Source organism: Kitasatospora sp. NPDC059817, from assembly GCF_042731835.1.
Classification (GTDB): Bacteria; Actinomycetota; Actinomycetes; order Streptomycetales; family Streptomycetaceae; genus Kitasatospora.
In genome coordinates this window covers 67,181-112,041 of record NZ_JBHWIR010000002.1, presented here as the reverse complement: position 1 = coordinate 112,041, position 44,861 = coordinate 67,181, and the positions used below count along the sequence as shown (strand labels likewise).

Here is a 44,861-nt window from a genome sequence, read left to right as displayed (position 1 = left end):
GGGGGGCCCCCCCCCCCCCCCGCGGCGCGGCGCGGCGCCCCGTCCACTTCCTCGACGAGGTCCCGGCGCCGTGCCGCGCCTCGGTTCAGCGGCGGGCGGTGCGGGTGCGCCAGGGCAGTTCGACGGTGATGCTGCTCGGGCCGCCCTCCGGGCTCTGCACCAGGAGCACCCCGTCCACCGCGCGGATCCGCTCGGTCAGCCCGGCCAGGCCGCTGCCCGGGTAGGGGGCGGCGCCGCCCTTGCCGTCGTCCTGGACCAGCACCATCAGCTGGTTGTCGGAGCGCCAGACGTCGACCGAGGCGGTGCGGGCGCCGGCGTGCTTGGAGACGTTGGTCAGCAGCTCGCTGACGGTGAAGTACGCGATGCCCTCGACCGCCGAGTCCGGGCGCTCGGCCTGGCCGTCCGGCCCCTTCAGGTCGACGTTCACCTTGACCCCGCCGGGGACGGTGCAGCGGGCGGCGACCGAGGACAGGGCCGCGTCCAGGCCGCGGTCGGTGAGCACCGCCGGGTGGATGCCCCGGGCCAGGTCGCGCAGCTCCTGGAGGGCCAGCTTCACCTCGCCGTGCGCGTTGTCGACCATCTTCGTGGCGGCCACCACGTCGTCCTCGGTCTCGACCTCGCGCAGCCGCTCCTTGGCCATGCCCAGGTCCATGGCCAGCGCGACCAGGCGGGCCTGGGCGCCGTCGTGCAGGTCGCGCTCGATCCGGCGCAGGTCGGCGGCGGCGGTGTCGACCACCGTGCCGCGGTCGTCCTCCAGCTCGCGCACCCGCTCGGCCAGGGCGCCCGGGAAGAGCAGCGACTCGACCAGGATCCGGTCGACCGCCGCCAGCGCCCGGATCACCCAGGGCAGCACCGGCCACATCACGGTGACCGCGACCAGGGCCACCGTGAAGCTCAGGATGCCCCAGGGCAGCATCAGCACGTTGTAGAGAGCCGAGCGCCAGTTCAGCAGGTCGGTCAGGTGGGCGATGGTGAAGCCCACCACCCCCGGCCGGCGCTGCTGCACCGGCTCCGGCTCGTGGATCGCGGAGTCGTACGCCGCGCGGGCCCGCCAGCGGCCCAGCCCGCCCAGGGCGCGGGAGACGGCCAGCCCGCCGGCCAGCAGCGGCAGGCCGACCACGGTGATCGACATCCCCAGGCCGGCCGTGAGCGTGATGGCGGTGAGTGTGAAGCCGGCGACGCCGAGCGGCAGGTTGAGCAGCAGCTGGCCGACCTGCCGCCACATCTGCGCGCCGTACAGCGGCGAGCGGACCATCTGAGCGTCCTGCTCCTTGATGGCATCCACGGTGCGGCGGTGCAGCGGCTTCATCTGGATCTACCGTCCCTCTTGGTCGAGCTGGTGGAGCAAGCTTCCCGAACCCGGGGCGGGAGATGCCATGGGGGTGATACATCTTCCGGGACGGGGGTTATCCCTACCCCCGTCCTGGTCGTCGGGCCACTGCCCGGTGCTCGCGGGAGTGTCCACCGGACGTCTTGCGGAGCGGGCAGGGTTCGGGCGGAGCGGAGCCGTCCCCTTAGACTCACGCATTGGCCATGGTTATGACCGTGCGAGGAAACGTCGTAGAACTGCCTTGAGGGGTTGTTCACGGCCGAGGTGGAGGGCGAAGGCATGGAGGGGCAGCATGCGGCTGCCGTCGCGGCCGACCCGGCGGTCGGCGGCGGCTACTTCGACGCGTACGCCGCGATGGGCCTGCTGGCCGTCGTCGGGGTGCTCTTCGTCGCCGCGGCGTTCACGGCCAACCGCCTGCTGCGGCCGGTGGTGTACTCGCCCGAGAAACTCCTCGCCTACGAGTGCGGGGTGGACCCGGTGGGCGAGGACTGGGCGCACACCCAGATCCGCTACTACGTGTACGCCTTCCTGTACGTGATCTTCGCGGTCGACGCGATCTACCTGTTCCCGTGGGCGACGGTCTTCGCCACCGCCGGGTACGGCGCCGGAACGCTGATCGAGATGTTCCTCTTCATCGGCTTCCTCGCGGTCGGCCTGCTCTACGCCTGGAAGAAGGGCGTTCTGGAATGGACGTGACGCACACCCACTCGCACGGCGCCCAGGGCGGGCCGGTCCCACTCGGCCTCCCGGACCCGTCGCGCCCCGGCGCCGTCGAGCGCCGTGGCATCGGCCCGCTGGCCCGGCTCGCGCCCGACCCGGTCAAGGTCGTGCTCAACTGGGGCCGCCGCTACAGCCTCTGGTGCTTCAACTTCGGCCTGGCCTGCTGCGCGATCGAGTTCATCGCCGCGTCCATGGCCAAACACGACTTCATCCGGATGGGTGTCATTCCGTTCGCGCCCGGACCCCGTCAGGCCGACCTGATGATCGTCTCGGGGACGGTGACCGACAAGATGGCGCCCGCCGTCAAGCGCCTCTACGAGCAGATGCCCGAGCCGAAGTACGTCATCTCCTTCGGTGCCTGCTCCAACTCCGGCGGCCCGTACTGGGACTCCTACTCGGTGACCAAGGGCGTGGACCAGATCATCCCGGTCGACGTCTACGTGCCCGGCTGCCCGCCCCGGCCCGAGGCGCTGCTCCAGGGCATCCTCAAGCTCCAGGAGAAGATCGCCGCCGAGTCGCTGCCCGACCGCTACGCCGCGCCCGCGGCGGCGCTGCGCCGCCCGCTGGTGACGGGGCCTTCGACCGAGGGAGGGGCCTCATGACTTCCGCCGAGCAGTACGCGGCGTCGGTCGGGGAGTGGGCGACCGGCGCCGAGGCTTACGGGCTGGTCACCGTCGACGTCCCCGCCGAGCACTGGATCGAGGCGCTCACCAACGCCCGCGACGCGCTCGGCCTGGGCTACTTCGACTGGCTGAGCGCCGTCGACGAACTGGCCGAGGGCTTCTCCGTGGTCGCCCACCTCGCCTCCGCCGACGCCCCGGGCGTGCTGCGCCACCTGGCGCTGCGCACCCGGGTGCCGCGGGACAAGGCCGCGCTGCCCACCGCCGTACCGGTCTACGCGGGCGCCGCCTGGCACGAGCGTGAGACCCACGAGATGTTCGGCATCGACTTCCCCGGACACCCCTACCTCGCCACCCTGCTGCTGCCGGACGGCTTCGAGGGGTACCCGCTGCGCAAGGAGTTCGTGCTCGCGGCCCGGGTCGCCAAGGCCTGGCCGGGAGCCAAGGAGCCGGGCGAGTCGGACCACGGCGACGGGCCCGCCCGCCGCAAGATGCAGCCGGCCGGGGTGCCGGACCCGAACGAGTGGGGGCCGCTGAAGGGCACCCTGCCGCCGGTCGCCGAGCGGCCCGCGCGTGGTGCGCGGGCGGCGGGCGCGGCCGGGCGGACGCCCCGGGCTGCTGGTGCTGGTGCTGGTGCTGGTGCTGGTGCTGCTGGCGCTGCTGGGGCCGGTGCTGCTGCCGGTGCCGAGGGCGCGGCGGCGGTGCGGGCGGACCGGCCTCGGCGGACCAGGACGGTGGCGGAGGGGTCGGCGAGTCAGGCGGGGGCCGAGGCTGCTGGTGCCGTTGCTCCGGACGCTGCTTCGGCTGCTGGCGAGGCTGCTGCTCCGACCGCTGGTTCGGCCGCTGCTTCGGCTGCTGGCGAGGCGGCGCCCGTGGTGCGGGCGGACCGGCCGCGTCGGGTCAGGTCGGTGTCCGACGGATCGGTCAGTCAGGCTGCGGAGGCGGCGCCCGCCGAGGCTGCCGAGGCCGCTGCGCCTGCCGAGCCGAAGGCCGAGGGCTCGGCGTCGCCGCGGACCCGGTCCTCGGACGCGCCCTGGCACAACCCGGTGCCCGCGCACGACGAGCCCGCGAAGCCCGCCGAGGCGAAGGCACCGGCCGAGGCCGCGAAGCCTGTGGAGAAGCCTGCGGAGGGGGCTGCCGAGGAGCAGTCGCCCGCCGGGCCGGCGAAGCCTGCCGCGCCCGCGGGTGAGCAGGACGAGACGTCGGCCGGACCGGCCGGCCAGGACGGAGACGGCGCGTGAACCTGCTCGACACGGTGCTGCGCTGCGTCGCCACCCTGGTCGTCTTCCTCACCCTCCCGCTGGTCATCGGCCAGACCGAGCACAAGGTCATGGCGCACATGCAGGGCCGGCTCGGCCCGATGTACGCGGGCGGCTTCCACGGCTGGGCGCAGCTCGTCGCGGACGGCGTGAAGTTCGCGCAGAAGGAGGACATCGTCCCGGCCGGGGCGGACCGCCGGATCTTCCAGCTGGCGCCCGCCGTCTCGCTGCTGCCGTACCTCTTCGTGCTGCTGGCGATCCCGGTCGGCCCGAACGGCTTCGTCGGCCAGGCGATCGACGCAGGCCTGTTCTTCGTGCTGGCCGTGATGGGCGTCGGCGTGATCGGCAAGCTGATGGCCGGCTGGGCCTCGGCGAACAAGTTCTCGCTGCTCGGCGGCCTGCGCACGGCCGCGCAGCTGATGTCGTACGAGCTGCCGATGGTGCTGGCGGCGGCCTCGGTGGCGATGGCCGCCGGCACGCTCTCGCTGCCCGGGATCGTGGACGCCTGGGAGTGGTACTGGCTGCCCTGGCAGCTCATCGGCGCGTTCGTGTTCTTCACGGCCGGTCTGGCCGAGCTCCAGCGCCCGCCGTTCGACATGCCGGTCGCCGACTCGGAGATCATCTTCGGCGCGTACACCGAGTACACGGGCCTGCGCTTCGCGCTGTTCCTGCTGTCCGAGTACGCGGGCATCCTGGTGGTGTCGGCGCTGACCGCGGTGCTCTTCCTGGGCGGCTGGCACGGCCCGCTGGCGGACCAGCTCGGCTGGCTCTGGATGATCCTGAAGACCTTCGCGCTGGCCTTCGTGGTCATCTGGCTGCGGGTCACCTACCCGCGTCTGCGCGAGGACCAGCTGATGCGCTTCGCGTGGACCGTGCTGATCCCGCTCGCCCTCGTCCAGCTGGCCCTGACCGGCGTCATCAAGGTGGCGATCTCATGAGTTTTCCCGGTGCCGGCCTGGCCAAGGGCCTGGCCGTGACCCTGCGGACGATGACGAAGAAGACCGTCACCGCGCAGTACCCCGACGTGCAGCCGGTGCTGCCGCCGCGTTCGCGCGGCGTCATCGCGCTGCTGGAGGAGAACTGCACGGTGTGCATGCTCTGCGCGCGCGAGTGCCCGGACTGGTGCATCTACATCGACTCCCACAAGGAGACGCTGCCAGCCGCCGAGCCGAACGCGCGGGCCCGCACCCGCAACGTGCTGGACCGGTTCGCCATCGACTTCTCGCTCTGCATGTACTGCGGGATCTGCATCGAGGTGTGCCCCTTCGACGCGCTGTTCTGGTCGCCCGAGTTCGAGTACGCCGAGACCGACATCCTGGAGCTGACCCACGAGCGGGACAAGCTCCGCGAGTGGATGTGGACCGTCCCGGCGCCGCCGGCGCTGGACCCGGCGGCCGAGGAGCCCAAGGAGATCACCACCGCGCGTAAGACGGCGGACAAGCTGGCCGCCGCCGCAGCGGCCGCAGCGGCTGCCTCGGCGGCCTCGGATGAGGGGGAGGCCCAGTGAGCGCCGCCACCCTGCTCGCGGCGACCGGCTCGCTGGAGCCGGCCGCCCGTTCGTTCCTGTCCCCGACCGGGGTGGAGATCGTCTTCCTGCTGGTCGGCATCGCCGTGCTCGGCTCGGCCGTGGTCGCCGTCAGCACCAAGCAACTGGTGCACGCCGCGCTCTGGCTGGTGGTCGCGCTGGGCGGGCTGGCGGTGGAGTTCCTGCTGCTCACCGCCGAGTTCATCGCCTGGGTGCAGGTGCTGATCTACCTCGGCTCGGTGATCGTCCTGGTGCTGTTCGGGCTGATGCTCACCAAGGCGCCGATCGGGCGCTCGCCGGACGCCGACTCCAAGAACCGCTGGGTGGCCCTGGTCGTGGCGCTCGCCTCGGCCGGGACGCTGGTGACGCTGGTCGTCGACGCCTTCCGGACCTCCTGGATCGACCTCGGCGCGGGGGGCGGCTCGGCCGCCGTCACCGGGGCGAGCCTGTTCCGCCACTGGGTGCTGCCCTTCGAGGCCCTCTCCGTGCTGCTGCTGGCGGCGCTGGTCGGCGCGATCGTGCTGTCGCGCGGGTCGACGCGGCGGGTGCCGCCGCCCCGGGCGGGTCGGCTGCGCGCCGGCCGGCCGGTGGGCTCGAACGGGACCGTCGCCGCCACCGTGCCCCGGCCGGCGCCGGAGAACCCGGCGGCCCCTGAGGCCGCGGCGGCTCCGAAGGCCGCAGAGGCCCCGGCGGCCCCGAAGGCCGCAGAGGCTGCGCCCGCTGCGCCCGCTACGCCGTCCGCGCCGTCCGCGCCGTCCGCGTCGGAGGAGAGCTGATGCACCTCGCCTACCCCGTCGTCCTCGCCGCGCTGCTGTTCAGCATCGGCGTGTACGGCGTGCTCGCCCGGCGCAACGCCGTCCTGGTCCTGATGTCCGTCGAGCTGATGCTCAACGCCGTCAACCTCAACCTGGTCGCCTTCGACACCTGGCTGCGCGACTCGCTGCACGCCGGCCAGGCGCTCACCCTGTTCACCATCACCGTCGCCGCCGCCGAGATCGGGCTGGGGCTCGCCATCGTCCTGCTGCTGTTCCGGGCCCGGGGCACCGCGGACATCGACCGGGCCACCGCGCTCGGCGATCCGGCGGAGCCGCTCGCCGAGGAGACGCCGGCCGGAGCCGAGGCGCTGAAGGGCCAGGCCGCCGCATGAACCTCGCCCTGCCCGCCCTCGTCCCCGCGCTGCCCGCACTCGGGGCCGCCGCGACCCTGGCCGTCGGCAAGAAGGCGCCCGGCCTGGCCCGGCCGCTGGCCATCGTGCCGGTCGCCGTCTCGGCCGTGCTCGCCCTGGTCGTCGCCCTCCAGCTCGGCACCGGCCAGGCGCTGGACGCCGCCACCCGGCTCACCCCCACCGGCGGCCCGGACATCGCGCTCGCCCTCCACCTGGACGGCTTCAGCTCGCTGATCTCCGTGCTGGTCGGCCTGGTCGCCACCTGCGTGCAGGTCTACTCGACCGCGTACCTCAGGAAGGACCCGCGCTACCCGTCGTACGCCGCGCTGGTCTCGCTGTTCACCGCGGCGATGTTCCTGGTGGTCTACTCGGGCGACCTGATCGTGCTGCTGGTCGGCTGGGAGGTCATGGGCATCTGCTCGTACTTCCTGATCGGCCACCACTGGGAGACCGAGGACGCCCGCTCGGCCTCGCTGAAGGCCTTCCTGGTCACCAAGCTCGGCGACGTGCCGTTCCTGTTCGGGATCTTCCTGCTCGGCGCGGACGCCGGCAGCTTCCGGATCCCCGACGTGCTGGCCGCCGCGACCGACGGGCGGCTCGGCCACCCGACGCTGATCGCCCTGCTGCTGCTCGCCGGGGTGGCCGGCAAGAGCGCGCAGTTCCCGCTGCACACCTGGCTCCCGGACGCCATGGCCGGCCCGACGCCGGTCTCCGCGCTGATCCACGCCGCCACCATGGTCGCGGCCGGCATCTACCTGGTCGCCCGGCTGCTGCCGGTGTTCCTGCTGTCGGGCGCGGCGCTGGTCGTGCTGGCCGTGATGGCCGCCGTGACGATGATCGGCTCGGCGCTCTGCGCGCTCGCCCAGGACGACCTCAAACGGGTGCTCGCCTACTCCACCGTCGGCCAGCTCGGCTACATGGCCGGGGCGCTGGCCACCGGCGACCGCGAGGCCTCCGTCTTCCACCTGGTCAGCCACGGTGCCTTCAAGGCGCTGCTGTTCCTGGCCGCCGGCGTGGTGATCCACGCCGCGCACACCAACTCGATCTCCGCGATGTCCCGGATCCCCGGGCTGCGCAAGCGCGTCCCGGACGCCTACTGGACGATGGGCATCGCGCTCGTCGCCCTGGTCGGGCTGCCGCCGTTCTCCGGCTTCTTCAGCAAGGAGGCGGTGCTGACCGCCGCCGAGCACGCCGCCAACGGCGAGGCGCTCACCAACGGGCTCGGCCCGGCCTCGGCCGTGCCGGAGGCCGCCGGGTGGATCGTGCTGATCTCCGCCGGACTCACCGCGCTGCTCACCGCCGCGTACGCGACCCGGCTCTTCCTGGTCAGCTTCCACAGCCCGCAGGCTGCCGGGGCGTCGCAGGCCGCAGTGCCGCAGGCCGTGGCGTCTGCGGCCGGGCACGAGGCGGACGCGCCGTACTCGCCCGAGCTCGACGAGGCCGACCCGGCCACCGCCGAGCCGCCCGCGATGCGCTGGCCGCTCTGGGTGCTGGCGATCCCGACCATGGGCTTCGGCGTCGCCGGCCTGCGCTCGGACTGGCTGCCCGCGCTGCTGGACGGCGGCTCGCTGCGCCCCTCGGCCGTCACCGCCGTCATCGGCACCGGGCTCGCCGTGGTCGGCGTGCTCGCGGCGTACGGCGCCTGGCGCTCGGCGACCGCGCGGCTGGCCACCGGCCGCCCGGCCCCGGCCGACGCCGGCCGGGTGCCCGAGCAGGCCGGAGCTCCGATCGCCGAGGTGATCGTCGCCGACCCCGGGCGCACCCTGCTCGGCCCGCTGTTCGGTCCGGCCCGGCACGGCTTCGGCGTCGACCGGCTGTACCACGCGCTGTTCGTCCGCCCGGTGACCGCCGCCGCCCGGCTGGTCCGCTTCCTCGACCGCGAGGTCGTCGAGACCTACGTGCGTGGCAGCGGGGCCGGCGCCAACCTGCTCGGCCGGGCCGTCCGGCTCGCGCAGACCGGCAACGCGCAGACCTACCTCAGCGCGCTGCTCGCCGGCGTCGTCCTGTTGGCCGTCCTGGTGGCGGTGTAGCGGATGCCGTACCCCCTCTCCCCGGTTCTCCCGATTCCGACCGCCGCCCGTAGGAGCCCCCGATGAACGCAGTCCTCATCGCCCTCCTGGTGCTGCCGCTGCTCGGCGCCGCGCTCACCCTGGCGCCGGTGTTCGGCCGGGAGCCGGCCGCCGCCGACCGGCGGGCGCTGCGGCTGAACAGCGTCGTCACCGGCGCGGTGCTGCTGCTCACCGTCGCCCTGGCGGCCGGTTTCGACCACGACGAGCCCGCCCGGATGCAGGCCACCACCGACGTGTCCTGGATCCCGGCCCTCAACGTGCGCCTGCACCTCGGCGTGGACGGCATCTCGCTGCCGCTGATCGTGCTGACCGCACTGCTCACCTTCCTCTGCGCGCTGTACTCGGAGAAGCGGCTGCCGGGTGGGGACAGCGTGCCGTCGGCGAAGGCCTTCGTCGGGTTGTTCCTCCTCCTCGAAGTCGGCATGCTCGCCACCTTCGCGGTGCTGGACCTCCTGCTCTTCTTCCTGGCCTTCGAGATCGTGCTGATCCCGATGTACTTCCTGATCGCCCGCTGGGGGAGCGGGGCGAAGGCCCCGGCCGCCAACCGGTTCATCCTGTACACGCTGCTCGGCTCGGCCGTGATGCTGCTCGGCTTCCTGCTGATCGGCAGCAAGGCCGGCACCTTCGACATGCAGGCCCTGGCCGCCGCGCACGGCAACGGCCTGAGCCACACCACCCAGGTGATCGCCGCCCTGGCGATCATGGTCGGGCTCGCGGTCAAGGCCCCCGCCTGGCCGCTGCACAGCTGGCTCCCGGACGCGCACACCGCCGCCCCGACGGTCGGCTCGGTGCTGCTCGCCGGCGTGCTGCTGAAGATGGGCACGTACGGTCTGGTCCGCGTCCTCCTCCCGGTCGTGCCCGACGGCACCGCGACGCTCGCCCCCTACCTGGGCGCGTTCGCCGCCGTCGGCATCGTCTACGGATCACTGGCCTGTCTGGCGCTGGCCCGCCCCGGCGCCAAGGGCGACCTCAAGCGCCTGATCGCGTACTCCTCCGTCGGCCACATGGGCTTCGTGCTGCTGGGCATCGCCTCCCTCACTCCGGTGGGCGTCAACGGCGCGCTGTTCGCCAACATCGCCCACGGTCTGATCACCGGTCTGCTGTTCTTCCTCGTCGGCGCCCTCAAGGACCGCTACGGCACGGCGGACCTCGACACCCTCTCCGGCGCCACCGGCGCCGCCCTGTACGGCCGCGCCCCGCGGATCGGCGCGCTGCTCGCCTTCGCCGCCGTGGCCAGCCTCGGCCTGCCCGGCCTGGCCGGCTTCTGGGGCGAGCTGCTCGCCATGTTCGGCGCGTTCGACCCGGCCGACGGCCTGTCGCGCCCCGCGTTCGTCACCTACATGGTCCTGGCCGGTCTCGGCACCCTCCTCACCGCCGCCTACCTGCTGATCGTGGTCAAGCGCGTCTGCATGGGCGACCCCCAGCAGCCCGCCCCGGTGGACCAGGTCGCCGACCTGCGCCCGTACGAGGCCGTCAGCTGGACGCCGCTGGCCGCCCTCACCCTGCTCGCCGGCCTCTGGCCCGCGCTCCTGCTCGGCCTCTCCGACCCCGCCGTCAAGCACCTCCTCGGGGGTGGCTGACCGTGCTCGGAGCCCAGATCGCCGCACTCGGACCTCACTCCACGGGGCAGCACACTGTGACCTCCCTCGCCGTAGCCAACCCGGGCAGCCTGATCCAGTCCGTGGACTGGGTGGCGATCGCGCCCCCGCTGATCGCCGCGGTGGCCGCCCTCGCCGTCCTGCTCACCGACCTGTTCCTGCCCGAGCGGCACCGGAAGTGGCTCGGCCGCCTCGCCGCGGCCGGACTCGCCCTCGCCCTCATCGCACTCCTCCCCCTCACCGGGGGATCACCCCGGGCGACCTTCTGTGTGCAGAACGTAGCAGGGGGGTCTGGCAACGCGGGCTGCTCTTACGTCGCCGACCACTTCGCCCTGGTGTTCCAGCTGCTCGCCCTCGGCGGCGCGCTGATCGCCGCCCTGCTCTCCGCGCACACCGTCGAGGAGGAGAAGCTGCCCGGCGGCGAGTACTGGTTCCTGCTGCTCTCCAGCGCCACCGGCGCCGCGCTGCTGCCCGCCTCCCGCGACCTCGCCACCATGGTGATCGCGCTGGAGGTCGCCTCGCTGCCCGCCTTCGCGCTGGTCGCGCTGCGCCGGGACGGCCGGGGCGCCGAGGCCGCGCTCAAGTTCTTCGTCTCCTCCGTCACCGCCACGGCCGTGATGCTGCTCGGCGTCGGCTTCGTCTACGCGGCCAGCGGCAGCCTGCACCTCGGCGCCGTCGCCCAGGGCCTGGAACACGCCCCCGGGCAGCTCAAGCCGCTGGCCGAGGCGGGCGCCGTGCTGACCCTGGTCGGTTTCGCCTTCAAGGTAGCCGCCGTCCCGTTCCACTTCTGGGTGCCCGACACCTACATCGGCGCCCCGCTGCCGGTGGCCGGCTACCTCTCGGTGGTCGGCAAGGCGGCCGGCCTGTCCGGCCTCGCGCTCGCCACCACCATCGCCTTCCGCCCGTACGCGCACACCTGGGGCCTGGCGCTCGCCGTGCTGGCCGCCGTCACCATGACGGTGGGCAACGTCGGCGCGCTGCGCCAGCGCTTCGACACCCGCTACAGCGCGGTGCGGCTGCTCGCCTGGTCGTCCGTCGGCCAGGCCGGCTACCTGCTGGTGCCGCTCGCCGCCGCCGGCTACGCGCCCACCGGGGTCGACCCGCTCGGCGCCACCGCCGCGTACGCGCTGATCTACGGCGTGGTGAACCTCGGCGCGTTCGGCGTGGTCGCGGCGGTCGGCCGCCGGGCCGGGACCAGCGTGGACGACTTCCGCGGCCTGTTCGCCCGGCGCCGCTGGACGGCCCTCGCGCTCGCCTTCTTCCTGCTCTGCCTGGCCGGGCTGCCCCCGGGCGTGATCGGCCTGTTCGGCAAGGTCGTGGTGTTCCGCGCGGCCGTCGACGCGGGGCTGGGCTGGCTGGCCGTCGTGATGGCCGCCAACGTGGTCGTCGCGCTGTACTACTACCTGCTCTGGACGACCCGGCTGTTCGCCCCGGCGCCGGGTGCCGAGGAGGGTGCCGCACCGGGCGCCGCACCGGTCGGCGAGGCCGGGGCCGAAGGCCGGCTGCCGGCCACCCTGACCGCCACGCTGGGGCTCACCGCCTCGGTGGCCGTGGTCCTCTCCTTCGCCCCGCAGCTGGTCCTCCAGGTCGCCGGCGGAAGCCTGTTCTGAGCGCGCACCCGCCCGGCCGGCCGTCGCGGTCCGGCCCGGCGGGGTGCCGCGGCGGTGTCACGCCGGTCACAAGGGAACAAGGCCCGGGCCCCCACCCGTTGACCGGGCAAGAGGGACGAGGCAGAAAGGGCTTCCCCACCGCACCATTGGAGGGCCTGACGTGCACCGCCGGCACAACGGACTGAGGACCGCCGTCCTGCTCGGCGGCCTCTCGGCGCTCATCTTGGTGATCGGCGGATTCTTCGGCCGAACCGGCTTGGTGATCGCCCTGCTGGTCGCCCTCGGCACCAACGCCTACGCCTACTGGAACAGCGACAAGCTCGCGCTGCGGGCCATGCGGGCCCGGCCGGTCAGCGAGATCGAGGCGCCGCGGCTCTACCGGATCGTCCGCGAGCTCTCCACCGCGGCCCGCCAGCCGATGCCGCGCCTCTACATCTCCCCGACCCCCGCGCCGAACGCCTTCGCCACCGGCCGCAACCCGCGCAACGCGGCCGTCTGCTGCACCGACGGCATCCTGCAGCTGCTGGACGAACGCGAGCTGCGGGGCGTGCTCGGGCACGAGCTGAGCCACGTCTACAACCGGGACATCCTGATCTCCTCGGTCGCCGGGGCGCTCGCCTCGGTGGTGATGTTCCTGGTGAACTTCGCCTGGCTGATCCCCTTCGGCCGCAGCGACGACGACGACGGGCCCGGCCTCTTCGGCATGCTCGCCATCATGATCCTCGGCCCGCTGGCGGCCGGGCTCATCCAGCTGGCCGTCAGCCGCTCCCGCGAGTACCAGGCCGATGCCGACGGCGCCCGGATCACCGGCGACCCGCTCGCCCTGGCCGGCGCCCTGCGCAAGCTCGACGCCGGCACCCGCCGGCTGCCCCTCCCGCCGGAGCCACAGATCCAGACCGCCAGCCACATGATGATCGCCAGCCCCTTCCGCCCCGGCGAGGCCGGCGCCCGGCTCTTCTCCACCCACCCGCCGATGGCGGAGCGCATCGCCCGGCTGGAGCGGATGGCGGGCTACGGGCGCTGAGGCCTGCTACAGGCGCTGAGGCCTGCTCCGGGCGCTGAGGCCTGCTCCGCGCGGGGCCGGAGGTCAGGCCGGCAGGTCCTCGTAGGCCCGGCGGAGGCGGTGGATCCCCTCGACGGCGTGCGCGGAGCTCTCGGCGGCGGCGTAGCTGAGGCGCAGGTGCGGGGCCGGGGGTTCGGCGGCGTGGTACGGGCGGCCGGGGGTGACCTGGACGCCGGCGCGCAGGGCGGCGGCGGTGAGGGCGGCGTCGTCGACGCCGTCCGGGAGCCGCAGCCACAGGTGGTAGCCGCCGGGCCGGTAGACGCCGAGCAGGCCGGGGAGTTCGCGGTGCAGGGCGGCGACGGTGGCGGTGCGGCGGGTCCGCAGTTCCGCCCCGAGGGCGCGCAGGTGGCGGGCCCAGCCGGGGTCGGCGACCAGCTCCAGCGTCGCCTCCTGGAGCGGCCGGGGCACGAAGAAGCTGTCCACCACCTGGGTGGCCCGCAGCCGGGCCAGGGCCGGGCCGCGCGCGGTGAGCGCGCCGACCCGCAGGTTGGGCGAGGCGGCCTTGGTCAGCGACCGCAGGTGCACCACGACCCCGTCCTGGTCGTCGGCGGCGAGCGGGCGCGGCAGCGCGGGGGCGTCCGCGTGGACGAGCAGGCGGGCGAAGTCGTCCTCGACGACGAACGCGCCAGCCGCCCGGGCGATCCGCAGCACCTCGGAGCGCCGGGTGGGTGAGAGCACCGCGCCGGTCGGGTTCTGGAACAGCGGCTGGCAGACGAAGACCCGCGCCCGGGTGGCCTCGAAGGCGTCGGCCAGCAGGTCGGTGCGCACGCCGTCGGCGTCGACCGGGACGGGGACGGGCCGCAGCCCGGCCGCGCGGACGACCGCCAGGATGCCCGAGTAGGTCGGCGACTCCACCAGGACGGGCGCGCCGGGCGCGGCGAGCGAGCGCATGGCCACGGTGAGCCCGCCCTGCCCGCCGGAGGTGATCAGGACGTCCCCGGCGCCGATCGGCCCGCCGGTGCCGCCGATGTCGCGGGCGAACCAGCCGCGCAACTCGGTGAGGCCGTCGGTGGGCGGCCGGTTCCAGGCGCCCGGGCGCCGTCCGGCCCGGGCGAGGGCGGTGGCCAGCAGGCGTTCGGGCAGCAGCGAGGCGTGCGGGTAGCCGCTGTTGAGGTCGATGACGTCGGGCGGGGGGACGCGGAGGGTGGCGAACACCGGGGCGGCCAGCAGGTCGCGGGGGTCGGAGTCGGCGCTGAGCGCGACCTCCTGCCAGGAGAGGTCGCCGGGACGGGCGGCGGGCGCGGCGGTGCCGGCCGGGCGCCCGGCGAAGGCCGCCGCCCGGAACACCCCGGCGCCCGGCCGGGAGACCACCAGGCCCTCGGCCGCGAGGACCGCGATGGCCCGGGAGACCGTCACCGGGCTGACCTGATGGCGCTCCACCAGCACCCGGCTGGAGGGCAGCTTTCGCCCCTCCGGGTAGCGCTCGACCTCCCGCCGCAGCCTGTCGGCGAGTTCGGTCACACTGCTACGCTCGTTCATGACGGCACAAGATAGCGCTACCCGCCCGTCGGCGGTAGCACCGCGAAGCCCCGCCTCCGGCACCGCCCTGGCCGCCCTCGGGGTGGCCTCCTTCTCCCTCAGCTTCCCCGCGACCGCGTGGGCCCTGGAGGGCTTCGGCCCGTGGACCGCGACCGGGCTGCGCGGCGCCCTGGCGGGGGTGCTGGCCGCGCTCTACCTGGTGGCCGTCGGCGCCCCGCTGCCGAAGCGGCGGCACTGGCCCGCCCTGCTGGTGGTGTCGGGCGGCTGCGTGCTGGGCTTCCCGCTGCTGACCACGCTCGCCCTGCGGACCTCCTCGACCGCCCACTCGGCCGTCGTCATCGGTGTCCTGCCGCTGGCCACCGCGGTGTGCGCGGCGTTGCGCACCGGCCGTCGGCCGTCCCGGGCGTTCTGGGCGGCGGCGGTGGCGGGGGCGGCGGCCGTCCTCGGCTTCACCCTGCTGCAGAGCCACGGTCGGCCGACCGTCGCGGACCTGCTCCTGTTCGTCGGGGTGGCGATCTGCGCGGCCGGGTACGCCGAGGGCGGGCGGCTCTCCCGGGACCTGCCGGGAGCCCAGGTGATCGCCTGGGCGGTGGTGGCCGCGCTGCCGGTGACGCTGCTGACCGCGGCCCTCGCGCTGCCCGCCGAGCCGGTCCACCTCGGGGCGAAGGCGCTGACCGGGCTGGCGTACACGGCGGCGGTGTCGCAGTTCGGCGGGTTCGTGCTCTGGTACCGGGGGATGGCGGAGATCGGGGTGCCGCGGGCCAGCCAACTGCAGCTCGCGCAGCCGCTGTTGACGCTGGTCTGGTCGGTGCTGCTGCTGGGCGAGGACCTGCCGGCGGCCGCACCCGTCACGGCGGTGGTGGTGCTGGTCTGCATCGCGGTCACCCAGCGGGCCCGGACCTGAGGCGGGCCCGGGCCTGAGGCGGGTCCGGACCTGAGACGGGTCCGGGCGCGCGGACCACCGGGGCGTCAGAGCGTGGTGCCCTCCTGGGGGCGGTAGACGCAGAGCGCGCAGATGATGAAGACGTCCAGTGCGATCACCACGAGCGACCAGAGCGGGAAGTACGGCAGGACCAGGAAGCTGTCGAGGGCACTCAGCGAGGTGAAGAAGATACCGGCGTAGCGGGCCCAGGCGGCGCCCTTGAGCAGGAACGCGCCGGTCACCGCGACCAGCACGCCGACGACGATGTGGACCCAGCCCCAGCCGGTGAGGTCGAACCGGAAGACGTAGCGGGGGGTGTGGACGAAGAGGTCGTCGTTGGAGACCGCCATGATGCCCCGGAGGGCCTCCATGATGCCGTTGATCAGCATCAGCACACCGGCGAACATCACCAGGCCGGGCGCCCAGTCGCGGAACTCGTTGCCCGGCGTCGGCTGCGGTGTGCCGGGGGTGGTGCGCCAGGTCTGCCCGGGCTGCTCGGGGTCGGTGCGCCAGGTCTGCCCGGGCTGTTCGGGGCCGGTGCGCCGGGGCTGCCCGGGCTGCTCGGGGCCGGTGCGCGGGGGCTGCTCCGGCTGCGCGGGGTCGGGCGACGGGCTGCTCATGGACTCCTCCAGGGGCCGAACAGGCCTACGGGCGGACCGTACGGACTTCGACCGTCCGCCGGGCCGGGGCGCCGGGCAACCGGGCCTGGGCCGTTCGAGCGACGCGTCGAGGGCGGTGGAGGCGGGAAGCCCGGCACGAACCGGTTCGCGCCGGGCCCGCGCTCGTTAGGATGAACGCGTGCCCCGCCGGCTACGGGGCGCGACATCCGGAGGGAGTGGGCCGTCATGGCAGACGAGAGGCACGCCTCGGCGGCCGCGGAAGCGCCCGTCAGACGGCGCGGCCAGGGCGAGTTGGAGGCACAGGTGCTCGCTGTGCTCCAACAGGCGCCCGGCCCGGCCACCGCGGGGTGGGTCCAGGAGCGCCTGGAGGGCGACCTGGCGTACACCACCGTGATGACCATCCTGTCCCGGCTACATGCCAAGAGCGCCGTCTCGCGGTCCCGTTCGGGCCGCTCCTACCTGTGGCAGGCCTCCTCCGACGCGGCCGGGCTGGCGGCCCTGCGGATGCGCCGGATGCTCGACGGAGAAGCGGACCGGGACGCCGTCCTGGCCAGCTTCGTGAGCGCGCTGCTCCCGCACGACGAGGACCTGCTGCGGGCGCTGCTGGACGCCGCGTCCGTCGATCCGGCAGCGGCCGACCGTGAGAGCTGACCCGTGGGCTTCTTCGTCTTCCTCCCGCTCATCCTGCCGCTGACCGCGGTGCCGATCGCGCGTCTCACCGAGCAGCACCTGCACCCGCGCGGTGCGGCCCGGTTGATGACCGTGATCAGCGCGGTGATGGCGGTGTGCAGTGTGCTCTGCCTCGGCCTGATCGGCGTGGTGGGCACCGCGCAGATCCCCGGCAACCCGCTGCCGGACAGCTGGTCCGACCCGGAGGTGCGGGCCGCGCTGCCGTACCACGAGACGTTCGGGACGGCCGCGATGTGGCTGCTGGTCCTGGTGGCCGCGGCCTGTGTCCGGACGGTCGGCCGGCACCTGCGGGTGCGCTCCCGGGCCCGGCGGGCGCTGACCGGGCTGCCGGCGGGGCCGGAGTCGGCCGGTGACCTCGCGGTGCTGCCGGACCGCAGCCCGTACGCGTACGCGCTGCCCGGTTCGCCGGGGCGGGTGGTGGTCTCCACCGGGATGCTGGCCGGGCTGCCCGAGGACGAGCGGGAGGCGCTGCTCGCGCACGAGCGGGCACACCTGCGCCACCGCCACCACCGGTACCTGCTGACCACCCAACTGGCCGCCTGCGTCAATCCGTTCCTGCGGCCGCTGCAGTACGCGGTGGCGTTCAGCGCGGAGCGCTGGGCGGACGAGGAGTCGGCCCAGGAGGTGGGGGACCGCCGGATCACCGCGCGGGCGGTGGCCCGGGCGGCCCTGGTGTCGCACGCGGCGCCGGCGCCCGGCTTCGCGGCCTTCGCCGCCCCGGCACCCGCGCCCGGCCCGGTGCCGCGCCGGGTCGCCGCGCTGCTCGGCCCGGTGCCGACGTCCCGCAACTGGCCCCCGGCGAAGACCCGGGCGGGCCTGGCCGCGATGGTCGCCGCGGCCGGTACGGCGGCGTCGGCGCTGTGCGCGCTCAACGCCGCCGTGGCCCTGCTGGTGGTGCTGAAGGCCGTCACCCCGCTGTAGATCAGGCGGTGGCGAGCGCGTCCAGGGCGGCCTCGGCGTCGGCCAGGGACTTCGCGGCGAGCGGCTGCAGCCCGGCCAGGGCGGGGATGTCGTCGGCGCGGGTGAGTTCGGCCGGGACGATGTGCAGGTGCTCGGCCGGGACGCCGAGCCTGGCGAAGTAGGCCCGCAGGTACGGGGTCTGGAAGTCGAAGGCCTCGCGCGGGGTGCCGGGGCCGTAGCCGCCGCCGCGGGCGGCCGCGACGACGACCCGGGTGCGGCGCAGCAGGCTCTCGCCGGTGGCCGGGTCGGTGTAGACGCCGGGGAAGCTGATCCGGTCGATCCAGGCCTTGAACACGGCCGGGACGGTGAGGTTGTACATCGGCACGCCGAGCAGCACGGTGTCGGCGGCGAGCAGCCGGTCGACCAGCGGGTGGGTGAGGGACCACTCGTGTTCCTCGTCCGGGCCTTCGGCGAGGGCGGCGATGTCGGAGGCCGGGATGGTCCCCTTGCGTTCGACGCGGCGGCCGAGCAGGGCGTACCCGGCGCCGATCGCGGCGACCGGTTCGGCGGCGAGGTCCCGGTAGACGTACCGGCCGGCGGTGCCGTGCCGGGCGCGCCAGGCGGCGGCGAACCGGGCGGTCAGCGCGCGGCTGACCGAGTCGCCGAGGCTGATGCTGGAGTCCAGGTGCAGCAGGGTGGTGGTGGTCACAGCGTTCTCCCGTCACTTCGGTGCTGGGTGGATCGTCATCGGTGTGACGGGCGGGGCCGAGGAAAGGTGACCGATGGACCGGGACGAGGTGCTGGCGGCGCGGTTCGAGGCCGAGCGGGGGCGGCTGCGGGCGGTCGCCCAGCGGATGCTCGGGTCGACGGGGGAGGCGGAGGAGGCCGTCCAGGAGGCGTGGCTGCGGCTGGACCGGGCCGGCCCGGACGAGGTGGACAACCTGCCGGGCTGGCTGACCACGGTGGTGTCGCGGATCTGCCTGGACGTGCTGCGGGCCCGCGCGGTGCGCCGTGAGGAGCCGGCCGGTGACGCGCTGCCGGACGGTCTGCCGGCCCTGGCGGCCGGCGCGGGGGCCGAGGGAGCGGATCCGGAGCGGGAGGCGCTGCTGGTCGACTCGGTGGGCCGGGCGCTGCTGGTCGTGCTGGATCGGCTGGGGCCGGCCGAGCGGGTCGCCTTCGTGCTGCACGACGGCTTCGCGGTGCCGTTCGAGCAGATCGCGCCGATCGTCGGCCGGAGCCCGGTGGCCGCCAAGAAGCTGGCCAGCCGGGCCCGGCAGCGGGTGCGCGGGGCGGCCGCGCTGCCGCCGGAGCGGCTGGCCGGGCACCGGCGGGTGGTGGAGGCGTTCCTGTCCGCCGCCCGGGGCGGGGACCTGGCCGCGCTGCTGGCGGTGCTGGCGCCGGACGTGGTGCGCCGGGCCGATCCGGCCGCGCTGCCGGCCGGGCGTTCCCTGGTGGCCCGGGGCGCGGAGACGGTGGCCCGGGAGACGACGGTGTTCGGCCGGCGGGCCCGGTTCGGCGCGGTGGCGCTGGTGGACGGGGTACCGGGGATCGTGATCGCCCCGGGCGGGCGGTTGCGGCTGGTGCTGCGGGTGGCGGTGGCGGACGGCCGGGTGGCTGGCTACGAGGTGGTCGCCGACCCGGCGCGGCTGGCCGCCCTGGAGCTGGCCGTGCTGCCGGAGTGACCGGGTCGTGCCCCGGCCACTCCGGCAGCTCAGCCCTCAGCCGTCCAGCTCCTCCCGGAGCCGGCGGAACTCGGCGGCCAGCGCGTCCAGCGTGTAGTGCGCGTTGAGCCCGCTCGGGTTGGGCAGCACCCACACCGCGGTGTCGCCGATGCCCTCCGGCTGGCGGCCGATCGCGGCCCGCCGCTGCCCGAAGGCCGTCCGGTAGGCGCCGATGCCGAGCACGGCCAGGACGCGCGGGCGCAGCCGCAGCACGTGCTCGGTGAGCGCGGCGCCGCCCTCGCGCAGTTCCTCGGCGGTCAGTTCGTCGGCCTTGGCGGTGGTGCGCGGGGCGACGTTGGTGATGCCCAGGCCGAGCGCGGGCAGTTCGCCCTGTTCGTCCGGGCGGAACTGGCGCGCGGTGAAGCCGGAGCGGTGCAGGGCGGGCCAGAAGCGGTTGCCGGGGCGGGCGAAGTGGTGCCCGGTGGCGCCGGACCACAGGCCCGGGTTGATGCCGCAGAACAGCACCCGCAGTCCGGGCCCGGTGACGTCCGGGATGGTGGTGTCCTTGGCCGCCTGGAGCTGTTCGGCGGTGGGCTTCACGGGAGGGAGGGGCTGGTTCGGCACCCGGCCAAGTCTGCCCGCTCCCTGATGAGCCGGGTACGCCGGTTCCGCAGCCGGCGCAGGCCCAACACCACCGCCGCCGCGTACGCCCAGCCCGCGAAGATGTCCACGATGAAGTGCTCGGCGCCGTACACCAGGGTGAACGCCATCGCGAGCGGATACGCGACCAGCAGTGCCCGCAGCCAGGGGCGGGCCGTCGGCCAGAAGAAGAACAGCAGCATCGCCGGGTAGGCGGAGTGCAGCGAGGGCATCGCGGCGACGTCGTTGGCGAACTGGCTGCCGTTCTCGACCAGCGAGTTGGCCTGCGGCAGCCCGCTGGTGGAGATCACGTCCCACACGACCCGGGTGAGCCCCGGCAGGTGGCCCTCCTGGGCGACCAGCCACGGCGGGTCGGCCGGGTAGAGCAGGTACGTGGCGAAGCCGGCGAAGGTGAGCAGCAGGTAGCAGGCGAGCAGTTGGCGGAACCGGTCGTGCCGGCGCCGCCAGAGCACCGCGAGCAGGACGAAGACCAGGAAGAAGTGCGAGAGGTAGACGACGGTCGCCGCGTAGTCGTACCAGTGCGGCGAGCCGGGCGTCCACAGCGCGTGCTGGAGCCGGACGGTCCAGGTCTCGCCGAAGCCGAGCACCTCGTCGGCGCGCAGTTGCGGCAGCCAGTGCGGGGCCCACGGGGTGTGCGCGCCGTAGCCGCGCAGCAGCGAGTACGTCCAGACCGCGGCCATCACCGGCACCCAGTCGCGCAGCACCAGCAGGAAGCCGCGGCGGCCGTGCCCGCTGTGCACGGCCGCCGTCAGCAGGGCACCGATCAGCCACAGGAACACCACGTCGTTGGCGAAGGCCATGCCCTGGGTGCGCAGGAACCAGACGAGCGCGGTCAGGTAGACCGGCCAGGCCAGCAGCCGGAGTCTCGACAGGCCGGTACGACGGGGGCGGGCGGTCAGGGGTCGCAGTCGCCCGGCCCGCGCCGGGGTGGGCGGGGCCGGGCTGAGCAGCTTGGTCATGCTCACCGAAACTACCAACGCAAACTTGGAGGACGCTGGGTGAACCATGACCGCCTCGTAAGAAAATCGCACAGCCGGGCTGCCGTTCTGACGGCGGAGCAGCGGGGTGACGGCCCCGTCATGAGACGAAGCCCAGCTCGTGCGGGGTGTAGTCCTCGGTGGTGAAGGGTCGAGGCACGGTCGGGTCCTCCTCGAAAGCCGGGCGGGCTACTTGCGGACGGTGTCCTGCAAGTTGAGGTCGTCGATCTTGTCCTGGATCTCGGCGAGCCTGCCCGGGCAGTACACCGAGAGCACGATCGCCTCGGCCCGCACCGCGTCGCGGTCGGACAGCACCGGCCGTTGGCCCGGCCCGTCGGCGCCGTTGGACATGCCGGACGTCCACTGCGCCTGGGTCAGCGCGTTCGACGGGTTCGCGCAGACGGCGCCGCCGTCCTCGCCCAGGGTGTGCACGATCTGGTCCCGCGCGGGCACCGGATAGCCGGCCGAACCCAGCGCCCGGGCGAGCTGTCCGGCCTTGCGGTCGGCCTGGTCGGTGGCGTGCAGCCGGGTGAACGAGAGCAGGCCGGTGATCAGCATCGCGACCAGCAGCCCGATCGCCCCGAGGTAGATCCAGCGGTGCCGGGAGGCCATCAGGCTCGTGGTCATGCCGCACCGCCCGCGGCGCCGCGCAGCTCGGCCGACTCCTGCGCGGCCAGCTCCGCCGCCGCCTCCGGGGAGCGCCAGCCGGGCTTGCGCAGCCGCAGGAACAGGTACGGGACCAGCAGGCCGAGGACCAGCAGACCGCCGCCGACGATCCCGATGTACGTCCAGACGCTGCCGCTGCCGAACTGCGAGGACGGTACGAAGCCGATCGCCATCGCGCACGCCGAGGCGAGCAGCCCGACCACGCAGATCGGCACCAGCGCCGGGGCCCGGTAGCCGCGCGGGTGGTCCGGCCGGGTGCGGCGCAGCCGGATCGCGGCGGTGAACATCAGCAGGTAGACGATCAGGTACACCTGCGTGGTGATCACCGAGAAGATCCAGTACGCGCTGGAGACGTTCGGGATCAGCGCGTACAGCAGGGCGATCGCCGTGGTGACCACACCCTGGGCGACCAGCAGGTTCTGCTGGACGCCCTCCCGGTTCAGCTTCTGCAGGAACGGCGGCAGGTAGCCCTCCTGCCGGGAGATCATCAACAGGCCCTTGGACGGCCCGGCCAGCCAGGTCAGCATGCCGCCGAGCGAGGCCGAGATCAGCGCCACCGCGATCACCGGGGTGAGCCAGCCGATGTCGAAGTACTGGAAGAAGGCGTCGAAGGCCTGCATCACGCCGGCCGTCAGGCTCAGCTCGCTGGACGGCACCACCCAGCTGATCGCCAGTGCCGGCAGGATGAAGATCAGCAGCACCATCGCGGACGCGGTGAACATCGAGCGCGGGAACTCCCGCGCCGGATTGCGCAGCGAGGAGACGTGCACCGCGTTCATCTCCATGCCGGAGTAGCTGAGGAAGTTGTTGACGATCAGCACCAGGCTGGCCAGGCCGGCCCACTGCGGCAGCAGGTGCGCGGAGTCCATCGGCGCGGCGGAGCCGTTGCCCTGGCCGAGGAAGACGAAGCCGAGCACCACCAGCAGCGTGCCGGGGATCAGCGTGCCGATCACCAGGCCCATCGAGGACAGGCCGGCCACGGCCTTCGTCCCGCGCGAGGAGACCCAGACGCCGGTCCAGTACAGCACCATGATCACCACGGCGGTGTACGGGCCGTTGCTGGCCAGCCCCGGGTTCACGACGTACGCGATCGTCGATGCCACGTACGCCAGCAGCGACGGGTAGTAGAAGATCGTCATCGCGAACTGGCACCAGACGGCGAGGAAGCCCAGCGGCTTCGACAGGCCCTCCGAGACCCAGCGGTAGACGCCGCCCTCCCAGCCGGACGCCAGCTCGGCGGAGACCAGCGCGGTCGGCAGCAGGAACACCAGCGCCGGGACGAGGTAGAGGAAGACGCAGGCCAGGCCGTAGACGGCCATGGTCGGGGCGGAGCGCAGGCTGGCCACCGAACTCGTGGTCATCAGGGCGAGCGTCAGCCAGGACATCCGGGGGGCGGTGACCACCCGGGCGGCCACCGAGCCGGTCCGCTCGCGGGTGGTCGGGGCGCCGGGGCTCGCCCGGTCGCCGGGGTCTCCCTGCTCACCAGGGCTGCTCGGGTCACCAGGGCTGCTCGGGTCACCGGACCTGCTGGAACCGTCGGGGGCAGCGGCCTCGCCGGGGCCGCCCCGGCCGGGCGAGGGCGCGTCCGTGGAACCCATCTGTCCTCCTCCGGTACGGCCCCGGTCGGCTGCGCGACGTCCGGGCGGGAGGCGCCCCGGGCGCGGACGCCGCCCGGGAAGGGCCCCGGGGCGGGCCGTACCCGGCCAGTTCACCCGGTTGCCGAGGACGCCGCATGCGGCGTGCACCCGCACGGGTGAGCGACTGTCAGGGGCGGGCCGCCGGATCCTGCGGGGCCGGCCAGGCGGCGCGACGCAGCGTACGGCTCACGGTCGCGGGCAGCAGGGCGGCCGCGAGCAGGACGCTGATCGCGGTCAGCGCGACGGCGGGGGAGAGGTGGTCCAGCAGCAGGCCGCTGCCGAGCGTCCCGGCCGGCATGCCCGCGGTCAGCAGCGTCATGGTCGCCGCGATCACCCGGCCGCGGAGCTCGTCCGGCACCTGCCGGAACACCAGCAGGTCCAGCATCACCCGCAGGGCCGGAACGCCGATTCCCACCACGAACAGCGCGGCGAACACGGTGACCACCCCGCCCGGCAGCAGCGGCGCCAGCGACACCGGCACGGCGGTCCAGGCCACCACCAGCAGCAGGACGCCCGGCCCGGCCAGCCGGTGCAGCCGGGACACCAGGACCGTTCCGGCCAGCGCCCCGACCGCCTCGCCGGCCAGCGCCAGGCCGATCCCGGCGCTGCCCGTGCCGCCGTCCCGCAGCAGCACCATCACCGGCAGCATCAGGGCCGTCCCGGCGAGGTTGACCACCAGCAGGACGGCCAGGGCGGAGCGCAGCAGCGGGGAGGCGGCGAGCAGGCGGAACCCGGCCAGGGCGCCGCCGGACTCGGGGGCCGGCTCCGCGCCGCCCGGCTCGCGGTTCGGCTGTGTGGTGGCTTCGCCGCTCGGTTGTGCGGGGGCGGGGCGGCCGGGGAAGCGCACCACGAGCGCGGCCACCAGCGCGAGCAGGGAGGCGAGCGCGGTGCCGAGGAACGGCACCGCGCTGCCAAGCCCGTACAGGAAGCCGGCCAGCGGCGGACCGGCCAGCGCGGCCCCGGTCATCCGGGCCTCGTCCTGGGCGAGCGCCTGCGGCAGCTGCTCCGGCGCCACCACCGAGCGCAGCGCCAGCAGCCGGATCGGGCCGCTGTACGCAATGGTCGCCCCGACGGCGGCGGCGACGAGCAGCAGGTGGGCCAGGGTCAGCCGGTCGAAGGCCATGGCCACCGGGACGGTCGCCGTGACGAGCAGTCGGGCGGCGTCGGAGGCGATCAGCACCCGGCGGCGGTCGAGGCGGTCGGCGACCACGCCGCCGTGGACGCCCAACAGCAGGGTCGTGACCATCTGTACGGCCCCGAAGGCCCCGGCGGCGGTGGAGGAACCGGTGAGCGCGAGGACCAGCAGCGGGAAGGCGGTGTCGCCGATCCGCATGCCGAGCGTCGCGGCGGCCTGGCCGGCCCAGAGCGCCTGGAATCGCAGGTTCCGTCGCAGCGGGACGGGCGGCGTGGCCGCCTCGGCCTCCGCCGTCTTCCCTGCCTTCACCGTCGTCCTCGACTCGTCAGCCGCCGTTCTGTTCCCCGCCATGGCCCACCCCGCCGTTCGCGCTTCCGACATCATTCACGTTGCCGTGAATGATGTCGGAAGCATGATTGGTTGCGCAAGGGTGAGCGCTCACCAGAGCGTGATTGCGTGCGGCGCGACCGATCTGCCAAGGTGGTGCCCGTGGCCGAGCACGATCTGGAACCCGCCGACGGCGGCGAGCAACCCACCACCTGGGTCAAGGAACGCCAGGTGGCCGACGTCGCCGTGCTCAAGGCGCTGGCCGACCCGTTGCGGCTGGCCATCCTCGGCGCCCTGAAATCCGGCGAGGAACGCCCGCTCACCGCCAAGGAGATCGCCGCCGCGCTCGGCGAACCGCAGACCAAGCTCTACCGGCACATCAAGCAGCTGGAGAAGGCCGGGCTGGTCATCGTGGCCGGCACCCGGCTGGTCTCCGGCATCGTCGAAAGCCGCTACGCCGCCGCGCAGGAGTCGATCCGGCTCGCCCCGGAGATGTTCACCGCCGACTCCCCGGGCCGCTCCGAGGCGTACGACGCCATCCTGGCCGCCATCGATCGGGTCCGCGGCGACTTCCGGGCACAGGTCCTCGGCGGGCGGCTGGACTTCAGCTCGCCCCGGGACGGATCGGTCGGGCCGCCCGGCCTGTTCGTGCACTCGACGCTGCGGCTCAGCCCGGACCGGCTGATCCGGCTGCGGACCCAACTCGCCGCAGTCATCGACGAACTGAACGAGGAAGCACCCAGCACGGCCGAGGACGCGGTGGACGTGACGGTCTTCACCCTGCTCTACGGACTCCAGCCGGGCACGGAATCATAAACTCCGCGCCGACTGTCGGTGTGGTGGGACACGATGACCGGCATGTCCTATGAACTCCAGGCCCTGATAGGAACATTCGAGCTGCTGGCGGTGGCCGCGGCAGAAACCTCGGCGGCCCGGGTGGTGCCGCTGGCGCAGGGGCTGGCCCTGATACCGGTCACCCCTGCGGTGCTCTCCGCCCTCCAGACCGACGGCGGCTCGACGAAGCCCGCCGAGGCGGCCGGCTTCGGCTGGCACCCGGGCGGCTTCGAACTCCGGTTGGCCGCCTGGTCCAAGGCGGGCCCGATCGCCTGCGTCGAGGCCGAGTACTTCGGCGGCAGCGGCACCCAGCGCGCCGCCGTCTGGGAGGACGGCCGGATCGTCCTCGGCCCTCTCACCAAGGGCGAGTTCGAACCCTTCCCGCCCGAGGGCTCCCCGATCTCCCGCGCCCTGCGGCGGATCGGCGCCCGCACCGAGGCCGGCCGGGCGGACGAGTTCGAGTCCGTCGGCCTGTCCGCCCACCGCGGCACCAGCGGCTGGGCGGCCGGCGACTGACCTGTCGTCGGGTGGCTCATCGTCGGCCAGCTGCCGCGCGCCGTTCGGCGTAACTGCGGTGGCTGCGTCAGGAATGCTGCCCCACCGTGTGGAGCAGGCGATCCCGCCTGCCTCGCACTTGAGAGGAAGCAGTACCCATGCGTGCCACCCGGATGGTCGCCGCGCTGATCGCGGCCCTCGCGCTGACCGTGGTCACCACGGCGTCCGCCGCCGGCCACGAAGCCACGGCCCCGCGCACCACCGTCGCCTCCGCCCCGAACCCCGCCGCCATCCCGGTGCCCGCCGACCTGGCGGCTGCCGCCCCGCTCCTGCCGGCGGACCTGGCCCTGCCCGCCGACCTGACCCTTCCCGCCGTTCCGGTGCCCGCCGTCCCCGCCCTGCCCGCGACCCCGGACCCGAGCACGGCCCTCGGGGCTCTCGGCGACGTCATCAACCAGATCGCCGGCCTGCTCGCGGAGACCACGTCCACCACCCCCGACCCCGCAGCCGTCCAGCAGCTCGTCGCCACCCTTCAGGCCACCCTGCAGAGCCTGATCGCCCAGCTCCCGGCCGCCCCGACGGCGACCGCCCCGACCCGGGCCAAGACCTCCGGCCCGGCCACCCTGCTGGACCAGCTCGCCACCCTGCGCGCCCAGGCCCAAGCCCTCGCCACGGCCACCCACCCCCACCCCGCCGCCGGCTGACCCCACCCACGCGAAAGGCCCCGCCCCCGGGAACCCAAGCAAGTTCCGGGGGCGGGGCCCTGCCGCACAACCCTCCAGGGGTCAGCGGTAGTTCACGTACTGGATCGCGAAGTCCAGGTCCTTGCCCTTGAGCAGGGCCTGCACGGTCTGCAGGTCGTCGCGGCTCTTCGAGCTGACCCGCAGCTCGTCGCCCTGGACCTGCGCCTTGACGCCCTTCGGGCCCTCGTCACGGATGATCTTCGCGACCTTCTTGGCATCCTCCGTGGAGATGCCCTCCTTGATGTCCGCGAAGATCTTGTACTCCTTGCCGGACAGCTGCGGCTCACCGGCGTCCAGGGCCTTGAGCGACAGTCCGCGCTTGATGAACTTGCCCTGTAGGACGTCCAGGATGGCCTTCACGCGCTCCTCGCCGTTGGCCTTCATCTCGATCTTCTCGCCGGAGCGGCTGATCTCGCCGCCGACGCCCTTGAAGTCGAAACGGGTGGCGATCTCACGGGAGGTCTGGTTGATCGCGTTGTCGACCTCCTGCCACTCGACCTTCGAGACGATGTCGAAACTGGAGTCGGCCATGGGTGTTGGTCTCCTTGATGTTCTGGCTTCACTGGCACGGCCTGCCCCACCGGGCGTCCGCCTCCCCAGCCTATCCAGCGGCACCCCGCCCCCGCCCCCGACAGCCACGCCGCGGCCCTTGATCATCACGTGACCTATCGAGTGGCGGAGCACCCCCCGGCATCAGGTATTGTTTACGAAGTCGAACGGGGCGTACGCCCCGGGGGACAAGATCCTGGCTGGTTGCCCGAGCGGCCAAAGGGAGCAGACTGTAAATCTGCCGCGCAAGCTACGCAGGTTCGAACCCTGCACCAGCCACAGGATAGAGAAGGGCCCGTGACCTGCGGAAACGCAGACTGCGGGCCCTTCTTCGTTTTCTTGAAGCGAGGAACGAGCGGCGCCCCATTTGAGTGGCTTGTCTCACTCTGTTCCGCCCGAATCCCAGCGCTGATCAGCGCATTCGGACCAGCTGCGGACCAGGATCCAGGGCCGGCGGCGCCGGACGGTTCCGGTTGAGCCGCTTCGAGATCAACTCGTTCGCGTACTCGACGGTGCCGTGCAGGCACTTCGCGTAGACCCGCAGCATGACGGCCACGCCTCCGTCGGGCCGACTCCGGAGTTCAGCCCGAGCGAGATCCCCGCGTGCCGCAGGTCTTACGGCCGCTTGCCGAGCTTCGTCGCGCAGTCGGCCGACGACAGCACCTCGGCCCGGGCCCGCTGCCAGACGACCCCTCTAGACCCGGATGACTCTCGCCCCCGTATCAGCAGGTCGGCAGCTCTCTGCGGGCCTCGATCCTCATGAAGAAGCCAGGCTTCGAGACCGGTGACAAGCTCCCCTCCGGCCTTGAGCTGGCGAAGCACTGCGGCACGGTGGACAAGGCGCTCGACCTGCTCCGCGTCGAGGGACTGATCGTGACCCGGCAGGGGAGCGGCTCGTTCGTGCGGGAGCGCACCTCCCGGCCGGTCGGGCTGCGGCCTCACCTCGAAGCGGCCTTCGAGCAGCAGCAGGTGACCCTCGACTTTGCCGGGTTCTCCAGCGAGACGCTGCACAACGCGCTGCAGGAGCCGCTCGACAAGGTCCGCTCCGGCCGGCTGGCGCCGGAGTCCATCACGGTCCGCCTGCTGCTGCCGGACACCACGGCCCCGATGGCCGTGCCGGTCCTGGTCGATGGGCTACAGGACGAGGCCGCCCTCCGGCAGCGCGCGCGCAACATCGCCCTGACGAACGCCGGCGGGATCGCGCACTCGGTGGAGATGTTGGCCGAGCTGGGTCTGGTCCAGAAGGCGAGCGTTCAGGTCAAGGTGCACCGGGCGTCCAGCCTGTTCAAGCTGTACATCCTGAACCGGTCGGAGGCCTTCTTTGGCTTCTACCCGCTCCGCGAGCGCACCGTGACGATCGACGACACCGACCACACCTTCTACGACGTGACCGGCAAGGACACCACCCTGTTCCACCACGCCGCCGGCCCGGACGACGCCTCGCTCGGCTCGCAGTACGTCCAGCAGGCCCAGATGTGGTTCGACAGCGTGTGGAGCACGATCGCCTACGAGCGGCAGCCATGACCGCCACCCCTCAGCAACTCGCCGACGTGCTGCGGCCGGTGAAGCACGTGCTCCTCGACTTCGACGGCCCGGTGTGCTCGGTCTTCGCCGGCCTTCCCGCCGCGGAGGTCGCGCGCCGACTCCGTGAGGGCTTGCTCGCCTCGGGCGAGCAAGCCCCGGTCGGGGCGGAGGAGGAGAACGACCCGCTTGCCCTGCTCCGGTTGATCGCGGACGCTCGCCCCGACCTCACGAAGAGCACGGACGCCGCGCTGGCTGTGCTGGAGACCGAAGCCGTCCGGGGTGCCCGCCCGACCTCAGGCGGCGAATCGGTTCTGCGCGCTGCTGTCCTCTCCGGCCGGCTGGTCTCGGTGGTCAGCAACAACGCGCGCGTGGCCATCGAGTCCTACCTCGCCGAGCACGGCCTCAACGACTACGTGGCCGGAGTCTTCGGGCGGGCGCTGGGCGACCCTTCGTCCATGAAGCCGAACCCGTGCCTCCTGCTCGAAGCGATGGAGGCCGCGGGCACCAGGCCGGAGCACTGCATCTTCATCGGCGATGCGGCCCGCGACGTCGAGGCGGGGGAGGCCGCTGGCGTCCCGACTATCGGCTACGCCAACAAGCCGGGGAAGGACACCAAGCTGGCCGCCGCCGGCGCCGTGGTGATCGTGGACTCGATGCGAATCATCGCCAAGGCCTTGGCCTGACGCGTTGGGCTGTCACGAGAGGGCAAGGACCAGGGAAGCATCGTGGCAAGCGGCCCTGGCGCTATCGACGGAGCTGACGCATCGGTCGCAACGGTTTTCGTGAGCCGCAGTGAACGGCGCGGCAGCCGGTAATCGACGACGGACTTGCGCATCGGCGGGAGTTGGGCTGCCCCGCCTGAAAACGCAACAGGTGACATGCAAAGCTGCACGTCACCTGCGGTGAACGGGTCGGCGCGGCAACGCCTCGACGTTCGGGTCCCTGAGGGTTTCGGTGGAGTCCGTTACTGCCTAGGGAAGCGAGCAACTAGTTGATAGTGCTCGTTTCGCAGAAGCCTCACACGAGCCTCTCCGGGCCGCAATAGGAACTTGGACGGTTCTGCACCAACTGGCTCAACAGGTTGCGTTGGCCATGCAAGCTGCTACATTTGGCCGCCCGCTTGGGCACAAGGTCCTTCTACTCGGTGCATATTCGCTGATCAGGGCGGCATCGGCACCGGATGTGACGTTGGGGTGGACCTCTTGGCCGGACCTGGTGCCATGAGGTTTTCACGGGCGAAAACCCCGCGCTCGACGTTGTGCACGCACAACGTCGTGTGGACAGGCATGCATCAAAAGGGAGTTGCAACCCGGGATCGCAGACGGTGTATGTCGTGCGGGATGGGATGATCTGAGCTACCGCCAGTTGCGGGGGACGGCAATCCCCGGCAGCGCCAGTGCGGTTCGGGGCTAGAAGGCCTCGGTGGAGTCCGTTTCCCTCAACTGCCCATGGAGAAAAGTGTCCAAGACCGACCGCCGCCTGGCGGCTGCCGCTGCTGCATGCGTGAAGACCGGCCCGACGCCCCCGCGGGCTGCGGGCCTGTCCGGCATCGAGGCGATCATCGTGATCGTTCTGATGCTGACTGCCGTCGTGCTCGTGCTCACCGGGGCGTCCGTGACCATGGTCCTCGCCCTGCTGGGTGGCATCGGCGTGATCTCGGTAGGCATCATCGTGTCCGTCCGGACGAACCGGTACCTGCGCCTGGCCCCGCAGGAGGCCTGACGCCCTATGGGACGGCCTGAGCGGCCCGTCACCACGCGTACCAAGGAGTCGGCGGCTCTGGCGCAGTACCTGCGGGTTCTGCGCCAGAGCTCCGGCCACACCTACGCCGAGCTCGGCAAGATCACCGGGATCCACCCCACGCGACTCTCACGAGCCGCGAGCGGTGACTCGGTGCCGACGCTGGACGTGGTGGAGGCGTACGCGGCGGGATGCGGTGCCATGAGGAAGGAGCTCACCGAGGCGCGTCGGCTGTGGCGGGCTGCACGCAGAGCGGGAGCCAAGTCACCGGCCGAGCGGCCTGCGCACATCACCATGATCAACACCCCCTGGGATTTGTGGCAAGCGATGGTGCACTTGCACCTGAAGGTTGGCCGCCCTTCCCTTCGGGAGCTGGAAAGGCGAGCAGGCGGCCTCGGTCGGCTCCCCCGGAGCACGCTGAGCCTGGTGCTCCGCGGCGGGGCCCGCCCCAGTCGCGAACTCCTGGAGGACTTCGTCCAGGCCTGTGAGGTTCCGTCTTCCGAAATCAAGCATTGGCTCGAAGCATGGGACCGGATCCGCACGCCTCGCCCGACCTCGGTCTTGTGGGCTCCGGCATCGTGGACCAGCCACGTGCGGCCTGTTGCAGACATGGATGTTCACATTGAAGACCGTGTCGGGCGTGCTGGCGATGAGCGCAGGCTGGTGGTGAGCATCCCCCACCAGGCCCGCACGGTCGATGAGTTCAAGCTCGCCACGGTCCGACTCGCACGGCAGCTTCTAGAGCTCGAACCCCGGGTTCCTGCTGAGGGTGGTCAGGCCGTCCGAAGGTCGAGGCTTCCTTCGGGAGGCTTGGCCGCCGACTACCGAACGGAGTAACCCTGATCGAGTTGCTGAATGCCTACCACGCGGAGGTCCGGCGTGGCCTCGGCGTTGGCGATCCGGCCGGCGGGGCGTGAGGTGAAACACAGAAGGGCCGCGTCGGGCAGCGGAGATCGCTGCCCGACGCGGCCCTTCAGATTCCTGCGTAGGCGGGGGTGGAAGGGGGTCGTCGGGACCATGATCCGGACCGGTGGCGGACCAGATCCGGGCCGGGAGCAATAGTTGCCAGGTCAGAGCATCCCTGGTCAGCGGCCTGTAAATCTGCCGCGCAAGCTACGCAGGTTCGAACCCTGCACCAGCCACAGGATGGAGAACGGCCCCCGATCTGCGGAGACGCGGATCGGGGGCTGTTGTCGTTTTCCCGTCGCGTGAGGGTCGCGGCGCCGCCGGGCGCACTTATTGCGCATTGCTTGCAATTACGGGCAGCAGGCAGCAGAGTGGGTGCGGGGGTGGGTGGGGCCGTTCAGTGTGATTGTGGTGGTGTCCCGGGTGTGCGTAGGGCGCGCCGGGGGTTCTTCGCAAGAGCTGGTCGTCTTCCCAACCGGCGCCCGCCGGGACAGCGGCCCACCCATCCCCGCCACCGCCCCCCGCCATGAGCTCTCCCGCGGTGCGTCAAGGGCCCGTCAATGGTTCCTGGGGTGGCGTCAGGAATGCGTAGGGGTCGGGGGAAGGGCAGGGGTGCGGCCCGCAGGATCGGAGGAACTACCGATCGCGGAGGTTCCGTCCGATGTCCAGCGCCATCACCACCCCGGCCGTCACGGCCGAACCCGAGCCGCCGGACGCCGGTGCGGGCGACGAGCGGCACCGGCTGAGTGCGCTGGGCGGTCTGGCGGCGCTGTCGTTGGATGCCATGGCCTCGGTCGCGTACGGGCCGGAGTCGATCGTGCTGGTGCTGGCCGCGGCCGGGGCGTACGGGCTGGGCTTCACGCTGCCGGTGACGGTGGCGATCGCGGTGCTGCTGGGTGTGCTGGTGGCGTCGTACCGGCAGGTGATCGCGGCGTTCCCGGACGGCGGCGGCGCGTACGCGGTGGCGAAGGAGCACCTGGGCCGGCGGACGGCGCTGACGGCGGCCGCCTCGCTGGTGATCGACTACATCCTGAACGTGGCGGTCTCGGTGACGGCGGGGGTGGCGGCGCTGACTTCGGCGGTGCCGAGCCTGTACGACGACCGGGTCTGGCTGTGCCTGGGCGTGCTGGCCCTGGTGACGGCGGTGAACCTGCGCGGGATCGCCGAGTCGGCGCGCTGGTTCATGGCGCCGACGGCCGTCTTCGTGGTGTCGATCCTGGCGATCATCGTGGTCGGCCTGTTCCGGGACGGCCCGGCGAGCACCGAGGCCGCCGCGGGCCACGCCTCGACGCTGGCCGAGAACGCCACGACCGTCGGCGCGCTGCTGCTGCTCAAGGCGTTCGCGGCCGGGTGCTCGGCGCTGACCGGGGTGGAGGCGGTGGCGAACGCCGTCCCGTCGTTCCGGACCCCGCGGGTGAGGCGGGCGCAGCACACCGAGGTGGCGCTCGGCGCCCTGCTCGGCGTGATGCTGATCGGGCTGGCCGTGCTGATCGGCCGTTTCCACCTCCAGCCGGTGGAGGGCGTCACGGTGCTGGCCCAGCTCGCCGACGCCTCGCTCGGCCACGGCGCCGCGTTCTACGTCGTCCAGTTCGCCACCGTGGTGCTGCTCGGGCTGGCCGCGAACACCTCTTTCGGCGGGCTGCCGGTGCTGCTGCACCTGCTCGCCCGGGACAACCACCTGCCGCACGTGTTCGCGCTGCGGGCCGACCGCCAGGTGCACCGGCACGGGGTGCTGTTCCTCGCCCTGGTGTCGGCGGCGCTGCTGGTCGGCTCGGGCGGGGACGTGAACAGCCTGGTGCCGCTGTTCTCGATCGGCGTGTTCGTCGGGTTCACGATCTGTCAGGTCGGCATGGTCCGGCACTGGTCCGTGCACCGGCCGGCCGGCTGGGCGTGGAAGGCCGCGCTGAACGGGTTCGGCGCGCTGCTCACCGGGGTCGCGACGGTGGTGGTGACCGGCACCAAGTTCACCGAGGGCGCCTGGGGCATCGTGGTGGCGCTGCCGCTGCTGGTGGTGCTGTTCGAGGCGGTGCACCGCAGCTACGGGCTGATCGGCGAGCGGCTGGAACTGGGCCGGGTGCCGGGCGCGGTGACCCGCCAGCGCAGCCTGGTCGTCGTGCCGGTGACGGCCATCACCCGGCTCACCCGGGACGGCCTGTCGGCGGCGCTGTCGCTCGGCGACGAGGTGCTGGCGGTGACGGTGGTGCACGAGCAGTCCGAGGCGGAGGCGCTGCGGCGGGACTGGGAGCTGTGGCAGCCGGGCGTGCCGCTGGTGGAGATCCCGGAGGACCGCCGCCGGCTGGGCCAGCCGATCGCCGCGTTCGTGAACCGGCTCGGCGAGGAGCACGCCTACGACCGGCTGACGGTGCTGATCCCGGAGGTGGAGCCGGCCCGCTGGTGGCAGCGGGCGCTGCAGAACCGGCGCGGCGCCGTGATCGACCGCGCGCTGCGCCGGCACACGGACGCGGTGGTCTGCCGGCTGCGGATGCGGATGTGACCCGGGCCGGTGCAGCCGAGGTGTCGGGCGGCCTGGCGGGGTTTCCGGGGGAGGCGCCCCGGTGGGCGTCCACACCCTGGACGCCCGATAACAACCTGGCATCTTGACGCGGTCTTAACGGGGCACTCTTGACGCCCTCGATACGCCCGGCGCCCACCCGCCCGCAGCGGCTCTGACCTGCGGGAAGGCCTTTGATCTGGTGGGTGCCGGGCGATCTCCACAACGAATTCCGTTGCGTTTTCCCGACCTAACCTCACATTTGTGTTCAACGTGCCCCAGGCGCTCAAGCGCCTCGTCATCGGCCGGGCCATGCGCAGCGAGGAGCTCGGCGAGACGCTGCTGCCCAAGCGGCTGGCGCTGCCGATCTTCGCCTCCGACCCGCTCTCCTCGGTCGCCTACGCGACCCAGGAGATCCTGCTGGTGCTCACCGTCGGTGGCGCCGCCTTCCTCTACCTGACCCCGTGGGTCGCGGCCGGTGTGGTCGCGCTGATGGCGGTCGTGGTGATGTCCTACCGCCAGGTGGTGCACGCCTACCCGAGCGGCGGCGGCTCGTACGAGGTGGTGTCCCGCAACCTCGGCGCCAACTCCGGTCTGGTGGTGGCCGCCTCGCTGCTGGTCGACTACGTGATGACGGTCGCGGTGTCGGTGGCCTCCGGGGTGGACAACATCATCTCGGCGGTGCCGTCGCTGGCCGGTCACCGGGTCTGGCTGGCGCTGGGTTTCGTGCTGCTGCTGATGGCGGTGAACCTGCGTGGTGTCCGGGAGTCCGGCAAGGCCTTCGCCGCGCCGACGTACCTGTTCATCGGCGGCATCCTGCTGATGGTGGTCACCGGGCTGGTCCGGGTCGCGCTCGGCGACGCGCCGGTGGCGTCCAGCGCCTCGTACGGGATCCTCCCGGAGGAGGGCAAGGACACGGTGGCCGGCCTCGGCCTGCTGATGCTGGGCCTGCGGGCGTTCGCCTCCGGCTGTACGGCGCTGACCGGGGTGGAGGCGATCTCCAACGGCGTCCCGGCGTTCCGGGCGCCGAAGGCGAGGAACGCCGCGCGCACCATGGCCGTGATGGGCACCACGGCCGTGGTGATGTTCGCCGGCATCACCGCCCTCGCGCTGATCGCCAAGGTGCACATCACCGAGGGCGGCGCCTGCCGGCTGACCGGCTTCCCCGGCGACTGCGCGAGTACGCCCCAGCAGACCGTGATCGCCCAGCTCGCGGCGGCGATCTTCGGCGGCGACCACAGCGTGCTGTTCTACGCGATCCAGGCGGTCACCGCGCTGGTGCTGATCCTGGCCGCCAACACCGCCTTCAACGGCTTCCCGCTGCTGGCGTCGATCCTGGCCGAGCACCGCTACCTGCCCCGGCAGATGCACACCCGCGGGGACCGGCTGGCCTTCTCCAACGGCATCATCGCGCTCGCGGTGGTGGCCGGCGGGCTGCTCTGGCTGTACGACGCGAACGTCACCAGCCTGATCCACCTGTACATCCTGGGCGTCTTCACCTCCTTCACGCTGTCCCAGATCGGCATGGTCCGGCACTGGAACCGGGCGCTGGCCACCGAGACCGACCCGGTGGTGCGCCGCTCGGCGCTGCGCTCCCGGGTGATCAACGCCTTCGGCGCGGTCGTCACCGCGCTGGTGCTGGTGATCGTGCTGCTCACCAAGTTCACCCAGGGCGCCTGGCTGGCCGTGGTCGCCGCGCTGGTGCTGTGGCTGATGATGCGCGGCATCCGCCGGCACTACGACGGCGTCGCCGCCGAGCTGGCGGTGGACGACCCGGAGGCCGAGTCGGCGCGGCCCGCCCGGGTGCACGGGATCGTGCTGGTGTCCAAGCTGCACAAGCCGACGCTGCGGGCGCTCGGCTACGCGGAGGCGTTCCGGCCGGACTCGCTGGAGGCGCTGACGGTGGCGGTGGAGCCGGAGGCCACCGGGGAGTTGGAGCGGCAGTGGACGGAGGCCGGCGTCCGGGTGCCGCTGAAGGTGCTGGACTCGCCGTACCGGGAGATCACCAAGCCGGTGCTGGCGTACGTGCGGGAGCACCGCCGGGACAGCCCCCGGGAGGCGGTCGCCGTGTTCATCCCGGAGTACGTGGTCGGCCGCTGGTGGGAGCACCTGCTGCACAACCAGTCGGCGCTGTGGCTGAAGAGCCGGCTGCTGTTCACGGCGGGCGTGATGGTGATCAGCGTGCCGTGGCAGCTGACCTCTTCCGGGCGCGCGGGCGGCCCGTCGCGCCGGGCGCCCGGCGCGGTGCGCCGGGGCGAGCCGGCCCCGGGGAGCGGGTACGAGCGGCTCCCGGCGCCGGAGAAGGTCTGACCGGAGCAGTAGCCGCCCTCCGGGCCCCCGCCGGCCCCGCCCGCACCAGCTCGTACCCGCCCGCACCCCCACCCGTACGGAAGCCCCGGAATCCCGGGGCTTCCGGCGTTCCGGCGCCGGGCCGATCACGGCCTGATGACGACGGTCACGGCCCGGTGAAGCGGGCGTCAAGGTCGCGTCAACGTCCCGCAGTCACCCGTATGGAGGGCGTCAGGGAGCCATAACGCGCCTCTGACGGCTGCTTTGCTGCATCTGCCGGTCGTCCGCCGGCGCCGCGCGAAGCCCCCGGCCCGCCCGCGGCAGTCTCCCGAACCGCTCTGGTGGAGCCCATGTCCGATCTCATCTACGTCGGTGTCACGGTCGCCGTGTTCGCCGTCATCGCCCTGATCGCGCGGGGGGTGGAGAAGCTGTGAGCGCGGAGAACATCGCAGGTCTGATCGTGGCCGTCGCGCTCGTCGGCTATCTCGTCGTGGCGCTGATCTTCCCGGAGAAGTTCTGACATGGGATCCACTCTCGCGGGCTGGTTGCAGGCCCTTGCCCTGGTCGGGGCACTGGCCCTGTGCTACCGCCCCCTTGGCGACTACATCGCCAAGCTCCTCACCACCACCAAGCACCTCAGAGTCGAGCGCGGCATCTACAAGGTGATCGGCGTCGACGGCGACGCCGATCAGCGCTGGCCGGTGTACCTCCGCTCGGTGCTGGCCTTCTCGGCCGTCTCCGTCCTCTTCCTCTACGGCCTGATCCGCCTCCAGGGCTACCTGCTGCTGAACCTGGGTGTTCCGCAGATGGAGGGCCACCAGGCCTGGAACACCGCGATCTCGTTCGTCGCGAACACCAACTGGCAGTCCTACGCCGGTGAGTCCGCGATGGGCCACCTGGCGCAGATGGCGGGCCTGGCGGTGCAGAACTTCGTCTCCGCGGCCGTCGGCATCGCCGTCGTCGGCGCGCTGATCCGGGGCTTCACCCGCAACCGGACCGACCGGGTCGGCAACTTCTGGGTGGACCTCACCCGGATCAACCTGCGCCTGCTGCTGCCGATCTCGATCGTCTTCGCCCTGGTCCTGGCCGCCTCCGGCGTGATCCAGAACTTCCACGGCTTCCACGAGGTGGCCACGCTCGGCGGCGAGGTGCAGAAGATCCCGGGCGGCCCGGTGGCCTCCCAGGAGGTCATCAAGCTGCTCGGCACCAACGGCGGCGGCTTCTTCAACGCCAACTCCGCGCACCCGTTCGAGAACCCGACCGGCTTCTCCAACCTGGTCGAGATCTTCCTGATCCTGCTGATCCCGTTCGCGCTGCCGCGGGCCTTCGGCCGGATGGTGGGGGACAACCGCCAGGGCTACGCGATCCTCGCCGTGATGGGCCTGTTCTGGGTCGCCTCGACCGCCCTGCTCACCTTCGCCGAGTCGCAGCACCAGGGCACCGCCCTGCAGGCCGCGGGCGCCGCGATGGAGGGCAAGGAGCAGCGCTTCGGCATCGCCGCCTCCGGCCTGTTCGCCGCCTCGACCACGCTGACCTCGACCGGCGCGGTGAACTCCTTCCACGACTCGTACACGCCGTTCGGCGGCGGGCTGACGGTCTTCAACATGATGCTGGGCGAGATCGCGCCCGGCGGTGTGGGATCCGGCCTGTACGGCATGCTCGTGCTGGCGATCGTCGCGGTGTTCGTCGCCGGCCTGATGGTCGGCCGCACCCCCGAGTACCTGGGCAAGAAGCTCGGCGGCCGGGAGATGAAGTTCGCCTCGCTGTACATCCTCACCACGCCGACCCTGGTGCTGGTCGGCACGGGCCTGGCGATGGCCCTGCCGGGGGAGCGGGCCGGGATGCTCAACTCGGGCGCCCACGGCTTCTCCGAGGTGCTGTACGCCTTCACCTCGGCGGCCAACAACAACGGCTCGGCCTTCGGCGGCATCACCGTCAACACCGACTGGTACGACACGGCGCTCGGCCTGGCGATGATCTTCGGCCGCCTCCTGCCGATCGTCTTCGTCCTGGCGCTGTCCGGTTCGCTCGCCCAGCAGCAGCCGGTCCCGGCCACCCCGGGCACCCTGCCCACCCACAAGCCGCTGTTCGTGGGCCTGCTGTCGGGCGTCATCCTGATCGTCGTCGGCCTCACCTACTTCCCGGCCCTGGCTCTCGGGCCGATCGCGGAAGGTCTCTCCTGATGTCCACCCCTACGCTCAACCCCGCACCGGCCGACAAGGCCGAGCCCGCCGCGCAGCACAGAGTGGCCAGCGGCCTGCTCGACCCGAAGCTGATCGTCGCGTCCCTGCCGGACGCGGTGAAGAAGCTCGACCCCCGGGTGATGGTCAAGAACCCGGTCATGTTCGTGGTCGAGGTCGGCTCGGTGGTCACCACCGTCTCCGCGATCGCCAGCCCGTCCGTGTTCGCCTGGTCCATCACCGTCTGGCTCTGGCTCACCACGATCTTCGCCAACCTGGCCGAGGCCGTCGCCGAGGGCCGCGGCAAGGCCCAGGCCGACACCCTGCGCAAGACCAAGACCGAGAGTGTCGCCCGCCGGCTCACCGACTGGCCCGCCACGCAGGCGGAGGAGGAGGTGCCGGGCACCGCGCTGCGGCTCGGCGACCACGTGGTGGTCGAGGCCGGGCAGATCATCCCCGGCGACGGCGACGTCGTCGAGGGCGTCGCGAGCGTCGACGAGTCGGCGATCACCGGCGAGTCCGCTCCGGTCATCCGCGAGTCCGGCGGTGACCGCTCGGCGGTGACCGGCGGCACCAAGGTGCTGTCCGACCGGATCGTGGTGAAGATCGCCTCGGAGCCCGGCAAGTCGTTCATCGACCGGATGATCGCCCTGGTCGAGGGCGCCGCCCGGCAGAAGACGCCGAACGAGATCGCGCTGAACATCCTGCTCGCCTCGCTGACCATCGTCTTCCTGGTCGCCGTGGTGACCCTGCAGCCGATGGCCACCTACGCGGGCGCCCCGCAGTCGATGATCGTCCTGGTCGCCCTGATCGTGGCGCTCATCCCGACCACCATCGGCGCGCTGCTCTCCGCGATCGGCATCGCTGGCATGGACCGGCTGGTGCAGCGCAACGTGCTGGCGATGTCCGGCCGGGCCGTCGAGGCGGCCGGCGACGTCAACACCCTGCTGCTGGACAAGACCGGCACCATCACCCTGGGCAACCGCCAGGCCGCCGAGTTCCTGCCCGCCCCGGGCGTGTCCACCGAGGAACTGGCCAGCGCCGCGCAGCTGTCCTCCCTCGCGGACGAGACCCCGGAGGGCCGCTCGATCGTGGTCCTCGCCAAGACCGAGTACGGCCTGCGGGCCCGCGCCCAGGGCGAGCTGACGCACGCCACCTGGGTCCCGTTCACCGCCCAGACCCGGATGTCCGGCGTCGACCTGGACGAGGCCGAGGCGGTCCACCAGGTCCGCAAGGGCGCGGCCGGCGCGGTCACCAACTGGGTGACCGAGAACGGTGGTTCGGTCGGCAACGAGGTCTCCGCCCTGGTCGACGGGATCTCCGCGGCCGGCGGCACCCCGCTGGTGGTGGCGACCAAGGTCGGCGCCAAGCCGGCCCGCGTCCTCGGGGTCATCCACCTCAAGGACGTGGTCAAGGAGGGCATGCGGGAGCGCTTCGACGAGCTCCGCCGGATGGGCATCAAGACCATCATGATCACGGGCGACAACCCGCTGACCGCCAAGGCGATCGCGGAGGAGGCGGGCGTGGACGACTTCCTCGCCGAGGCCACCCCCGAGGACAAGATGGCGCTGATCAAGAAGGAGCAGGAGGGCGGCAAGCTGGTCGCGATGACCGGCGACGGCACCAACGACGCCCCCGCGCTCGCCCAGGCCGACGTCGGCGTGGCCATGAACACCGGGACCATGGCGGCCAAGGAGGCCGGCAACATGGTCGACCTGGACTCCAACCCGACCAAGCTGATCGAGATCGTCGAGATCGGCAAGCAGCTGCTGATCACCCGTGGCGCGCTGACCACCTTCTCGATCGCCAACGACGTGGCCAAGTACTTCGCGATCATCCCCGCGATGTTCGCCGGGGTCTACCCGGGCCTGAGCCACCTCAACATCATGGGCCTGCACAGCCCGCAGTCCGCGATCACCTCGGCGATCATCTTCAACGCCCTGGTCATCATCGGCCTGATCCCGCTCGCCCTGCGCGGCGTGCGCTACCGCCCGTCCGACGCCAGCTCCCTGCTGCGCCGCAACATCGGGGTCTACGGCTTCGGCGGTCTGGTGGTGCCGTTCGTCGGCATCAAGCTGATCGACCTGATCGTCCAGTTCATCCCCGGCCTGAGCTGAGAGAGGAGAATCCGATGTCCAAGCCCCTGCCGACGACCGTCCGCACCCACTTCACCGCACTGCGGGCGCTGCTGGTGCTCACCGCGATCCTCGGGATCGCCTACCCGCTGCTGGTCACCGGGATCAGCCAGGTCGCCTTCACCGAGAAGGCCAACGGCTCGCTCGTGAAGTCCGACGGCAAGGAGGTCGGTTCCAGCCTGATCGGCCAGAACTTCAACCTCCCGAAGAAGAACCCCGACGACCCGAAGGAGGAGGCGCAGCCGGACCCGAAGTGGTTCCAGCCCCGCCCCTCCGCGGCCGGGACCGGCTACGACTCGTCCTCGTCCGGCGCCTCCAACCTCGGCCCGAACAGTGACGACCTGCTGAAGGCCGTCAACGACCGCCGTGCCGCCGCCGCCGAGTTCGACGGCGTCGCCCCGGAGAGCGTCCCGGCCGACGCGCTGACCGCCTCCGGCTCCGGCCTCGACCCGTACATCTCGGTCGCCTACGCCGAGGAGCAGGTGAACCGGGTCGCCAAGACCCGGAACCTGTCGGCGGACGCGGTGCACAAGCTGGTCGAGAAGTACACCGAAGGCCGCTCGCTCGGCTTCCTCGGACAGGAGGGCGTCAACGTCCTCCTGCTGAACCGGGCCCTCGCGGAACAGAAGTGACAGGTCAACGGCTGGATCCGTGAAACAGGCCGACCCGGGCCGGGGCACCACCCCCGCGCCCGGGTCGGCCGCCGTACGTCCCGACCCCGGCCCGAGGACGCCCTGGCGGCAGCCCTCGCAGGAACGAAAGAGCAGTGCCCATGGCCCGCGACCTCACCCCCGGAACCGGCATCCGCAGGGGCCGGCTGAGGGTGTACCTCGGTTCCGCCCCGGGGGTCGGCAAGACCTACCGGATGCTGGACGAGGCCCGGCGCAGACAGGAGCGCGGGGCCGACGTCGCGGTCGGGTACATCGAGTGCCACGGCCGCCGCCACACCGAGGGCATGCTGGACGGCCTTGAAGTCCTGCCGCGTGTCCAACGCTCCTACCGCGACGCCGAGTTCGACGAGATGGACCTCGATGCGGTGCTCACCCGCCGCCCGTCCGTCGTGCTGGTCGACGAACTGGCGCACACCAACATCCCCGGCGGCCGCCACGCCAAGCGCTGGCAGGACGTCGAGGAACTGCTGGCCGCCGGGATCGACGTCATCACCACCGTCAACATCCAGCACCTGGAATCGCTGAACGACGTCGTCCAGAAGATCACCGGCATCCCGCAGCGCGAGACCGTCCCGGACGAGGTGGTCCGTCGGGCCGACCAGATCGAACTCGTCGACATGGCCCCGCAGGCGCTGCGCCGCCGGATGGCCCACGGCAACGTCTACAGGGCGGAGAAGGTGGACGCCGCGCTCTCCAACTACTTCCGGGTCGGCAACCTCACCGCCCTGCGCGAACTCGCCCTGCTCTGGGTGGCCGGGCGGGTCGACGAGGGCCTGCGCGACTACCGGGCCAGCCACAACATCGACCGGGTCTGGGAGACCCGCGAACGCGTCGTGGTCGCCCTCACCGGCGGCCCCGAGGGCGAGACCCTGATCCGCCGCGCCGCCCGGATCGCCGACCGCACCGCCGGCGGCGACCTGCTGGCCGTCCACGTCACCCGCAGCGACGGCCTGGCCGGCGCCTCCTCCGGTGCGCTCGCCCAGCAGCGCCAGCTGGTCGAGACCCTCGGCGGCAGCTACCACGTGGTGGTCGGCGACGACATCCCCACCGCGCTGCTCACCTTCGCCCGCGCCCACGACGCCACCCAGCTGGTGCTCGGCACCAGCCGCCGCGGCCGGATCAACCGCTTCCTCACCGGCCCCGGCATCGGCGAGACCACCGTGGACGACTCCGAGGACATCGACGTCCACATGGTCACCCACGAGTTCACCGGCCGCGGCCGGCTGCCCTCGCTCGGCCGCCGCCACTCCAAGCGCCGCACCATCGCCGGCTACGCCGCCGGCCTCGTGGTGCCCTGGCTGCTGACCGCGATCCTGTCCCAGGCGCACGAGAGCATCAACCTGACCACCGATGCGCTGATCTTCCAGCTCGGCGTGGTCATCGTCGCCCTGCTCGGCGGCGCCATCTCCGCCCTGCTGGCCTCGGTCAGTGCCTCGCTGCTGCTCAACTACTACTTCATCCCGCCGATACACGCCCTGACCATCGGCGAGACCAACAACATCGTCGCCCTGGTCGTCTTCGCCTCCGTCGCGCTCGCCGTCGCCACCATCGTCGACCACGCCAGCCGGCTCACCAGTCGCGCCGCCCGTGCCACCGCCGAGGCCGAGACCCTCTCCACCCTGGCCGGCAGCGTGCTGCGCGGCGCCGACGCCCTGTCCGCCCTGATGGAGAAGTCCCGGACGGCCTTCGGCATGCAGGCCGTCGCCCTGCTCTCCCGGGTCGACGACGAGGTGCTCGCCCACTCCGAGGCCGAGCACCAGGACGACACCGACGGGCAGAGCGAGACCACCGAGGTGCCGGTCGGCGCGGACGCCGTCCTGGTCCTCACCGGCCGCCGGCTGCCGGCCGCCGACCAGCGCGTCCTCACCGCCTTCGCCGCGCACGTCGCCGTCGCGCTGGAACGCGACCGGCTCGCCGTGGTCGCCGCCGAGGTCGAGCCGATCAAGGCCGCCGACCGGATGCGCACCGCCCTGCTCGCCGCCGTCAGCCACGACCTGCGCACCCCGCTCGCCGCCGCGCTCGCCTCGGTCGGCTCGCTGCGCAGCCCCGACGTCGAGTTCTCGCCCGAGGACCAGGCCGAACTGCTCGCCACCGCCGACGAGTCGCTGGTCAAGCTCACCCGCCTGGTCGACAACCTGCTCGACATGAGCCGCCTCCAGGCCGGCGCGCTCACCCTGCACCTCGCCGAGACCCACCTCGACGAGATCCTGCCCCGGGCGCTCGACAGCCTCCCCGACCCGTACGCCCCGATCCAGCCGCTCGACCTGGACACCGCGCCGCCGGTGCTCGCCGACCCGCCGCTGCTGGAGCGGGTGCTCGCCAACGTGATCACCAACGCGCTGCGTTACAACGCGCCCGGCGCGCCCGTCCTGGTCACCGCCAGCCACCACGCCGACCAGGTCGAGATCCGGGTGATCGACCGCGGCCCCGGCATCGCCCCCGAGGAGCGGGACCGGGTCTTCCTGCCCTTCCAGCGCCTCGGCGACACCGACAACACCACCGGTGTCGGTCTCGGCCTCGCGCTCTCCCGCGGCCTGGCCGAGGCCATGGGCGGCAGCCTGGAGGTCGAGGACACCCCCGGGGGCGGCACCACCATGCTGCTCACCCTGCCCGCCGCCACTCGGGAGGAGCCCGTACATGAGTGGACGAACTGAACGAACCGCCGAAAGCTGCGTGTCCCGCGAAGCGACCGCCGAGCGGAGCGAGGTGGCCGCATGAGCGAGATCCTGATCGTCGACGACGAACCGGCCCTGCTGCGCACGCTGCGGATCAACCTCAGCGCCCGGCAGTACGCCGTGCGGACGGCCGCCAGCGGCGGCGAGGCGCTGGACCGCGCCGCGCACTCCGCCCCGGACGCCGTGCTGCTCGACCTCGGCCTGCCGGACCTGGACGGCATGGACGTGCTGCGCGGCCTGCGCACCCGCAGCGCGATGCCGATCATCGTGCTCTCCGGCCGGTCCGGTGCCGCCGACAAGGTGGGCGCCCTCGACGCGGGCGCGGACGACTACCTCACCAAGCCGTTCCTGATGGAGGAACTGCTGGCCAGGCTGCGTGCCGTGCTGCGCCGGCCGCTGGGCGGTGCCCCGCTGGGGCGGCCGGTGATAGGCGACCACACCGTCGACCTGACGGCCACCACGGTGACCGGCCCGCGGGGCCCGGTGCGGCTCACCCCGACCGAGTGGCGGATCCTCGCCCTGCTGGTGGCCAACCCGGGCCGGCTGGTGCCCGGGCGGCAGATCCTGCGGGAGGTGTGGGGGCCGGCCCAGGAGGCGCGCGGCAACTACCTGCGGGTCTACCTGGCCGGGCTGCGCCGCAAGTTGGAGCGTGACCCGGGCCGCCCGCGGCACCTGATCACCGAACCGGGGATCGGGTACCGGTACGAGCCCTGAGCGCCCCCCGGCCGCCGCCGCGTCAACGACCCGTCAAGAGCGGGCCGGAGACCGACAGGGGAGCGTCAAGGCAGGCCCGGAGCGGTGTTCCGTGGGCGTAGCGTCAGTGCTGACCGAGCGGGCCCGGCTCCAATGTGGGGGAGGCCCGGGACCGCTCCAGCCGCCGTTGAACGGCGGCCAGCAGGTGGGGGAGGGGGGGGGGGCGCGGCGGCCGGGCCGCGGCCGCGCCGCCCGCGGGGCGCCCGCGGGCGCCCCGCCCGCGCGCCCGCGCGCGGCCCGCGC

41 protein-coding genes and 1 tRNA gene are annotated in these 44,861 nt (G+C 72.7%); 31 read left to right on the top strand and 11 right to left on the bottom strand.

Annotation, left to right across the window (positions count from 1 at the left end):
• Positions 1-85: 85 nt before the first annotated feature.
• Positions 86-1,255: a sensor histidine kinase gene (locus tag ACFV61_RS01100; protein WP_063351316.1), complete on the bottom strand. Its 1,170-nt coding sequence runs from the start codon at positions 1,253-1,255 to the stop codon at positions 86-88.
• Positions 1,256-1,609: 354 nt separating this feature from the next.
• Between ACFV61_RS01100 and ACFV61_RS01095 the strand changes: the two genes are divergently transcribed.
• The 11 genes from ACFV61_RS01095 (at position 1,610) to htpX (ending at position 12,920) form a co-directional block, all read left to right on the top strand.
• The gene (locus ACFV61_RS01095) at positions 1,610-2,026 is read left to right on the top strand and encodes an NADH-quinone oxidoreductase subunit A (RefSeq protein WP_063351317.1); all 417 of its coding nucleotides are present in this window, start codon (positions 1,610-1,612) and stop codon (positions 2,024-2,026) included.
• The gene (locus tag ACFV61_RS01090; protein ID WP_063348898.1) at positions 2,017-2,652 is read left to right on the top strand and encodes an NADH-quinone oxidoreductase subunit B; all 636 of its coding nucleotides are present in this window, start codon (positions 2,017-2,019) and stop codon (positions 2,650-2,652) included. The genes ACFV61_RS01095 and ACFV61_RS01090 overlap by 10 nt, the downstream gene beginning before the upstream one ends.
• Positions 2,649-3,911 (top strand): NADH-quinone oxidoreductase subunit C, encoded by a 1,263-nt coding sequence (locus ACFV61_RS01085; RefSeq protein ID WP_380489318.1) that lies wholly within the window; start codon positions 2,649-2,651, stop codon positions 3,909-3,911. The genes ACFV61_RS01090 and ACFV61_RS01085 overlap by 4 nt, the downstream gene beginning before the upstream one ends.
• Positions 3,908-4,867, top strand: a complete 960-nt coding sequence (nuoH, locus tag ACFV61_RS01080) for an NADH-quinone oxidoreductase subunit NuoH (RefSeq protein WP_380344087.1) — start codon at positions 3,908-3,910, stop codon at positions 4,865-4,867. The genes ACFV61_RS01085 and nuoH overlap by 4 nt, the downstream gene beginning before the upstream one ends.
• Positions 4,864-5,436 (top strand): NuoI/complex I 23 kDa subunit family protein, encoded by a 573-nt coding sequence (locus ACFV61_RS01075; protein WP_380344090.1) that lies wholly within the window; start codon positions 4,864-4,866, stop codon positions 5,434-5,436. Before nuoH ends, ACFV61_RS01075 begins: the two co-directional genes overlap by 4 nt.
• Positions 5,433-6,230 (top strand): NADH-quinone oxidoreductase subunit J, encoded by a 798-nt coding sequence (locus tag ACFV61_RS01070; RefSeq protein WP_380489315.1) that lies wholly within the window; start codon positions 5,433-5,435, stop codon positions 6,228-6,230. The genes ACFV61_RS01075 and ACFV61_RS01070 overlap by 4 nt, the downstream gene beginning before the upstream one ends.
• Positions 6,230-6,601 carry an NADH-quinone oxidoreductase subunit NuoK gene (nuoK, locus tag ACFV61_RS01065; protein ID WP_063348902.1) on the top strand — a complete coding sequence of 124 codons (372 nt, stop codon included), beginning with the start codon at positions 6,230-6,232 and terminating at the stop codon, positions 6,599-6,601. Before ACFV61_RS01070 ends, nuoK begins: the two co-directional genes overlap by 1 nt.
• Positions 6,598-8,649, top strand: a complete 2,052-nt coding sequence (locus ACFV61_RS01060) for an NADH-quinone oxidoreductase subunit L (RefSeq protein WP_380489312.1) — start codon at positions 6,598-6,600, stop codon at positions 8,647-8,649. Before nuoK ends, ACFV61_RS01060 begins: the two co-directional genes overlap by 4 nt.
• Before the next feature lie 62 nt (positions 8,650-8,711).
• Positions 8,712-10,268 (top strand): NuoM family protein, encoded by a 1,557-nt coding sequence (locus tag ACFV61_RS01055; RefSeq protein ID WP_063348904.1) that lies wholly within the window; start codon positions 8,712-8,714, stop codon positions 10,266-10,268.
• Between the two features lie 56 nt (positions 10,269-10,324).
• Complete coding sequence (locus tag ACFV61_RS01050; protein WP_380489310.1) at positions 10,325-11,896, top strand: NADH-quinone oxidoreductase subunit N; 1,572 nt, start codon at positions 10,325-10,327, stop codon at positions 11,894-11,896.
• Between the two features lie 160 nt (positions 11,897-12,056).
• Positions 12,057-12,920 (top strand): zinc metalloprotease HtpX, encoded by an 864-nt coding sequence (htpX, locus tag ACFV61_RS01045; RefSeq protein WP_350876984.1) that lies wholly within the window; start codon positions 12,057-12,059, stop codon positions 12,918-12,920.
• A gap of 63 nt (positions 12,921-12,983) precedes the next feature.
• Here htpX and ACFV61_RS01040 read toward each other — a convergent pair whose 3' ends face one another.
• Positions 12,984-14,438: a PLP-dependent aminotransferase family protein gene (locus ACFV61_RS01040; RefSeq protein WP_380375433.1), complete on the bottom strand. Its 1,455-nt coding sequence runs from the start codon at positions 14,436-14,438 to the stop codon at positions 12,984-12,986.
• On the opposite strand from ACFV61_RS01040, the gene ACFV61_RS01035 reads away from it, so the two are divergent.
• Complete coding sequence (locus ACFV61_RS01035) at positions 14,437-15,342, top strand: DMT family transporter (protein WP_363374971.1); 906 nt, start codon at positions 14,437-14,439, stop codon at positions 15,340-15,342. The two genes, ACFV61_RS01040 and ACFV61_RS01035, sit on opposite strands and share 2 nt — an antisense overlap.
• A gap of 65 nt (positions 15,343-15,407) precedes the next feature.
• Here ACFV61_RS01035 and ACFV61_RS01030 read toward each other — a convergent pair whose 3' ends face one another.
• Positions 15,408-15,980 carry a hypothetical protein gene (locus ACFV61_RS01030; RefSeq protein ID WP_380489306.1) on the bottom strand — a complete coding sequence of 191 codons (573 nt, stop codon included), beginning with the start codon at positions 15,978-15,980 and terminating at the stop codon, positions 15,408-15,410.
• A 225-nt stretch (positions 15,981-16,205) separates the two neighbouring features.
• Between ACFV61_RS01030 and ACFV61_RS01025 the strand changes: the two genes are divergently transcribed.
• On the top strand, positions 16,206-16,631 hold the full coding sequence (locus ACFV61_RS01025; protein ID WP_063348908.1) for a BlaI/MecI/CopY family transcriptional regulator: 426 nt from the start codon (positions 16,206-16,208) through the stop codon (positions 16,629-16,631).
• A gap of 3 nt (positions 16,632-16,634) precedes the next feature.
• Positions 16,635-17,591 (top strand): M48 family metalloprotease, encoded by a 957-nt coding sequence (locus tag ACFV61_RS01020; protein WP_063348909.1) that lies wholly within the window; start codon positions 16,635-16,637, stop codon positions 17,589-17,591.
• Position 17,592: 1 nt separating this feature from the next.
• Here the strand turns inward: ACFV61_RS01020 and ACFV61_RS01015 are convergent, their stop codons facing one another.
• Positions 17,593-18,279, bottom strand: coding sequence for an FMN-dependent NADH-azoreductase (locus tag ACFV61_RS01015; RefSeq protein ID WP_380489303.1), 687 nt, complete (start codon positions 18,277-18,279; stop codon positions 17,593-17,595).
• Positions 18,280-18,352: 73 nt separating this feature from the next.
• Between ACFV61_RS01015 and ACFV61_RS01010 the strand changes: the two genes are divergently transcribed.
• Positions 18,353-19,252: a sigma-70 family RNA polymerase sigma factor gene (locus tag ACFV61_RS01010; RefSeq protein ID WP_380489301.1), complete on the top strand. Its 900-nt coding sequence runs from the start codon at positions 18,353-18,355 to the stop codon at positions 19,250-19,252.
• A gap of 36 nt (positions 19,253-19,288) precedes the next feature.
• Here ACFV61_RS01010 and mug read toward each other — a convergent pair whose 3' ends face one another.
• The 5 genes from mug to ACFV61_RS00985 form a co-directional block, all read right to left on the bottom strand.
• Positions 19,289-19,831: a G/U mismatch-specific DNA glycosylase gene (gene mug, locus ACFV61_RS01005; protein ID WP_380489298.1), complete on the bottom strand. Its 543-nt coding sequence runs from the start codon at positions 19,829-19,831 to the stop codon at positions 19,289-19,291.
• Positions 19,828-20,850, bottom strand: a complete 1,023-nt coding sequence (locus ACFV61_RS01000; RefSeq protein WP_380480706.1) for a phosphatase PAP2 family protein — start codon at positions 20,848-20,850, stop codon at positions 19,828-19,830. Before ACFV61_RS01000 ends, mug begins: the two co-directional genes overlap by 4 nt.
• Before the next feature lie 207 nt (positions 20,851-21,057).
• Positions 21,058-21,495: a hypothetical protein gene (locus ACFV61_RS00995; protein WP_063348912.1), complete on the bottom strand. Its 438-nt coding sequence runs from the start codon at positions 21,493-21,495 to the stop codon at positions 21,058-21,060.
• A complete protein-coding gene (locus ACFV61_RS00990; RefSeq protein WP_363375025.1) occupies positions 21,492-22,919 on the bottom strand; it encodes an APC family permease in 1,428 nt (475 codons plus the stop codon). Before ACFV61_RS00990 ends, ACFV61_RS00995 begins: the two co-directional genes overlap by 4 nt.
• A gap of 379 nt (positions 22,920-23,298) precedes the next feature.
• Positions 23,299-24,615, bottom strand: a complete 1,317-nt coding sequence (locus tag ACFV61_RS00985) for an MFS transporter (RefSeq protein ID WP_380489295.1) — start codon at positions 24,613-24,615, stop codon at positions 23,299-23,301.
• A gap of 180 nt (positions 24,616-24,795) precedes the next feature.
• Here ACFV61_RS00985 and ACFV61_RS00980 point away from each other — a divergent pair, with 180 nt between their 5' ends.
• The 3 genes from ACFV61_RS00980 (at position 24,796) to ACFV61_RS00970 (ending at position 26,666) form a co-directional block, all read left to right on the top strand.
• Complete coding sequence (locus tag ACFV61_RS00980; RefSeq protein ID WP_159398490.1) at positions 24,796-25,449, top strand: transcriptional regulator; 654 nt, start codon at positions 24,796-24,798, stop codon at positions 25,447-25,449.
• A gap of 42 nt (positions 25,450-25,491) precedes the next feature.
• On the top strand, positions 25,492-25,983 hold the full coding sequence (locus tag ACFV61_RS00975; RefSeq protein WP_380344114.1) for a hypothetical protein: 492 nt from the start codon (positions 25,492-25,494) through the stop codon (positions 25,981-25,983).
• A 137-nt stretch (positions 25,984-26,120) separates the two neighbouring features.
• Positions 26,121-26,666, top strand: a complete 546-nt coding sequence (locus tag ACFV61_RS00970; protein WP_380489293.1) for a hypothetical protein — start codon at positions 26,121-26,123, stop codon at positions 26,664-26,666.
• Positions 26,667-26,747: 81 nt separating this feature from the next.
• Here the strand turns inward: ACFV61_RS00970 and ACFV61_RS00965 are convergent, their stop codons facing one another.
• The gene (locus ACFV61_RS00965; RefSeq protein ID WP_063348915.1) at positions 26,748-27,236 is read right to left on the bottom strand and encodes a YajQ family cyclic di-GMP-binding protein; all 489 of its coding nucleotides are present in this window, start codon (positions 27,234-27,236) and stop codon (positions 26,748-26,750) included.
• A gap of 216 nt (positions 27,237-27,452) precedes the next feature.
• On the opposite strand from ACFV61_RS00965, the gene ACFV61_RS00960 reads away from it, so the two are divergent.
• Positions 27,453-27,533, top strand: a tRNA-Tyr gene (locus ACFV61_RS00960).
• A gap of 133 nt (positions 27,534-27,666) precedes the next feature.
• On the opposite strand, the gene ACFV61_RS00955 is transcribed toward ACFV61_RS00960, so the two are convergent.
• Complete coding sequence (locus ACFV61_RS00955; RefSeq protein ID WP_380489291.1) at positions 27,667-27,810, bottom strand: hypothetical protein; 144 nt, start codon at positions 27,808-27,810, stop codon at positions 27,667-27,669.
• A 203-nt stretch (positions 27,811-28,013) separates the two neighbouring features.
• On the opposite strand from ACFV61_RS00955, the gene ACFV61_RS00950 reads away from it, so the two are divergent.
• The 12 genes from ACFV61_RS00950 to ACFV61_RS00895 all read left to right on the top strand — a co-directional run bounded on the left by ACFV61_RS00950 (position 28,014) and on the right by ACFV61_RS00895 (position 44,579).
• Positions 28,014-28,778 carry a GntR family transcriptional regulator gene (locus ACFV61_RS00950; protein ID WP_380489288.1) on the top strand — a complete coding sequence of 255 codons (765 nt, stop codon included), beginning with the start codon at positions 28,014-28,016 and terminating at the stop codon, positions 28,776-28,778.
• On the top strand, positions 28,775-29,461 hold the full coding sequence (locus ACFV61_RS00945) for an HAD family hydrolase (RefSeq protein ID WP_380489285.1): 687 nt from the start codon (positions 28,775-28,777) through the stop codon (positions 29,459-29,461). Before ACFV61_RS00950 ends, ACFV61_RS00945 begins: the two co-directional genes overlap by 4 nt.
• A gap of 775 nt (positions 29,462-30,236) precedes the next feature.
• Positions 30,237-30,500, top strand: a complete 264-nt coding sequence (locus tag ACFV61_RS00940) for a hypothetical protein (RefSeq protein WP_380425400.1) — start codon at positions 30,237-30,239, stop codon at positions 30,498-30,500.
• Positions 30,501-30,506: 6 nt separating this feature from the next.
• Positions 30,507-31,355 (top strand): helix-turn-helix transcriptional regulator, encoded by an 849-nt coding sequence (locus ACFV61_RS00935; RefSeq protein WP_380489283.1) that lies wholly within the window; start codon positions 30,507-30,509, stop codon positions 31,353-31,355.
• 730 nt (positions 31,356-32,085) lie between these two features.
• Entirely contained in the window at positions 32,086-33,918 is a 1,833-nt protein-coding gene (locus ACFV61_RS00930) for an APC family permease (RefSeq protein ID WP_380489280.1), read from the top strand.
• Between the two features lie 309 nt (positions 33,919-34,227).
• The gene (locus tag ACFV61_RS00925; protein WP_380489321.1) at positions 34,228-36,225 is read left to right on the top strand and encodes an APC family permease; all 1,998 of its coding nucleotides are present in this window, start codon (positions 34,228-34,230) and stop codon (positions 36,223-36,225) included.
• Positions 36,226-36,634: 409 nt separating this feature from the next.
• The gene (kdpF, locus tag ACFV61_RS00920) at positions 36,635-36,724 is read left to right on the top strand and encodes a K(+)-transporting ATPase subunit F (RefSeq protein ID WP_037971201.1); all 90 of its coding nucleotides are present in this window, start codon (positions 36,635-36,637) and stop codon (positions 36,722-36,724) included.
• A gap of 1 nt (position 36,725) precedes the next feature.
• Positions 36,726-38,387: a potassium-transporting ATPase subunit KdpA gene (kdpA, locus tag ACFV61_RS00915; RefSeq protein ID WP_063348921.1), complete on the top strand. Its 1,662-nt coding sequence runs from the start codon at positions 36,726-36,728 to the stop codon at positions 38,385-38,387.
• Positions 38,387-40,501, top strand: coding sequence for a potassium-transporting ATPase subunit KdpB (kdpB, locus tag ACFV61_RS00910; RefSeq protein ID WP_063348922.1), 2,115 nt, complete (start codon positions 38,387-38,389; stop codon positions 40,499-40,501). The genes kdpA and kdpB overlap by 1 nt, the downstream gene beginning before the upstream one ends.
• Positions 40,502-40,515: 14 nt before the next feature.
• Positions 40,516-41,151, top strand: coding sequence for a potassium-transporting ATPase subunit KdpC (gene kdpC, locus ACFV61_RS00905; protein WP_363580040.1), 636 nt, complete (start codon positions 40,516-40,518; stop codon positions 41,149-41,151).
• Positions 41,152-41,291: 140 nt separating this feature from the next.
• Positions 41,292-43,844 (top strand): ATP-binding protein, encoded by a 2,553-nt coding sequence (locus ACFV61_RS00900; protein ID WP_380430825.1) that lies wholly within the window; start codon positions 41,292-41,294, stop codon positions 43,842-43,844.
• A gap of 60 nt (positions 43,845-43,904) precedes the next feature.
• Positions 43,905-44,579, top strand: a complete 675-nt coding sequence (locus ACFV61_RS00895; protein ID WP_363580044.1) for a response regulator — start codon at positions 43,905-43,907, stop codon at positions 44,577-44,579.
• Positions 44,580-44,861: the final 282 nt, after the last annotated feature.

Coding starts and splice junctions, on each gene's coding strand:
- ACFV61_RS01100 (WP_063351316.1), bottom strand. CDS start 1,255: ATGGTCCGCTCGCCGCTGTACGGCGCGCAGATGTGGCGGCAGGTCGGC.
- ACFV61_RS01095 (WP_063351317.1), top strand. CDS start 1,610: ATGGAGGGGCAGCATGCGGCTGCCGTCGCGGCCGACCCGGCGGTCGGC.
- ACFV61_RS01090 (WP_063348898.1), top strand. CDS start 2,017: ATGGACGTGACGCACACCCACTCGCACGGCGCCCAGGGCGGGCCGGTC.
- ACFV61_RS01085 (WP_380489318.1), top strand. CDS start 2,649: ATGACTTCCGCCGAGCAGTACGCGGCGTCGGTCGGGGAGTGGGCGACC.
- ACFV61_RS01075 (WP_380344090.1), top strand. CDS start 4,864: ATGAGTTTTCCCGGTGCCGGCCTGGCCAAGGGCCTGGCCGTGACCCTG.
- nuoK (WP_063348902.1), top strand. CDS start 6,230: ATGCACCTCGCCTACCCCGTCGTCCTCGCCGCGCTGCTGTTCAGCATC.
- ACFV61_RS01060 (WP_380489312.1), top strand. CDS start 6,598: ATGAACCTCGCCCTGCCCGCCCTCGTCCCCGCGCTGCCCGCACTCGGG.
- ACFV61_RS01055 (WP_063348904.1), top strand. CDS start 8,712: ATGAACGCAGTCCTCATCGCCCTCCTGGTGCTGCCGCTGCTCGGCGCC.
- ACFV61_RS01035 (WP_363374971.1), top strand. CDS start 14,437: ATGACGGCACAAGATAGCGCTACCCGCCCGTCGGCGGTAGCACCGCGA.
- ACFV61_RS01040 (WP_380375433.1), bottom strand. CDS start 14,438: ATGAACGAGCGTAGCAGTGTGACCGAACTCGCCGACAGGCTGCGGCGG.
- ACFV61_RS01030 (WP_380489306.1), bottom strand. CDS start 15,980: ATGAGCAGCCCGTCGCCCGACCCCGCGCAGCCGGAGCAGCCCCCGCGC.
- ACFV61_RS01025 (WP_063348908.1), top strand. CDS start 16,206: ATGGCAGACGAGAGGCACGCCTCGGCGGCCGCGGAAGCGCCCGTCAGA.
- ACFV61_RS01010 (WP_380489301.1), top strand. CDS start 18,353: ATGGACCGGGACGAGGTGCTGGCGGCGCGGTTCGAGGCCGAGCGGGGG.
- ACFV61_RS01000 (WP_380480706.1), bottom strand. CDS start 20,850: ATGACCAAGCTGCTCAGCCCGGCCCCGCCCACCCCGGCGCGGGCCGGG.
- ACFV61_RS00995 (WP_063348912.1), bottom strand. CDS start 21,495: ATGACCACGAGCCTGATGGCCTCCCGGCACCGCTGGATCTACCTCGGG.
- ACFV61_RS00990 (WP_363375025.1), bottom strand. CDS start 22,919: ATGTCCTGGCTGACGCTCGCCCTGATGACCACGAGTTCGGTGGCCAGC.
- ACFV61_RS00975 (WP_380344114.1), top strand. CDS start 25,492: ATGTCCTATGAACTCCAGGCCCTGATAGGAACATTCGAGCTGCTGGCG.
- ACFV61_RS00970 (WP_380489293.1), top strand. CDS start 26,121: ATGCGTGCCACCCGGATGGTCGCCGCGCTGATCGCGGCCCTCGCGCTG.
- ACFV61_RS00965 (WP_063348915.1), bottom strand. CDS start 27,236: ATGGCCGACTCCAGTTTCGACATCGTCTCGAAGGTCGAGTGGCAGGAG.
- ACFV61_RS00950 (WP_380489288.1), top strand. CDS start 28,014: ATGAAGAAGCCAGGCTTCGAGACCGGTGACAAGCTCCCCTCCGGCCTT.
- ACFV61_RS00945 (WP_380489285.1), top strand. CDS start 28,775: ATGACCGCCACCCCTCAGCAACTCGCCGACGTGCTGCGGCCGGTGAAG.
- ACFV61_RS00935 (WP_380489283.1), top strand. CDS start 30,507: ATGGGACGGCCTGAGCGGCCCGTCACCACGCGTACCAAGGAGTCGGCG.
- ACFV61_RS00930 (WP_380489280.1), top strand. CDS start 32,086: ATGTCCAGCGCCATCACCACCCCGGCCGTCACGGCCGAACCCGAGCCG.
- ACFV61_RS00925 (WP_380489321.1), top strand. CDS start 34,228: ATGCGCAGCGAGGAGCTCGGCGAGACGCTGCTGCCCAAGCGGCTGGCG.
- kdpA (WP_063348921.1), top strand. CDS start 36,726: ATGGGATCCACTCTCGCGGGCTGGTTGCAGGCCCTTGCCCTGGTCGGG.
- kdpB (WP_063348922.1), top strand. CDS start 38,387: ATGTCCACCCCTACGCTCAACCCCGCACCGGCCGACAAGGCCGAGCCC.
- kdpC (WP_363580040.1), top strand. CDS start 40,516: ATGTCCAAGCCCCTGCCGACGACCGTCCGCACCCACTTCACCGCACTG.
- ACFV61_RS00900 (WP_380430825.1), top strand. CDS start 41,292: ATGGCCCGCGACCTCACCCCCGGAACCGGCATCCGCAGGGGCCGGCTG.
- ACFV61_RS00895 (WP_363580044.1), top strand. CDS start 43,905: ATGAGCGAGATCCTGATCGTCGACGACGAACCGGCCCTGCTGCGCACG.